The sequence below is a fragment of the Citrobacter sp. FP75 genome, from assembly GCF_018342065.1.
Taxonomy (GTDB): Bacteria; Pseudomonadota; Gammaproteobacteria; order Enterobacterales; family Enterobacteriaceae; genus Citrobacter.
The window spans coordinates 632,099-688,517 of sequence record NZ_JAFDOE010000003.1; the positions used below are offsets into that span (position 1 = coordinate 632,099).

The 56,419-nt window shown below is 52.7% G+C and carries 60 protein-coding genes and 1 riboswitch (2 of these 61 cut by a window edge); of the genes, 35 read left to right on the forward strand and 25 right to left on the reverse strand.

The genetic code is table 11. The features are described 5' to 3' along the window. The 13 genes in view from pduO to pduA are tightly spaced (at most 23 nt apart) and all read right to left on the reverse strand, a layout consistent with a single transcriptional unit that may run on beyond the window. On the reverse strand, positions 1-192 hold the 5' portion of the coding sequence (pduO, locus tag JQ822_RS14225; RefSeq protein WP_213134005.1) for a two-domain cob(I)yrinic acid a,c-diamide adenosyltransferase PduO. 816 nt of this gene lie to the left of the window's left edge; the window shows 192 of its 1,008 coding nt (coding positions 1-192); the start codon lies at positions 190-192; its stop codon lies off the left edge, out of view. 8 nt (positions 193-200) lie between these two features. Next, a complete protein-coding gene (locus JQ822_RS14230; protein WP_213134006.1) occupies positions 201-476 on the reverse strand; it encodes a EutN/CcmL family microcompartment protein in 276 nt (91 codons plus the stop codon). 3 nt (positions 477-479) lie between these two features. Beyond that, entirely contained in the window at positions 480-971 is a 492-nt protein-coding gene (pduM, locus tag JQ822_RS14235) for a microcompartment protein PduM (RefSeq protein WP_213134007.1), read from the reverse strand. Then, positions 968-1,600 (reverse strand): phosphate propanoyltransferase, encoded by a 633-nt coding sequence (locus tag JQ822_RS14240; protein WP_213134008.1) that lies wholly within the window; start codon positions 1,598-1,600, stop codon positions 968-970. Before JQ822_RS14240 ends, pduM begins: the two co-directional genes overlap by 4 nt. Then, positions 1,600-2,064, reverse strand: a complete 465-nt coding sequence (locus JQ822_RS14245) for a BMC domain-containing protein (RefSeq protein ID WP_213134009.1) — start codon at positions 2,062-2,064, stop codon at positions 1,600-1,602. Before JQ822_RS14245 ends, JQ822_RS14240 begins: the two co-directional genes overlap by 1 nt. A gap of 23 nt (positions 2,065-2,087) precedes the next feature. Beyond that, a complete protein-coding gene (pduJ, locus tag JQ822_RS14250) occupies positions 2,088-2,363 on the reverse strand; it encodes a propanediol utilization microcompartment protein PduJ (RefSeq protein ID WP_001057752.1) in 276 nt (91 codons plus the stop codon). A 19-nt stretch (positions 2,364-2,382) separates the two neighbouring features. Then, positions 2,383-2,733 (reverse strand): glycerol dehydratase reactivase beta/small subunit family protein, encoded by a 351-nt coding sequence (locus JQ822_RS14255; protein WP_213134010.1) that lies wholly within the window; start codon positions 2,731-2,733, stop codon positions 2,383-2,385. Beyond that, on the reverse strand, positions 2,723-4,555 hold the full coding sequence (locus JQ822_RS14260) for a diol dehydratase reactivase subunit alpha (RefSeq protein WP_213134011.1): 1,833 nt from the start codon (positions 4,553-4,555) through the stop codon (positions 2,723-2,725). Before JQ822_RS14260 ends, JQ822_RS14255 begins: the two co-directional genes overlap by 11 nt. 15 nt (positions 4,556-4,570) lie before the next feature. Next, a complete protein-coding gene (gene pduE / locus JQ822_RS14265) occupies positions 4,571-5,089 on the reverse strand; it encodes a propanediol dehydratase small subunit PduE (RefSeq protein ID WP_213134012.1) in 519 nt (172 codons plus the stop codon). Between the two features lie 14 nt (positions 5,090-5,103). Beyond that, positions 5,104-5,778, reverse strand: a complete 675-nt coding sequence (locus tag JQ822_RS14270) for a propanediol/glycerol family dehydratase medium subunit (protein WP_213134013.1) — start codon at positions 5,776-5,778, stop codon at positions 5,104-5,106. Between the two features lie 10 nt (positions 5,779-5,788). Next, a complete protein-coding gene (gene pduC / locus JQ822_RS14275) occupies positions 5,789-7,453 on the reverse strand; it encodes a propanediol dehydratase large subunit PduC (RefSeq protein WP_213134014.1) in 1,665 nt (554 codons plus the stop codon). A gap of 18 nt (positions 7,454-7,471) precedes the next feature. Then, complete coding sequence (gene pduB / locus JQ822_RS14280; RefSeq protein WP_196210279.1) at positions 7,472-8,284, reverse strand: propanediol utilization microcompartment protein PduB; 813 nt, start codon at positions 8,282-8,284, stop codon at positions 7,472-7,474. Next, positions 8,284-8,565 (reverse strand): propanediol utilization microcompartment protein PduA, encoded by a 282-nt coding sequence (pduA, locus tag JQ822_RS14285; RefSeq protein ID WP_003030255.1) that lies wholly within the window; start codon positions 8,563-8,565, stop codon positions 8,284-8,286. Before pduA ends, pduB begins: the two co-directional genes overlap by 1 nt. Before the next feature lie 525 nt (positions 8,566-9,090). Between pduA and pduF the strand changes: the two genes are divergently transcribed. The 23 genes from pduF (at position 9,091) to ldtA (ending at position 29,147) form a co-directional block, all read left to right on the forward strand. Beyond that, positions 9,091-9,900 (forward strand): propanediol diffusion facilitator PduF, encoded by an 810-nt coding sequence (gene pduF / locus JQ822_RS14290; protein ID WP_213134015.1) that lies wholly within the window; start codon positions 9,091-9,093, stop codon positions 9,898-9,900. Between the two features lie 202 nt (positions 9,901-10,102). Then, positions 10,103-11,014 carry a transcriptional regulator PocR gene (pocR, locus tag JQ822_RS14295; protein ID WP_213134016.1) on the forward strand — a complete coding sequence of 304 codons (912 nt, stop codon included), beginning with the start codon at positions 10,103-10,105 and terminating at the stop codon, positions 11,012-11,014. A gap of 334 nt (positions 11,015-11,348) precedes the next feature. Then, positions 11,349-11,523: riboswitch (cobalamin riboswitch) on the forward strand. A gap of 88 nt (positions 11,524-11,611) precedes the next feature. Then, positions 11,612-12,991 carry a cobyrinate a,c-diamide synthase gene (locus tag JQ822_RS14300; RefSeq protein ID WP_213134017.1) on the forward strand — a complete coding sequence of 460 codons (1,380 nt, stop codon included), beginning with the start codon at positions 11,612-11,614 and terminating at the stop codon, positions 12,989-12,991. Continuing rightward, entirely contained in the window at positions 12,988-13,947 is a 960-nt protein-coding gene (cbiB, locus tag JQ822_RS14305) for an adenosylcobinamide-phosphate synthase CbiB (RefSeq protein ID WP_213134018.1), read from the forward strand. Before JQ822_RS14300 ends, cbiB begins: the two co-directional genes overlap by 4 nt. A 10-nt stretch (positions 13,948-13,957) precedes the next feature. Beyond that, the gene (locus tag JQ822_RS14310) at positions 13,958-14,590 is read left to right on the forward strand and encodes a cobalt-precorrin-8 methylmutase (protein WP_213134019.1); all 633 of its coding nucleotides are present in this window, start codon (positions 13,958-13,960) and stop codon (positions 14,588-14,590) included. Continuing rightward, positions 14,587-15,735: a cobalt-precorrin-5B (C(1))-methyltransferase CbiD gene (cbiD, locus tag JQ822_RS14315; RefSeq protein ID WP_213134020.1), complete on the forward strand. Its 1,149-nt coding sequence runs from the start codon at positions 14,587-14,589 to the stop codon at positions 15,733-15,735. The genes JQ822_RS14310 and cbiD overlap by 4 nt, the downstream gene beginning before the upstream one ends. After that, positions 15,720-16,325, forward strand: coding sequence for a cobalt-precorrin-7 (C(5))-methyltransferase (locus JQ822_RS14320; protein WP_213134021.1), 606 nt, complete (start codon positions 15,720-15,722; stop codon positions 16,323-16,325). Before cbiD ends, JQ822_RS14320 begins: the two co-directional genes overlap by 16 nt. Beyond that, entirely contained in the window at positions 16,315-16,884 is a 570-nt protein-coding gene (locus JQ822_RS14325; protein ID WP_213134022.1) for a decarboxylating cobalt-precorrin-6B (C(15))-methyltransferase, read from the forward strand. The genes JQ822_RS14320 and JQ822_RS14325 overlap by 11 nt, the downstream gene beginning before the upstream one ends. After that, complete coding sequence (locus tag JQ822_RS14330; RefSeq protein WP_213134023.1) at positions 16,877-17,650, forward strand: cobalt-precorrin-4 methyltransferase; 774 nt, start codon at positions 16,877-16,879, stop codon at positions 17,648-17,650. The genes JQ822_RS14325 and JQ822_RS14330 overlap by 8 nt, the downstream gene beginning before the upstream one ends. Beyond that, positions 17,631-18,686: a cobalt-precorrin 5A hydrolase gene (gene cbiG / locus JQ822_RS14335; protein WP_213134024.1), complete on the forward strand. Its 1,056-nt coding sequence runs from the start codon at positions 17,631-17,633 to the stop codon at positions 18,684-18,686. Before JQ822_RS14330 ends, cbiG begins: the two co-directional genes overlap by 20 nt. Further along, the gene (locus JQ822_RS14340) at positions 18,686-19,411 is read left to right on the forward strand and encodes a precorrin-3B C(17)-methyltransferase (protein ID WP_135321458.1); all 726 of its coding nucleotides are present in this window, start codon (positions 18,686-18,688) and stop codon (positions 19,409-19,411) included. The genes cbiG and JQ822_RS14340 overlap by 1 nt, the downstream gene beginning before the upstream one ends. Further along, a complete protein-coding gene (locus tag JQ822_RS14345) occupies positions 19,408-20,193 on the forward strand; it encodes a cobalt-precorrin-6A reductase (RefSeq protein WP_213134025.1) in 786 nt (261 codons plus the stop codon). The genes JQ822_RS14340 and JQ822_RS14345 overlap by 4 nt, the downstream gene beginning before the upstream one ends. 10 nt (positions 20,194-20,203) lie before the next feature. Next, positions 20,204-20,998, forward strand: coding sequence for a sirohydrochlorin cobaltochelatase (cbiK, locus tag JQ822_RS14350; protein ID WP_213134026.1), 795 nt, complete (start codon positions 20,204-20,206; stop codon positions 20,996-20,998). Next, positions 20,995-21,708, forward strand: coding sequence for a cobalt-factor II C(20)-methyltransferase (locus tag JQ822_RS14355; RefSeq protein ID WP_213134027.1), 714 nt, complete (start codon positions 20,995-20,997; stop codon positions 21,706-21,708). Before cbiK ends, JQ822_RS14355 begins: the two co-directional genes overlap by 4 nt. Continuing rightward, positions 21,705-22,442 (forward strand): cobalt ECF transporter S component CbiM, encoded by a 738-nt coding sequence (cbiM, locus tag JQ822_RS14360; RefSeq protein ID WP_213134028.1) that lies wholly within the window; start codon positions 21,705-21,707, stop codon positions 22,440-22,442. Before JQ822_RS14355 ends, cbiM begins: the two co-directional genes overlap by 4 nt. A gap of 2 nt (positions 22,443-22,444) precedes the next feature. Then, the gene (locus JQ822_RS14365; RefSeq protein ID WP_006683999.1) at positions 22,445-22,726 is read left to right on the forward strand and encodes an energy-coupling factor ABC transporter substrate-binding protein; all 282 of its coding nucleotides are present in this window, start codon (positions 22,445-22,447) and stop codon (positions 22,724-22,726) included. Then, a complete protein-coding gene (locus JQ822_RS14370) occupies positions 22,713-23,390 on the forward strand; it encodes an energy-coupling factor ABC transporter transmembrane protein (protein ID WP_213134088.1) in 678 nt (225 codons plus the stop codon). The genes JQ822_RS14365 and JQ822_RS14370 overlap by 14 nt, the downstream gene beginning before the upstream one ends. 8 nt (positions 23,391-23,398) lie before the next feature. Further along, positions 23,399-24,214 (forward strand): energy-coupling factor ABC transporter ATP-binding protein, encoded by an 816-nt coding sequence (locus JQ822_RS14375; protein WP_135321464.1) that lies wholly within the window; start codon positions 23,399-23,401, stop codon positions 24,212-24,214. Further along, on the forward strand, positions 24,211-25,731 hold the full coding sequence (locus JQ822_RS14380) for a cobyric acid synthase (RefSeq protein ID WP_213134029.1): 1,521 nt from the start codon (positions 24,211-24,213) through the stop codon (positions 25,729-25,731). The genes JQ822_RS14375 and JQ822_RS14380 overlap by 4 nt, the downstream gene beginning before the upstream one ends. Then, complete coding sequence (cobU, locus tag JQ822_RS14385) at positions 25,728-26,273, forward strand: bifunctional adenosylcobinamide kinase/adenosylcobinamide-phosphate guanylyltransferase (RefSeq protein ID WP_213134030.1); 546 nt, start codon at positions 25,728-25,730, stop codon at positions 26,271-26,273. Before JQ822_RS14380 ends, cobU begins: the two co-directional genes overlap by 4 nt. Further along, positions 26,270-27,013: an adenosylcobinamide-GDP ribazoletransferase gene (cobS, locus tag JQ822_RS14390; RefSeq protein ID WP_213134031.1), complete on the forward strand. Its 744-nt coding sequence runs from the start codon at positions 26,270-26,272 to the stop codon at positions 27,011-27,013. The genes cobU and cobS overlap by 4 nt, the downstream gene beginning before the upstream one ends. Before the next feature lie 25 nt (positions 27,014-27,038). Next, entirely contained in the window at positions 27,039-28,103 is a 1,065-nt protein-coding gene (cobT, locus tag JQ822_RS14395; protein WP_213134032.1) for a nicotinate-nucleotide--dimethylbenzimidazole phosphoribosyltransferase, read from the forward strand. A gap of 114 nt (positions 28,104-28,217) precedes the next feature. Further along, positions 28,218-29,147, forward strand: a complete 930-nt coding sequence (gene ldtA / locus JQ822_RS14400) for a L,D-transpeptidase (RefSeq protein WP_213134033.1) — start codon at positions 28,218-28,220, stop codon at positions 29,145-29,147. Positions 29,148-29,184: 37 nt separating this feature from the next. Here ldtA and JQ822_RS14405 read toward each other — a convergent pair whose 3' ends face one another. From JQ822_RS14405 to JQ822_RS14415, 3 genes are read right to left on the reverse strand one after another with little or no spacing between them, the layout of a single operon-like run. Continuing rightward, the gene (locus JQ822_RS14405) at positions 29,185-29,859 is read right to left on the reverse strand and encodes an ABC transporter ATP-binding protein (RefSeq protein ID WP_213134034.1); all 675 of its coding nucleotides are present in this window, start codon (positions 29,857-29,859) and stop codon (positions 29,185-29,187) included. Between the two features lie 10 nt (positions 29,860-29,869). Further along, on the reverse strand, positions 29,870-31,558 hold the full coding sequence (locus tag JQ822_RS14410; RefSeq protein WP_213134035.1) for an ABC transporter permease: 1,689 nt from the start codon (positions 31,556-31,558) through the stop codon (positions 29,870-29,872). Further along, positions 31,542-32,579 carry an extracellular solute-binding protein gene (locus tag JQ822_RS14415; protein ID WP_213134036.1) on the reverse strand — a complete coding sequence of 346 codons (1,038 nt, stop codon included), beginning with the start codon at positions 32,577-32,579 and terminating at the stop codon, positions 31,542-31,544. The genes JQ822_RS14410 and JQ822_RS14415 overlap by 17 nt, the downstream gene beginning before the upstream one ends. A 584-nt stretch (positions 32,580-33,163) precedes the next feature. Between JQ822_RS14415 and JQ822_RS14420 the strand changes: the two genes are divergently transcribed. The 5 genes from JQ822_RS14420 (at position 33,164) to JQ822_RS14440 (ending at position 38,152) form a co-directional block, all read left to right on the forward strand. Beyond that, on the forward strand, positions 33,164-34,285 hold the full coding sequence (locus JQ822_RS14420) for a branched-chain amino acid ABC transporter substrate-binding protein (RefSeq protein WP_213134037.1): 1,122 nt from the start codon (positions 33,164-33,166) through the stop codon (positions 34,283-34,285). 65 nt (positions 34,286-34,350) lie between these two features. Then, the gene (locus tag JQ822_RS14425) at positions 34,351-35,265 is read left to right on the forward strand and encodes an ABC transporter permease subunit (RefSeq protein ID WP_135324861.1); all 915 of its coding nucleotides are present in this window, start codon (positions 34,351-34,353) and stop codon (positions 35,263-35,265) included. 9 nt (positions 35,266-35,274) lie between these two features. Next, a complete protein-coding gene (gene livM, locus JQ822_RS14430; protein WP_213134038.1) occupies positions 35,275-36,564 on the forward strand; it encodes a high-affinity branched-chain amino acid ABC transporter permease LivM in 1,290 nt (429 codons plus the stop codon). Continuing rightward, entirely contained in the window at positions 36,561-37,439 is an 879-nt protein-coding gene (locus tag JQ822_RS14435) for an ABC transporter ATP-binding protein (RefSeq protein ID WP_213134039.1), read from the forward strand. The genes livM and JQ822_RS14435 overlap by 4 nt, the downstream gene beginning before the upstream one ends. Next, positions 37,436-38,152 carry an ABC transporter ATP-binding protein gene (locus tag JQ822_RS14440; protein ID WP_213134040.1) on the forward strand — a complete coding sequence of 239 codons (717 nt, stop codon included), beginning with the start codon at positions 37,436-37,438 and terminating at the stop codon, positions 38,150-38,152. Before JQ822_RS14435 ends, JQ822_RS14440 begins: the two co-directional genes overlap by 4 nt. Positions 38,153-38,443: 291 nt before the next feature. Here JQ822_RS14440 and JQ822_RS14445 read toward each other — a convergent pair whose 3' ends face one another. The 3 genes from JQ822_RS14445 to JQ822_RS14455 form a co-directional block, all read right to left on the reverse strand. Then, entirely contained in the window at positions 38,444-39,124 is a 681-nt protein-coding gene (locus tag JQ822_RS14445; RefSeq protein WP_213134041.1) for a hypothetical protein, read from the reverse strand. Between the two features lie 102 nt (positions 39,125-39,226). Continuing rightward, the gene (gene avs3b, locus JQ822_RS14450) at positions 39,227-39,952 is read right to left on the reverse strand and encodes an AVAST type 3 anti-phage proein Avs3b (RefSeq protein ID WP_213134042.1); all 726 of its coding nucleotides are present in this window, start codon (positions 39,950-39,952) and stop codon (positions 39,227-39,229) included. Positions 39,953-40,406: 454 nt separating this feature from the next. Beyond that, entirely contained in the window at positions 40,407-40,685 is a 279-nt protein-coding gene (locus JQ822_RS14455; protein ID WP_213134043.1) for a GH-E family nuclease, read from the reverse strand. Positions 40,686-40,750: 65 nt separating this feature from the next. Between JQ822_RS14455 and JQ822_RS14460 the strand changes: the two genes are divergently transcribed. Continuing rightward, entirely contained in the window at positions 40,751-41,083 is a 333-nt protein-coding gene (locus JQ822_RS14460; protein ID WP_213134044.1) for a SymE family type I addiction module toxin, read from the forward strand. Positions 41,084-41,129: 46 nt separating this feature from the next. On the opposite strand, the gene JQ822_RS14465 is transcribed toward JQ822_RS14460, so the two are convergent. The 6 genes from JQ822_RS14465 to JQ822_RS14490 form a co-directional block, all read right to left on the reverse strand. Further along, a complete protein-coding gene (locus JQ822_RS14465) occupies positions 41,130-41,441 on the reverse strand; it encodes a DUF7716 domain-containing protein (protein WP_213134045.1) in 312 nt (103 codons plus the stop codon). A gap of 12 nt (positions 41,442-41,453) precedes the next feature. Then, positions 41,454-45,659 carry an RHS repeat-associated core domain-containing protein gene (locus JQ822_RS14470; protein ID WP_213134046.1) on the reverse strand — a complete coding sequence of 1,402 codons (4,206 nt, stop codon included), beginning with the start codon at positions 45,657-45,659 and terminating at the stop codon, positions 41,454-41,456. A 19-nt stretch (positions 45,660-45,678) separates the two neighbouring features. Further along, positions 45,679-45,816: a hypothetical protein gene (locus JQ822_RS14475; protein WP_213134047.1), complete on the reverse strand. Its 138-nt coding sequence runs from the start codon at positions 45,814-45,816 to the stop codon at positions 45,679-45,681. After that, a complete protein-coding gene (locus JQ822_RS14480; protein WP_213134048.1) occupies positions 45,803-47,425 on the reverse strand; it encodes a hypothetical protein in 1,623 nt (540 codons plus the stop codon). The genes JQ822_RS14475 and JQ822_RS14480 overlap by 14 nt, the downstream gene beginning before the upstream one ends. Before the next feature lie 32 nt (positions 47,426-47,457). Beyond that, positions 47,458-49,464: a type VI secretion system Vgr family protein gene (locus tag JQ822_RS14485; RefSeq protein ID WP_213134049.1), complete on the reverse strand. Its 2,007-nt coding sequence runs from the start codon at positions 49,462-49,464 to the stop codon at positions 47,458-47,460. An 80-nt stretch (positions 49,465-49,544) separates the two neighbouring features. Next, positions 49,545-50,063, reverse strand: coding sequence for an Hcp family type VI secretion system effector (locus JQ822_RS14490; protein ID WP_213134050.1), 519 nt, complete (start codon positions 50,061-50,063; stop codon positions 49,545-49,547). Between the two features lie 597 nt (positions 50,064-50,660). On the opposite strand from JQ822_RS14490, the gene tssB reads away from it, so the two are divergent. The 6 genes in view from tssB to tagH are tightly spaced (at most 33 nt apart) and all read left to right on the forward strand, a layout consistent with a single transcriptional unit that may run on beyond the window. After that, positions 50,661-51,158, forward strand: a complete 498-nt coding sequence (tssB, locus tag JQ822_RS14495; protein ID WP_213134051.1) for a type VI secretion system contractile sheath small subunit — start codon at positions 50,661-50,663, stop codon at positions 51,156-51,158. A 16-nt stretch (positions 51,159-51,174) separates the two neighbouring features. Next, positions 51,175-52,659, forward strand: coding sequence for a type VI secretion system contractile sheath large subunit (gene tssC / locus JQ822_RS14500; protein ID WP_213134052.1), 1,485 nt, complete (start codon positions 51,175-51,177; stop codon positions 52,657-52,659). Positions 52,660-52,667: 8 nt separating this feature from the next. Continuing rightward, positions 52,668-53,093: a type VI secretion system baseplate subunit TssE gene (gene tssE / locus JQ822_RS14505; RefSeq protein WP_213134053.1), complete on the forward strand. Its 426-nt coding sequence runs from the start codon at positions 52,668-52,670 to the stop codon at positions 53,091-53,093. Between the two features lie 5 nt (positions 53,094-53,098). Further along, entirely contained in the window at positions 53,099-54,928 is a 1,830-nt protein-coding gene (gene tssF / locus JQ822_RS14510) for a type VI secretion system baseplate subunit TssF (RefSeq protein WP_213134054.1), read from the forward strand. Beyond that, positions 54,892-55,950, forward strand: a complete 1,059-nt coding sequence (tssG, locus tag JQ822_RS14515) for a type VI secretion system baseplate subunit TssG (protein ID WP_213134055.1) — start codon at positions 54,892-54,894, stop codon at positions 55,948-55,950. Before tssF ends, tssG begins: the two co-directional genes overlap by 37 nt. Before the next feature lie 33 nt (positions 55,951-55,983). Beyond that, positions 55,984-56,419: the 5' end (the start) of a type VI secretion system-associated FHA domain protein TagH gene (gene tagH / locus JQ822_RS14520; RefSeq protein ID WP_213134056.1), read on the forward strand. Its footprint extends 836 nt past the window's final position; only the first 436 of its 1,272 coding nucleotides appear in the window; its start codon is at positions 55,984-55,986; its stop codon lies beyond the right edge, outside the window.

Genomic DNA, 56,419 nt, shown 5'->3' on the forward strand with positions numbered 1-56,419 from the left:
CAGCTGCAACTGGATCTCTTCAAGTAACAGGCGATGCTGCGGGTTTTTTACCGCACAGACGCACAGGCTCAGCGCTGCGTTGAGTTCATCCAGCGTGCCGTAAGCCTCAACGCGTGGGTGTGTTTTACTGACGCGCTGCCCGGTAAAGAGTGCTGTCGTACCGGCATCGCCCGTTCGGGTATAAATCGCCATAGTTCCTCCTAGCGAGAAAGCGTGTCGACAATGCCGACAATGGCCAGATCGATAGCCTCATTTGGGCCGGTAAAAACGTGCCTGGCGCTGGAGCCGCTGCTGAGTAAAACCAGCTCACCGGTACCGGCACCCACTGAATCAACTGCGACCTCGTCACCCGTTGTTGGCGGTTCTGGAAGTTCACCGTCAGCGCTTATTCGACGAACCAGCAGCAGTTTTTTTCCAACCAGTGACGGTGATTTTTGCGTGGATACCACGACGCCTGTAACGCGAGCCAGATGCATGGTTCACTCCTGCTTAATTAATTGGACATTTCGCATACTGACGGCTTCTTTTGCTAACGCAGTCACGACACACCGACGGCGTAGCACCAGAAATCCACCCTGTAATTGGGCCACATCGGCATAACTTAAAAGCGTTGCGGGATGCAGCACGATGATTTGCCCCTGTTCATCGCTGAATTCCAGCGGCAACCGTGCGAGTTTACGTACGGGGATCGCCGGCAATAATCGATGCTGCAGCGATATCTTTACGCGCACGCCGCAGGCCAGGGCTTCGTGGATCCTGGCCGCTGACACATCGGATGGTTCGTGTTGCGCAATGTGCTCCAGCAACGGCAGATCAACGTGTTCGATGCATAGAGCGGAGTACTGACAAATTAATGTCCGGGGATCGGATTCCCGTAACTGCGCGACGCTCAGGGAGAGCATACTTTCCGCGCGTTTTCTTAATCGGGAGACGACCTCCCCGATGATGCGTTGCAGCAGTTCGTTGTTCATTGTGAGCTCACCAGCGTGGCGAATGCCTGCGGGCTATCGGCCCCCGCAGCATTGGCTTCATCAGTATCAATATGCATTTCAAGACGCATATTCGGTGAGACGCGCACGGCGACATTATCGAAAATCAACCGGCGTTCATCGCCATTGATAGCAACGGAAACTTTATCGCCATGCGACACGCGCAGGATCAGCGCATCAAGCGGTGACATATGAATATGTCGCTGGGCGACAATCACTCCAGATGTGATATCCAGTTCAGCAAAAGGACTCACCAGACGAATGCCTGGGGTCCCCTGAATATTGCCTGACATGCGTAGCGGTGCGCTAATACCCAACGTACGGGCGTCTGTACGGGAGATTTCTACCTGACTGGTGCTACGCAGTGGGCCAAGTAAACGCACATTTTTTAACTGACCTTTCGGTCCCACAAGCGTGACGGTCTGGTCTGCTGCATATTGTCCTGGCTGCAGCAGGCCTTTTTTCTCGCTGATGGGCTGATTGGGAAATAAACGGGTGTAATCTTCAGCGCAAAGATGGATATGGCGATTAGAGATCCCCAGCGGAATAGGGCGCTCACGCAGTTCATCCAGTACTTTACTGACCGTCGTCTCCAGTTGCTGTTTATCCATTACGCTTCACCTCGTTTGCCAGAATGCAGGCAGAGTGAGCGAGGCTCTCCCTTCTGGCGCGTACAGGCAGGATCGAGACATAAATTGCAGCTAATCAAGCCTGCATCTTGTGGTGTTTCGGGTAACTCACTTTCCACAATCATCTCTTCTTTCACCTCGACAGGTGTCGGTTCAGGGATGGGTTCAGGCGCAGAAACAGCGCTGTGTGAAAGGATGCCTTCCCCGGGCCTGGAAATGACCTTGTGCGCGACCAGACCATCCCGCTGATCTGCAAAGCTGGCACCAGTGGAAATGGCCGCCTGAACGGAGGCCACATCACCGATTATTTTGATCACTGTCCAGCCTGAGCCGTTGGTTTTTTCGAGGCCCACCAGCGTGATGGAGGCAGCTTTCGCCATGACATCCGCGCAACTGATGGCTAATGCCAGACCACTAACTTCGAGTAATCCCAGTGATTGCTTCACGCTGTGCTCCTTGTTGCGACGGTTTAGGCGGATTTAGGTAGAATTGCTTCGACGTCGCTGTGTGGACGCGGGATAACGTGGCAGGATTTCACCTCACCAACGGCGCTGGCGGCAGCGCTCCCCGCATCTACAGCGGCTTTAACCGCACCGACGTCACCACGAACCATGACGGTGATAAGGCCTGAACCAATTTTTTCGTAGCCAACCAACTGCACGTTAGCGGATTTCACCATGGCATCAGCGGCTTCAATAGCGCCGACAAGCCCTTTTGTTTCAACCAGTCCCAGTGCGTTATTCATACTGCTTTTCTCCTGTGGATTATGAGTGGCATTCCCTGAAAGGGATGCCTTTAACCAGCCGCGCAGCGTTATTACCAATGCTCCGTCGAGCGTGACTATCTTGTTGATACATCAGCGTAAAAAGCGGTGCTGAGGTCGGTAAGTTTTTATAGTGCACAACCAGCGTTTCCCGGTTGCATCCGATGCCGACGAGCAGCGGTGACTGACATGCCGCCAGCCATGCACTATGGATAATGTCAGTGGAGTGACATTCCCTGATCACAAAAGGGATCCCTTCTTCTTCAATACCCAGCAGGACGTCATTCCAGAGTGAAGTGCAGTCTCCCTGGGCGAAGATCACGATAGCCGGTGCGCTGAGGTTACTTTCCATGAGCGAACGCCTTGTACCAGGAGAGGATTAGCCCAGTTGCAACAGCGTTTCGCGGGCCTTCGGTGCCGCGAATATTGCCGCGGCCCGCAACCAGCCGGTAGTGCGCCAGCGCATCCGTCACCAGTTGAGGAACCTCGAAATCCAGGGAAGAGCCGCCAACCAAAACCACAAACGGAATGTCGCGAATATTGCCGGTTGGGCTAACCTGGCGGAGTGCCCGCAGCGCGTTAGTGACAAAAACACGTTCTTTGGCGCTGCGGCGAATGGCGCGAACTTTTTCCAGCGTCAGGTCCCCAGGTAATGGCACCAGTTCATCGGGCTTCACCACACAGACTCGGGCAAACACCGTTGGCGGCAGAGGGGAGGGGAAGAACTGAACGCTGCCGTCTTCGTGGCGAAGGTGAAACAAACTTTCAACTTTCGCCAGCGGGTATTTTTTGATTTCCTCGGCGAGATAGCGGTCATCCAGTCCCAGTTCACGGGCAATGATCATCGTGACCATATCGCCAGCTCCCGCCAGGTGCGTGGCAATAATTTCGCCTTTCGGGTTTATGATGGAGGCATCAGTCGAACCCGCGCCGAGATCCAGAATGGCCAGCGGACGCGTTGTGCCCGGCGTGGTTAGCGCGCCCAGAATTGCGGCTTCAGCTTCAGCGCCGCCTACTTGCACATCAATATTGAGTTTTTGCGTGATTTCCTGGGCAATCATCGCCATTTGCAGGCGGTCTGATTTCACCATTGAAGCAATACCTACCGCTTGTTCCAGCGAAAACTCTCCAGCTAGCCCCCCCGTCACGCTGACGGGAACGGAGGTATCAACCGCCAGTAAATCCTGAATGAAGATTTCATGGCTGGGCTTGTTGGTTAATTCCGCCATGGTCTGGCGTACGTGCTCCAGCATGCCGCCAATATTGGTTCCCGCTTCGCCAGTGACATTATCAAGATGTGGGCATTCGCCTACCGCTTTCATAATGGCTTCTGCGCCCGCTGCAACGTCGACGCGAATGGTACGTCCTTGCGACTGAAGTTCGAGGTTTCCGGCAGGAATGGCGCGCGCCTTCACATCACCCGACGGTGTTTTCACCACCACCGCAGATCGGTTGCCAATCAGGGCGCGTGCCATGGGGACAATATTTTTAGTCTCTTCCGCATTCAGGTTAAAAACGGTCGCAATCCCGTAAGGGTTAGAGAGCGTTTCAATCACTTTTCCGGGGACCGCGACCTCAATGGCCGCCAGCATTCCTAACGGGATACGGTCGATATAGAGCACTTCGTCCACGATGGGCAGCGGCGTAGTAAGACGGTTGCTAACCAGCACGCCATCGTCCTGCTGCAAAATAACGCCTGTAAGCTGATATCCGGCGCGAACGGAAGCATTAATCATGGTGGCGACATCGGCAAAATCGAATGCTGATGACACCACCAGGATGTAAGGAATATCCGCCGGACGGGTTAACAACTCTTCCGGCGTGATCGTGACGCCAACACCTAACCCGACCCCACCCGGCGTTTTAGGGTTGTGACCGATCATGGTCGATTCGGTGATGATGGTTTCGGTGATCGTCTCCATCGCCACATCACCAATGACTGGCGTGGCTTCGTTAATTCGGATGAGTGAAATATCGCTGACATTGATGCCTGCATTTTTTGCAGCAAGCGTAAGCGCCTCCTGAATACCAAACACATTACGTAATGTGCCCTTAATTCCAGTCGTTTCTGCCAGTGCGCTGGTTGTAATGCTCAGCGTGCCAGCGTCATCCAGGGTCGCAAGGGCGACTTCTGTTGATGAGTTGCCTATGTCAATGCCAGCTATATATCGCATCATTTTTCCCTAAAATTAATCGTCACCTTTAAGCTTCTTACGCTCTACGTACAACACTGCCGCTTCACGCACGAAAGCTGCGCAAATCTTTGCCTGATAACGTTTTTCGAGATCGTCGGCGATGGCCATCAGCTCGTCTTTGGTCGAGCGATACGGGCGCAGCGCGTTATAGATTTCAAGGATGCGATCGTCAGGTACTGCGGTCAGTTCTGCGGCACGTTCAAAGTTCATCGCCAGCCTGTCACGTCCGGCATCTTTGGCTATTTCAGCCTGGAGGCGCAGCGTTTCAGGGGTGATGCGCATGTCCTGTGCGGTCACTTTGTTGCTCAGCACATTTTCGAGCGTGAAGTCATCCAGCGTTTTGTTGGTGGCGGTTTTTACCCACTCAGGATGTTTATTTGCGAGCGGGTAATCCGTTACTTTCGCGGTGTGTACTGAGGAGCCAGTCGCAGCTGGAGTGACGGTCTCACCCTGCAGGCTGTTCATCCGGCTCAGCACATCCCGAACCATCGATTCAATTGCGTCGGTATTCATGGAGTTATCCTTTATCAAAGCGCCACGCGCAGTTCCTGCGGGTTTTTGCCCGTCACGACGTATTTGGTCTCTTTAATATGCAGAATGGCCGATTTCGCCTGGTACTTCGGACGCGCCATCTGATCATTCAACGTAGGGACCGGCTGCGGAGATTCACGCTTGGCATAACGCGCGGCGTTCTTACCGATCTGACGGTAGGTTTCCAGCGTCAGAAGGGGAGCCTGAGGAAACAGCTCCAGATTTGAAAGCGGCGGTAACCCCTGCTGGTGGATAACCGTGGTGCCTTTGGACTGGATGCCGATTGAAATACCGGAGCCACTCAGACGGTTGCCTTCTACGGCAACAAACGCCACGTCGGAGGATTTAAAGCAGCGGATGACGCGCGCTTTAATACCTTCTTCTTCAATACCGGCAATCACTTCGCGCAAGATATTCTTGTGCGGAATGCCGACAATATTGGCTGTCTGCGAGAGGCCAAACGCTGGCCCTACGGCAATAATGACTTCGTCCTGCTGCTGGCCCTGTTTGGCTTCGCCAATTTCGGTCAGAAAACTGTCGCTTTGTACCGCTGCCGCCTGTGGCATGCTTGCCGCTGTAGATGAGCGGAAAGAGACAGGTTTGTCACTGGTCTGCATTTCAGACAGCACATCTTCAATTATCTGGCGCAGCAGCTTTTCATTGATTTCCATTTTTCACCCCTTAGCCAAGCTCGTTGGGATCAAGTGCGCCAGGGATGTTTTTGATCTCTTCCCAGCGTTCGCCTTGCAGGCGATAACCTGTTGCCGGACCGGCATAGTCGTTGACGTCATTGACTGCGGATAGCACTTGTCCACTGCCGACGATAATGGCGGAGGTATGCAGATAGTCTCCGGTTAACTTGGCTTTCTGGATATTGAGCATGTCCTGAGCAACATCGGTAAAACCACCCTGGGCAAGGGCTTTCACCACTTCCAGCCCGTTGCGGTTTTTGCTGATGATCTCTTGCGCAAACTTAATGTCTTCAACGATGTTACGCTCCGGCATATCTTTCGAACCGTGGGCGTAAGTTGCGGCTTCCACTTCTTCATCGGTGATTGGCGGCAATCCCATTCCGGCAAATACGGCCTGCAGTGCACGCGCCGCTTTGTTACGAATGGCGATAACGTCTTCTTCACGAACCGGACGCAGACCACCGTCTACCTTCAGGTCACGCTGGAGAACGTTGTAGTCGTCAAAGTCCTCGGCATCCTCGTTAGAACCCGCAAACATGTTGTCGTAGTTCGGTACAGCGGAATAACCGGAAGAGATGAAGTCAGTACCAGGCAAGAACTGCATCAGCAAACGCGCAGTACGACGCATGTCCGAGTGGGTAAAGGTTTGGTCGTTGCTGGAGGCGCATTCCAGATCCAGAGAAGAACAGATCAGGTTTTCAGCCAGCACCGCACGAATACCCGACGGAACAGCGGAAGGCACGCCGATACAGCTTACTGAACCGTTTTGCAGACCCTGTACGCCAGCGGCTTTGGTGATGTAAATGCAGCGGGCTTCCAGATACAGCATGGATTTGCCTTCGGCATATCCCATCTGAACCTCTGAACCGGAGCCGGAGGTAAAGCGCATTTTAAGTCCGCGCGAGGCGTAAGAGGAGGCCAGGAAGCCTTTTGACCATGGGGTGTCGTCGCCATCGGTAAAGACCGGCTCAGTACCGTACACGGAAATGGTTTCTGCATAGCAGGTGTGGCCTAGCATGCCGAGTTTCAGTTCGGTGGCTTCTTCCAGTGAGCACTGGGTTAATACGCCAGGACGGCCAACTTGTGAACCGACCAGCAGAGCAATGGCGTTAAACGGGGCGTAGCGCGCGACGGCAACGGTTGTTTCCTGCTCGTCAAATCCACGCCATGCGCCTTCTGCAGCATCGGCCGCAATCTGCACCGGGTTGTCTTTAACGTTGGTGACGTGCGCTTGTTGAGAAGGAGTACGACGAGCACGCATTTTTTGCATCGACATCATCATCTCGACGACGTTCATATGCGAAACCACTTCGACAATTTTCGCCGGCGTCATCGCGGTGGTCAGCGGAACAATGTCTTTGCGCTTCACGTTAGGATCGCAAAGCATATTGGCGAGTTTGACGGAATCCATTGCCATGACTTCTTCCGCACGCGCCAGATTAATACCGTAGCGGGCAATAAAATGGTCAATCAAATCAAATTCACTGGCGGCCTTACCATCCAGTTCGGTGACCATACCGTTAACGATTTTGATAGACGGTTTCGGGTCGTTCGGGCTTTCCATCGCAATGAAGCCTTCTTCGATCCACTCCTTAACGAAGCCGTCCTGATTCACAGGGCGTTTCGCCAGTGCTTCAAATCTTTTCGATCTCATGAATCAGCCTCACGGGTATCAGATATAGGACGGACGATCGTTTTTCGGCTCTGAGCCGAGAGTCCCGAGTACGGTTTTACCGATTTCGCGGGCGGAGATAACGGCCTGGCGTACGGCGCCGGAATCACCGGAAATGACCAGAATGGCTTCGTTACTGAAGCTGGTGCCATGGGCCGGGGAGCTATAGGCCACCACTTCTACGTTGGCCGATTTCAGTGCGGTATCGGCCATCAGGACACCAACGGATGCCGGTGCGCCGACGATCACGCCGCAGGCACGGCCAATGGGTGCGCCAAAAGCTTTTTCCAGCGCATAGCTGGCGCGTGCGGTGTATTGCATTTCGATGTGACCGGCTTCATTGGCGTAGACATCGCCGAATGTGCGATCCAGCTCTTTCAGTGCGACTTCAATTCCGCGTTTCACGTCGGAAACATCGTTGCCGCCCAGGATAATCAGCGATCCATGGCCCGCGCCGCCTTTGGTATCACGGGGAAGCTCAATACTGACCACTTCGGTATTGGTGGCTTTTACCGCTTCATCGGCGGCCATGATATGTGGGCCAGCGCCGGTACGGGCGCCAAGGATGCCAATGGAGCGATAGCGTTTTTCAAGTTTCATCGCGTCCAGTAAGGCGCTGTCGACGTTTGCGATCACCAGACCGACGGTGTCGCCAATCGCGGTGCCGACAAATTCCGTTAAACTGCAGCTCTTCTCTGCCATAGCCGTCTCTCGTGTTGGATGATTGTTTTCAGGGATAGCCTTGTGTTCCGGCGTTGCCACACGAGCAATCACCTGCGCCATGATCTGTTCAACCAGTTCATTGCTGCTCATCAGCTAATTCCCTTCGGTAAGATTTTTTCGACATCGGTATGAGGGCGTGGGATCACGTGTACGGCTTTCACTTCCCCCACGTTACGTGCGGCTGCGGCACCTGCATCTGTTGCTGCTTTTACCGCGCCAACATCACCGCGCACTATTACGGTGACCAGTCCTGAACCAATTTTTTCGTAGCCGACCAGCATCACATTGGCTGACTTCACCATTGCATCTGCGGCCTCTATGGCTGCAGTCAAGCCTTTGGTTTCTACCATTCCTAACGCTTCTTGTTGCATAAAGACCTCGCCTGGGTTGTTCCGATTTTCATGACTATAAAAAGAAGCGAGGAAAAAGAATGGCTGACTTGAAACTGAGAGTGAAAAAATAGTGAGTGAGTCGTGATATAAAATTGCCAGGAAATTATATATAATTTTGTTTTTTAAAGGTTTTTTTAAATTTATATGATGTGAATATTTGGCTTTATCAATACCAAATTTACATTTTTGCTAGTGACAAGATAAATATGATTTGCTATGCGAAAAAATGAATTTGTGATGTTCGTTTGAAAACGGAAAACTGCTATTGGCAATATTTTATTATTTTTATGATGCGCTTTTAATAGGGTCAAGGCTCGTTTTTGTTGGTGTTTTTAATAAGATTGATAGCAAGAATTTGCTATCACTACACGATTTTAAAAAGGTTGTAGTGCTCAGGTTGCCAACAATTTGCCGACGGCGCTTTTTATAGTAAGCCTTGAAGTATTCTACTGCCAGCAGGGAGTCCGCTGGTACAGACACGAACTCTGCTTAGAAGGTGTCACAATGAACGATTCACTAAAAGCGCAATGTATTGCCGAGTTTTTAGGTACCGGGCTATTTCTGTTTTTTGGCATCGGATGCCTGAGCGCCCTTAAGGTGGCCGGTGCGAGTTTGGGATTATGGGAGATATGCATTATTTGGGGACTCGGGATTTCGCTGGCAGTCTACCTGACTGCCGGAATTTCTGGAGCACACCTCAATCCTGCCATTACCATCGCGCTGTGGCTGTTTGCCTGTTTTCCTGGGCGCAAAGTTTTACCCTATACGGTAGCGCAAGTGGCGGGTGCCTTTGGCGGCGCGTTGCTGGCCTATTTGCTGTATGGCAGTTTATTTATTGAGTATGAGACGGCAAACCATATGGTACGCGGTAGCCTGGAGAGCCTGCAGCTTGCCAGTATTTTTAGTACCTATCCGGCGGCCGCGCTTAGCGTCTGGCAAGCGGCGCTGGTGGAGGTGGTGATCACGTCCATTCTGATGGGCATGATTATGGCGCTGACGGATGATGGCAATGGGGTTCCTAAAGGACCGCTCGCACCGTTGCTGATTGGCATCCTGGTTGCCGTCATCGGTGCATCTACAGGCCCGCTCACGGGATTTGCCATGAATCCGGCGCGTGATTTTGGTCCTAAGCTTTTTGCCTGGTTTGCCGGATGGGGAGATGTTGCGATGACAGGGGGACGCGATATTCCATACTTTATCGTTCCAATTGTTGCCCCCATCATCGGTGCTTGCGCCGGAGCAGCAATTTATCGCTATTTTATTGGCAAAAATTTACCGTGTAATACCTGTAAGCTGGAGGAAAATGAGAGCTAGCTTCACGGAAAATGTTTATTTTTGAGATGTAAAAACTGATTTCGTGATCCGCTTTCCTGAACTACTTAAAAAGTCTCCCCACAATGGGAGACTTTTGTTATGGTCCATTACGCCTTTTATCATTGCTTCGGATAGCGAGATGAAAAGTGAATGTGAATAATATGTTTTGTTTATAACAATAAATTAACTGAGAGGTTTTATCATGATTTCTGCGAGCGCCCTGAACTCAGAACTCATTAATAAAATCGCACAGGATTTTGCGCAGGCCACCAGTCTGGCCGTTGTGGTGGTCAATATTCACGGTGATGAAATTTCTGAACTCTTTAATTTTACCCCTTTTTGCCAGTTGATGCGCCAACACCCGCAGCACAGTACGCGATGCCGTATGAGCGATCGCTGTGGGGGACTTGAGGCATCAAAATCTGACCAACCATGTATTTATCGCTGTCATGCCGGCCTTACCGATTTCTCTATCCCTTTAGTGATTGCCGGGCATTTGGTTGGGTTTGTTTTATGCGGCCAGGTGCGCTTAAGCAATGATGTGGGTCTGGTTGATATTTTGAATGTCGACGACCGCTGGCAAGCCGATCCTGAACTGGTCAATGAGTTTCGCAATGTTCCAGAGATGGACTATTCTCGGGTCATCGCCTCTGCAGATTTACTGAAGCTTATTGTGGAAAATTGCCTTAAAAAACAATTGAATTTTGTTGTTATTAAAGATAATCCACCGCAGTCGGAGTCGGCGCACCCAGCTCGTAGTCCGACCCCTCATGACAGTAAAATGAAAAAAGCGCTACGCTACATCGATGCGCATTTATCGGATGAGCTTCGCCTTGAGGATGTAGCTTCGCATGTTTATCTCAGCCCCTACTATTTCAGTAAGCTGTTCAAAAAATACCAGGGGATTGGTTTTAATGCCTGGGTAAACCAACAGCGAATGGCGAGTGCAAAAGAGTTGCTTTGTCACAGTGACTGGAGTATCGCCAGCATTGCGCGAAATTTAGGCTTTTCACAAACCAGTTATTTTTGCAAAGTTTTCCGTCAGACGTATCAGGTGACACCGCAGGCTTTTCGCCAACAAATTAATGTTGTTTCGTCTGAAGAGTCAGCCTAAATAGCAATAATTTGCTATTGCCGATTTTTGATATCGTTCTGTATGTCCGTCATTATAAAATGAAAAATAAGGATAGCAGGCAATAAATTGTCATAGCGCAACAAAGTAATAGTGTTGGAAGGATAAACTGCACCAGTTTTTATTTTTGTGATGAGATACAGTGTCTGTGTGAATGCCTTTCTTTATTATTAGTTAAAGCTTTCATTCGGAATGTAAACATAAGAATAAACTTAATGATGCCAATAACATTGGCTGAATGAACGCAAGAAGATATTAAAAATGAATTTTTGTCATGAGGTGTGATAATTCATCTCATGCCAGGAGCTTAATAGAATAGGCTCCTGAGCTGACAGGTCTGCCACGTTTGTGGTAGGGAAGGGGGTGAGAATCCCCCGCAGCCCCCGCTGCTGTGATGCTGACGACCCCGTATAGACCACTGATCGCAAGATTGGGAAGGACGGGCGAGAATGACGCTAAGCCAGAAGACCTGCCTGTCAGTGACTACCAACAACTTCGGTGGGAAGTGGGTTGCTCAGATGCATACAGTCGAAAGACTGGGTATCTCTATACCCCTACCACCCTGAACAGGATCAGGGTATGGCGGCTAATTTTCGCGCGTTTGTTCTGGCAGGTACCGGAAGCGGCTGTGGCAAAACCACAGTGACGCTGGGCCTGTTGAGTCTGCTGAAAAAACGCGGTTTGCGCGTCCAGCCTTGCAAAGTAGGTCCAGATTATCTGGATACCGGCTGGCATACCGCTGTATGTGGCACGGCTTCCCGCAATCTTGATAGCTTCATGCTCCCCGCCCCCACGCTGAACGCCTTGTTTCGTGAGCAGATGCAACAGGCTGACATTGCCGTCATTGAGGGCGTCATGGGGCTGTATGACGGTTATGGCACGGACCCCAACTACTGCAGCTCTGCCGCGATGGCGAAACAGCTGGGTTGTCCGGTTATTTTGCTGGTGGACGGTAAAGCGGTCTCAACGTCAATTGCGGCAACGGTGATGGGGTTCCAGCACTTTGATCCCTCGCTGAATATTGCCGGTGTAATTGTTAACCGGGTAAACAGCGAAACGCATTACCAGCTACTCAAGGTCGCGATTGAACGTTACTGTTCGGTACCGGTATTGGGCTATGTTCCTCGTGTCGATGGCGTGGCACTGCCCGAACGTCATCTGGGACTAGTCACCGCACGTGAATCAATAGTTAACCAACTACCGTGGCATGAATTTGCCGCAACGCTCGAGCAAACGCTGGATATCGACGCGCTGCTGGCATTAAGCCGGTTAGACACCTTCCCCATGGGTGAATGGCCTGCGCTTCCTGCTGCTGATGCCGGTGCAGGGCTAACGCTTGCCATTGCCGATGACGAAGCGTTCAACTTCTACTACCCGGATAACATAACGCTACTGGAGCGTACGGGGCTTAACGTTGTCCGTTTTAGCCCGTTGCACGACACCTGCTTGCCCGACTGCCAGATGATCTGGTTAGGTGGCGGATATCCTGAGTTACACGCTGCAACGCTGGCCCGCAATGTTTCGATGCTTGAACAGTTGCGTGCGGCGCATCAGCGCGGCGTGGCTATTTATGCAGAGTGTGGTGGTCTGATGTACCTCGGTAGTTCGCTGGAGGATAGCAACGGCGATACCTGGTCGATGGCAGATATCATTCCAGGCCACAGCAAAATGGGCAAACGTCTGACCCGATTCGGCTACTGCGAAGCGCAGGCCGAACAACAAACCTTACTGGCAGCGCCCGGAGAGGTGCTGCGTGGGCATGAATTTCACTACTCCGATTTTACCCCTCAAACCCAGGCTGTGATGAATTGTCGCAAAGTTCGCGATGGCAAAACGTTACAGGCATGGTCCGGCGGCTGGCAGGTTGGTAATACGTTTGCCAGCTATCTGCACGTTCATTTTGCTCAGCGCCCTGAAATGCTCAATCACTGGCTGGCTGCGGCAAGGAGCGTGCTATGACTCTGCTCGCGTGGTGTGTTGCCTGGCTGCTTGATTTCATTATTGGCGATCCGCAGAGCTGGCCGCATCCGGTACGCTGGATCGGCAATCTTATTACCGCCGTGCAGCGAGTGGTGCGGCGTTACTGCCATAGCGACCGCGCGCTGCGTATCGGTGGCGCGGTGATGTGGGTCGTGGTGGTTGGTCTGACCTGGGCCGTTTCCTGGGGCGTACTGGCGCTGGCGCAATCCATTCATCCCTGGCTTGGTTGGGGCGTCGAGGTGTGGATGATCTTCACCGTGCTGGCCGGGCGCTGCCTGGCGAACGCCGCTCTGGATGTCGAACGTCCGCTGCGCACTAATAATCTCGCGCAAAGTCGGGAAAAACTCTCCTGGATTGTGGGACGTGATACTTCCCAATTACAGCCAAAACAGATCAATCGCGCCGTGGTGGAAACCGTCGCTGAAAACACCGTTGACGGCATTATTGCTCCGCTGTTCTTCCTGTTCCTTGGCGGTGCTCCTCTGGCGATGGCTTATAAGGCAGTGAATACGCTGGATTCCATGGTGGGTTACAAACATGAAAAGTACCGCGCTATCGGTATGGTCAGCGCGCGTCTGGACGATGTTGCGAACTTTATTCCAGCCCGGCTGAGTTGGCTGCTGCTGGGCGTGGCGGCATTTTTGTGCCGTAAAGACGGCTCCCGCGCTTTACAGATTGGCTGGCGCGATCGCTACAACCACAGCAGCCCAAATTGCGCGTGGTCGGAGGCCTCTGTCGCCGGGGCATTAGGAATTCGGCTGGGTGGTCCTAACGACTACTTTGGCGAGCGCGTTGAGAAACCGTGGATTGGTGATGCACAACGAGACATTTCAGTAGACGACATTTCCCAAACGATACGATTGATGTGGGTAGCATCGACCCTGGCCCTGGCGCTATTTATCGCGCTGCGGTGGCTGTTGGTCGGTGTCGCCTGAGGACAAAACGATGCAATACATTCAGCAACCCCAGGCGATTGAAGCCAAAAGTTTCGACATTATTGGCGAGATTATTCGTGAAACCCGCTCGGACTACGAGTTTGCCAGTCCACTGCATGAGGCCATCATCAAGCGGGTTATCCACACCACCGCGGACTTCGACTGGCTGGACATTTTGTGGTTTTCCAGTGATGTGCTGGAGCAGTTCTGTGCCGCACTAAGTCGCTCCAGCGTGATTTACACCGATACCACGATGGCCCTTTCCGGGATCAATAAAACGTTGCTGGCAAAATTTGGCGGTGAATGCCGCTGCTATATCAGCGACCCGCGCGTCGTACGTGCGGCAAAAGAACAGGGAATCACCCGTTCGATGGCGGCCGTCGACATTGCGGTGCAAGAAGAGGGCGAAAAACTGTTTGTCTTTGGCAATGCGCCGACGGCGCTTTTCCGGCTGCTGGAACATGATGTTGCCGTGAGCGGCGTGGTAGGCGTACCAGTCGGGTTTGTCGGTGCTGAGGAATCTAAAGATGCGCTGACGCAGAGCAATCTACCTGCCATTGCCGCGTTGGGCCGCAAAGGGGGAAGCAACGTCGCGGCTGCTATCGTCAACGCCATGCTCTATCACATGCAGGGGGCGCGATGAGCGACCAACCCTTTGACGCACCGGTATGGCACAACGGTAAAGCGCTGCGTAAAGGGTACACCACTGGATCGTGTGCGACGGCAGCCGCCAAAGTGGCTGCGCTGATGGTATTGCGTCAGCATTTGATCCATCAGGTTTCCATTGTCACGCCGTCCGGGGTCACGCTGTGCCTGAACGTTGAGTCGCCGCACATTGAAGGACAGCAGGCGATTGCCGCCATTCGCAAAGACGGTGGCGATGACGTGGATGCCACCCACGGGATGCTGATTTTTGCTCGCGTAACGTTAGACGACAGCGGGGAAATTGCGTTGCAGGGCGGAGAAGGCGTCGGCACGGTCACCCGTAAAGGAATTGGTCTGCCGGTGGGCAGTTCGGCGATTAATCGCACACCGCGTCAGACTATTGAGTCAGCGGTTCGCGAAGCGATCGGCCCGAATCGTGGGGCACAGATTGAAATTTTTGCGCCAGAAGGTGAAGAGCGGGCGCAGAAAACCTATAACTCGCGACTGGGTATTCTGGGCGGCATTTCCATTATTGGCACCACCGGCATTGTGACGCCAATGTCGGAAGAGAGCTGGAAGCGCTCACTGTCGCTGGAGCTGGAAATCAAACGCGCGGCGGGACTGGATCGCGTGGTGCTGGTGCCGGGTAACCACGGTGAACGTTTCGTCCGCGAACAGATGGGGATCGACACGCAGGTTGTGGTCACTATGAGCAACTTTGTCGGTTATATGATTGAAGAGGCGGTACGTCTTGGATTCAAACAAATCGTTCTCGTCGGGCATCCGGGCAAGCTCATCAAAATTGCCGCAGGCATTTTCCATACCCACAGCCATATTGCCGATGCGCGTATGGAAACCCTGGTGGCCCATCTGGCGCTACTCGGTGCGCCGTTGGAATTACTGACGCTGGTCAGCGACTGTGATACCACCGAAGCGGCCATGGAACACATCGATGCCTACGGTTTTCAGCATATTTATGACCATCTGGCCAAACGTATTTGCATGCGCGTCCTGCAGACCTTGCGGTTCACGAAAAACCCACCGACCTGCGACGCCATCATGTTCTCTTTTGATAACCAGATCCTCGGCAGCAACCGTCCAGTCACAGAGATTGCGCAGGAGATGACATGCTTACCGTTGTAGGGATGGGACCGGCGGGGCTGCATTTGATGACCCCCGCAGCGCGCGACGCGGTTGCCACGGCGGATGTGTTGGTTGGCGGCAAACGGCATCTGCAGCAGTTCCCGGATTTTTCCGGCGAACGGTTTGCCCTCGGCGCCAATATTCCGGAGCTATTAGCGTGGATTAGCGAGCATCAGGAGAGAAATGTAGTGGTACTGGCATCTGGCGATCCGCTGTTCTACGGCATTGGTACCCGGATGGTGGCGCATTTTGGCATTGAGCATGTGCGCATTATTCCCGGCATCAGCGCGGTGCAATATCTGTGCGCACAGTCCGGTATTGATATGAACGATATGTGGCTCACCAGCAGCCACGGTCGTAGCGTCTGTTTCGATGAACTGGCACGACATAACAAGGTGGCGATGGTCACGGACGCCCAGTGCGGCCCGCGTGAAATCGCGCAGCAGCTTATTGCCCGGGGTAAGGGACATCGCTGGATGGTGATTGGCGAAAACCTGGCAATGGAAAACGAACGCATCCGCTGCCTGCCGCTCAGTGAAGTTAATACCGACTATGACATGAATGCAGTGGTGATCCTCGATGAAAGATGAGCTTTTTCTGCGTGGAGAGAAGGTGCCGATGACCAAAGAAGCGGTACGCGCACTTGCCCTCTCAAAACTTGAACTACACCGCGCCACTCACCTGATTGATATTGGTGCAGGGACCGGCAGCGTATCGATAGAAGCGGCGCTGCAATATCCGTCGCTACGCGTTACAGCGATTGAGCGTAACCCGGCGGCGCTCAGGCTACTGGACGAAAATCGCCAGCATTTTGCCTGCGCCAACATCGATATTTATCCCGGTATTGCGCCGATGACCATCGCGGAAAAAGCCGATGCCATCTTTATGGGCGGCAGCGGCGGTCACCTGACCGACCTGATTGACTGGTCGATGCGTCAGTTGCATCCCGCCGGGCGACTGGTGATGACGTTTATTCTTCAGGAAAACCTGAATACCGCGCTGGCGCATCTGGAACATCTTGGCCTGCAGGGTGTGGATTGCCTGCAAATGCAGGTTTCATCTCTGACCACGCTCGGCAGTGGTCACTATTTCAAACCGAATAATCCCGTTTTTGTTATCGCCTGTCAGAAGGAAGGAAACCATGTCTGAGATATTTGATCCCCGTAGTGTGTGGTTTGTTGGCGCTGGTCCTGGCGATCGCGAACTGATTACCCTCAAAGGTTATCGGTTGCTGCAGCAGGCACAGGTGGTTATCTATGCCGGATCGCTGATTAACACTGAACTGCTGGAGTATTGCCCGCCTGGCGCGGAGTGTCACGACAGCGCCGAACTGCATCTGGAGCAGATCCTCGACCTGATGGAAGCCGGCGTGAAAGCAGGTAAAACGGTTGTGCGCCTGCAAACCGGCGACGTCTCGCTGTACGGTTCGGTTCGTGAGCAGGGCGAAGAGCTGACCAAGCGCGGGATTGAATGGCAGGTAGTACCTGGCGTCAGCGCGTTCCTTGGCGCGGCGGCGGAACTCGGTGTTGAGTATACCGTGCCTGAAGTGTCGCAGAGTCTGATCATTACCCGTCTGGAGGGGCGTACACCGGTACCGGAGCGCGAACAGCTGGAGTCGTTTGCCAGCCACCAGACATCAATGGCGATTTATCTTTCCGTCCAGCGTATCCATCGGGTCGCTGAGCGTTTGATTGAGGGCGGTTATCCGGCGACCACGCCAGTGGCAGTCATCTACAAAGCGACCTGGCCTGAAAGCCAGACCGTACGTGGCACCCTTGAGGATATTGGCGACAAAGTGCGCGACGCGGGGATCCGCAAAACGGCGCTTATTCTGGTCGGCAACTTCCTGGGCACGGAGTATCACTACTCCAAACTCTATGCGGCGGACTTTAGCCATGAATACCGTAAAGCCTGAGTCTATTGCGTTGTTCTGCCTGACGCCCGGCGGTGTGGTGCTGGCTAAGCGTCTGGCGGCAATGCTACCGGTGACCTGTTTCACCAGCGAAAAGCTGCTGGAGGAGGGGTTTATTCCCTTCGAAAACGGCTTTGCCAATGCTGCCCGCGACGCGTTTGCGAACTATTCGGCGCTGATTTTTATTGGCGCGACCGGTATTGCGGTACGCGTACTGGCCCCGCTGGTTAATGACAAATTTAGTGATCCGGCGGTGGTGGTTATTGATGAGCGTGCGCAGCATGTCATCAGCCTGCTGTCTGGCCACGCGGGTGGCGCTAACACGTTGGCGCGTTATCTGGCGGGTATGTTGGGTGCCGATCCGGTGATTACAACAGCGACGGATGTGAATGATATGGCGGCCCTCGATACGCTAGCGTTTCAGCTGAATGCGCGAATGACCGATTTCCGTTCGGTGGTAAAAATCGTCAATCAGATGCTGGTCAGCAACAAGCGGGTTGGCTTGTGGTGGGACGACGAGCTGGCGCAGGACGTTAGTCATTGTGACCGTCGTGGTTTTATCACGGTGACTGACCTGCACCAACTCCCTGAGCTGGATGCGCTGATTTGCATCACGTTACGTACCGATCTACCCGAACTGCCTCTCCCGCACTGGAAGCTGGTGCCACAACGGGTAGTCGCCGGAATTGGCTGTCGTCGCGATACGCCGTTTCCGCTGTTAGCCGAACTGCTTTCTCGCCAGCTTGAAGCCCAACGGCTCGATCCGCTGGCGTTAAAAGCAATCGGCAGCATCACGCTGAAAAAAGATGAACAGGGGCTTATTCAGTTGGCTTCCTGCTGTCGCGTACCTTTCGAAACCTTTACTGCTGACGCGCTGCGTGAGCATGAACATCGTTTTCCTGCCTCATCGTTTGTTCGTAAAACGGTCGGGACGGGAAGCGTCTCCGGTCCTGCAGCCTGGCTGTTGAGTCATGGAAAACTGTTAGGCGAGACCCTGCGTGAACAGGGCGTCACTATTACTTTGGGAGTTTCACACTGATGTTAACTGTAATTGGAATTGGCCCTGGCTCGCAGGCAATGATGACCATGGAAGCCGTTGAAGCATTGAAGGCGGCAGAGATTATCGTGGGTTACAAGACGTACACCCACCTGGTTAAAGCTTTCACCGGTGACAAGCAGGTGATCAAAACCGGGATGTGTAAAGAGATCGAACGCTGTCAGGCGGCGATTGAACTGGCGCAGGCCGGTCATAACGTGGCGCTAATCAGCAGCGGCGACGCCGGAATTTACGGTATGGCCGGGTTGGTACTTGAGCTGGTCAGCAAGCAGAAGCTGGATGTTGAGGTCAAGCTGATCCCGGGGATGACCGCCAGTATTGCCGCCGCCTCTTTGCTCGGCGCGCCGCTGATGCACGACTTCTGCCATATCAGCTTAAGCGATCTGTTAACGCCGTGGCCGGTAATTGAAAAACGCATAATTGCCGCCGGCGAAGCAGATTTTGTTATCTGTTTCTACAACCCGCGTAGCCGCGGCCGCGAGGGGCATCTGGCGCGCGCGTTTGAGCTGCTTTCTGCCAGCAAGAGCGCACAAACCCCAGTGGGGATCGTGAAGTCAGCCGGACGTAAAAAACAGGAAAAATGGCTGACTACGCTCGGCGAAATGGACTTTGAACCGGTGGATATGACAAGTCTGGTGATTGTCGGCAACAAAACAACCTACGTTCAGGATGGCCTGATGATCACGCCACGCGGTTACGTGCTGTGAATTACGGTGATGTGCTGGTCATGGGCGGCACCAGCGATGCGCGCATGCTGTGCCAGCAGTTGGATGCAGCAAACGTGGCTTATACCCTGTCGGTCGCAACCCCGACGGGGAAACAGCTGGCGGGCGATATCAAAGGTCAGGTGCGCTGCGGGCGTCTGGAGCGGGATCACATGATTGCCTGGCTGCAGGAAAACCGTACGCGCTGGGTGATTGATGCCTCGCATCCGTATGCCGAAGTTGTGAGCCGTAACATCATGAGTGCCTGTGAAGCGGCGGGCGTGCTGCTGAGCCGCTATCAGCGCCCTGAGCAACTGAGTGACCTGACGCACCCGCATCTGTACACCGTACAGAGTATTCAGCAAGCCTGCGACGTGGCGCGCGATTTCGGCGAGCGCGTGTTGTTGACGACCGGCAGCAAAGATTTGGCAACCTGGCGCGCGGGGCTGCCGGAAAAAACGCTGCTTGCCCGTGTACTGCCGGTGCCTGACGTTATCCAGCAATGCGCAGATTTAGGATTTGGCGTCGGTGAGATCTTTGCCCTGTGCGGGCCGTTTAGCGCTGAGTTTAACGCTGCCTTTTACCGTCAGTGCCAGGCTGATGTGGTGGTAACCAAAGCCTCAGGCGCAGAAGGTGGTTATCAGGAAAAAGTACAACCCTGTCTGGATGCCGGTATCCCGTGCATCGTGATTACACGTCCGGCACCGTTGGTGACGGGAGAAGAATTACTGGAAAGTCAGGCTGCATTTGCGGCGCGTTTAACGCGCTGGCTGGCCGAAGCTTAAGGAGTTAGAGATGAAAAAGGCGCTTCTGGTGGTCAGCTTTGGCACCAGCTATCACGACACCTGTGAGAAAAATATCGTGGCCTGCGAACGCGATCTCGCGGCCAGCTGCCCTGACCGTGACCTGTTTCGGGCGTTTACCTCCGGGATGATCATCCGCAAGCTCAAACAGCGTGACGGCATCGATATCGATACGCCGCTGCAGGCCCTGCAAAAGCTGGCGGAGCAGGGGTATCAAGATGTGGCCATTCAGTCGCTGCACATCATTAACGGTGACGAGTACGAAAAAATTGTCCGCGAAGTACAAAGCATGCGCCCACTGTTTGCGCGCCTGACGTTGGGTGTGCCGCTGCTGAGCAGCGTTGAAGATTACACACAACTGATGCTGGCGCTGCAGCAGCAGATGCCGTCGCTTGGCGAGCGTGAAAAAGTGGTGTTTATGGGCCACGGGGCAAGTCATCACGCTTTTGCCGCCTATGCCTGTCTCGATCACATGATGACGGCGCAGGGTTTCCCGGCACGGGTAGGGGCGGTAGAGAGCTACCCGGAAGTGGATATTCTCATCGAGAGTTTAGGCCGCGAAGGAATAACGGCGGTGCATCTTATGCCGTTAATGCTGGTTGCCGGCGATCATGCCATTAACGACATGGCCTCTGATGAAGACGACTCGTGGAAAACATTATTTAACGCCGCGGGTATTCCGGCCACACCGTGGCTGAGTGGTCTGGGTGAGAACCCGGCGGTACGCGCCATGTTCGTGGCACATTTACAGCAGGCGCTGAGCGTGGCGCTGGAGGAAGCAGCATGAGCGGCAAACTGTACGCATTGAGCACCGGGCCAGGCGCTTCCGATTTGATAACCGTGCGCGCGGCGCGCACGCTGGGCATGCTGGATATTCTCTATGCGCCCGCCGGACGTAAAGGCGGCGATAGCCTGGCGCTGTCGATTGTGCGGGAGTATATCGGCGAGCAGACCGAAGTCCGCTGCTGTCACTTCCCCATGAGTGCCGACAGCGCCGAAAAAGAGGCCGTCTGGGATGAGGTTGCCGCAGCGCTGGTTGCGGAAGTGGAGGCCGGTAAACAGGTGGGTTTTATCACCCTCGGTGACGCCATGCTGTTCAGTACCTGGGTCTTTTTACTCCAGCGCATCGGCTGTCCTGACTGGTTAGAAATCGTCCCCGGCGTGACCTCATTTGCCGCCATTGCTGCCCGCTCAAAAACGCCGCTCGCCATGGAACAGCAGTCGCTGGCGGTGGTTTCGTGTACTGCACCGGAGGCGGAGATCCAGCAGGCGTTAAAGCAGCATGACAGCCTGGTATTGATGAAAGTGTACGGCCGTTTTGCGCGCATTAAGGCGCTGCTGCAAGAAGAGGGGATTCTGGACTGTGCGTTAATGATGTCCGAAGCCACGCTACCAGGTGAGCAGTGCTGGCGCCATCTCAGTGAAGTGAGTGACGATCAGCCGCTGCCGTATTTCTCGACCATTCTGGTCAATAAACAGTGGGAGTATGAAAGATGAAGCTTGAAAATCAGCTAAAACAGCTGTCTTTCAGCGGGTTGGCTGCGGCGCTATTACTGATGATTGTGCCTGAGCAGGCGTTCGCCATGCACATTATGGAGGGTTTTCTACCGCCGATGTGGGCGCTGGCCTGGTGGCTGCTGTTTTTACCTTGCCTGTGGTATGGGCTGGTGCGCCTGCGTCAAATCGTGCAGGAAGATAACCATCAGAAAGTTTTGCTGGCCCTGTGCGGCGCGTTTATTTTCGTGCTGTCGGCGCTAAAAATTCCTTCAGTTACCGGGAGTTGTTCGCATCCGACCGGGGTCGGTCTGGCGGTTATTCTGTTCGGACCGGGCGTTGTTGCCATCCTCGGGGCGATCGTCTTGCTGTTCCAGGCGCTGCTGCTGGCACATGGTGGTTTGACCACGCTGGGCGCTAACGGTATGTCGATGGCGGTTATTGGGCCGGTTGTCGGCTATATGGTATGGAAGATGGCCTGTCGCGCGGGGTTCCGTCGTGATGTCTGCGTCTTCTTGTGCGCGATGCTGGCGGATCTCGTGACCTATTTTGTTACGTCGGTGCAGTTGGGCGTCGCCTTCCCGGATCCGTCCGCTGGCGCTACTGGCTCAATCATTAAATTTATGGGGATTTTCTGCCTGACGCAGATCCCAATTGCTATCGCGGAAGGTTTGCTCACCGTGATGATTTACGACCAGCTCACCAAACGGCAACTCATCACCGCACAAGGACATTAACTATGAAAAAGACGCTGATTTTGTTAGGGATGGTTGTGGCGCTGGTGATCCTGCCGTTCTTTATCAACCACGGTGGAGAATATGGGGGTTCAGACGGCGAAGCGGAAAGCCAGATTCAGGCTATTGCCCCGCATTATGAACCGTGGTTCCAGCCGTTGTATGAACCAGCCAGCGGTGAGATTGAAAGCCTGCTGTTCACGCTTCAGGGATCGCTCGGTGCAGCGGTGATTTTCTACATTCTGGGTTACACCAAGGGCAGACAACGCCGTGATGACCGGGCTTGACAGGCTGAGCTACCAGAGCCGCTGGTTTCATGTCTCACCACAGCGCAAGTTTCTGCTGTGGTTGGTGATGATGATTCTGGCGTTTACCCTGCCCCCGCTGGGGCAGGGTATTGAGCTGTTACTTATTGCCGCACTGAGCTGCTGGCTGCTGCGTATCTCTTTCTGGCGCTGGTGTCGCTGGATGGCGTTGCCCTTTGGTTTTTTGCTGGTCGGTGTGGTGACTATTTTATTTAGCGTGAGTCGCGATCCGCATACTTTGCTGGTCAGCCTGCCGGTGGGCAGTTACTGGTTAGGCGTCACCGAGTCGGGCGTACTCACCGCCAATGAAACATTCTGGCGAAGCCTGGCGGCGCTGGCGTCCACGTTCTGGCTGGTGCTTAATCTGCCATTCCCGCAGTTAATTATTTTGCTCAAACGGGCACATGTCCCACGCCTGCTGACTGAGCAGATCCTGCTGACCTGGCGATTTATTTTTATCCTGTTAGACGAAGCGCTCGCCATTCATCGCGCACAAACGCTGCGTTTTGGTTATCGTAGCTTGCCGCTGGGCTATCGCTCGCTGGCAATGTTGGTGGGGCTGCTGTTTACCCGCGTGTTAATCCGCTATCAGCAAATGACCACCACACTGGATATCAAACTGTATCAGGGTGATTTTCACCTGTAAGGAAAAGTATGCTTGCCACTTCAGCGCTGTGGTTTCGCTATCAGGATGACCCGATCCTCAAAGGGCTAACGCTGGATTTTTCTGCGCATGCCGTCACCGGACTGGTGGGGGCAAATGGTTGCGGGAAATCCACGTTGTTTATGAACCTGAGTGGTTTACTGCGCCCACAGCAGGGGGCGGTGATGTGGCAGGGAAAACCGCTGGATTACAGCAAGCGCGGCCTGCTGGCGTTGCGCCAGCAGGTGGCAACCGTATTTCAGGACCCCGATCAGCAAATCTTTTATACCGATATCGACAGCGACATCGCCTTTAGTCTGCGCAATATTGGCGTGGATGAACCTGAAATTGCCCGCCGGGTGGAAGATGCTCTGACGCTGGTCGATGCACAACATTTCCGCCATCAGCCCATTCAATGTTTAAGTCACGGACAAAAGAAACGCGTTGCTATCGCTGGTGCGCTGGTGCTGCAAGCGCAGTATTTGTTACTGGATGAACCGACGGCGGGGCTTGATCCCTCGGGCCGTACGCAGATGATTGAGATTATCAAACGCATCGTGGCGCAGGGAAACCATGTCGTTATTTCCAGCCATGATATCGATCTTATCTATGAAGTCAGCGACGCGGTTTACGTTTTACGCCGGGGAGAAGTGCTGACGCACGGTACGCCTGGTGAGGTATTCGCGCGCACGGACCTTATTGAACAAGCAGGATTAACTCAGCCCTGGTTGGTGAAGCTGCATACAGAACTGGGCTTCCCACTGTGTAAAACAGAGGCTGAATTTTATCGTTGTATGCGAGAGAACGCACTAAAGGAGGCGTCATGACGCAGGCAATAATGTTGCAGGGAACGGCATCTGATGTGGGCAAAAGCGTATTAGTCGCCGGGTTGTGTCGCATTTTTTATCAGGATGGACTGCGTACCGCACCGTTCAAATCGCAGAACATGGCGCTGAACTCGGGCATTACGCCAGAGGGGAAAGAGATGGGCCGCGCGCAAATTTTTCAGGCCGAAGCGGCAGGCATCACCCCGGATGTGCGAATGAATCCGGTACTGCTGAAACCGACCAGTGACCGAAAAGCGCAGGTGGTGTTGATGGGCAAAGTAGCGACCGATATGGATGCGGTAAGCTACCACGAATACAAACCGCGTCTGCGTGAACAGATTATTTCGGTCTATAACAGCCTGGCGCAGGAGTTTGACGTTATTGTGCTGGAAGGCGCGGGAAGCCCGGCTGAAATTAACCTGCGCGATCGCGACATCGTCAACATGGGGATGGCGGAGATGGCGCAGTGCCCGGTTGTGCTGGTGGCGGATATCGATCGCGGCGGGGTATTCGCCTCGATTTACGGCACGCTGGCGCTGCTGCATGACCATGAACGCGCGCGGGTCAAAGGCGTGATTATCAATAAGTTTCGCGGTGATGTGGCGCTGCTCTATTCCGGTATTGAACAAATTGAAGCGCTGACCGGCGTTCCCGTGCTCGGCGTGATGCCGTGGCTGAATGTCGATCTCGAAGATGAAGACGGCGTTGCGCTGCAAAAAGGCAAGTATTTACGTACAGACAAACGGGATATCGAGATTGCCGTGGTGCAACTGCCGCATATTTCCAACTTTACGGATTTCAATGCGCTGGCCGCGCAGCCGGACGTTCGGGTGCGCTATGTTCGCCACCCCGAGGAGTTGGCGGGCGTTGACCTGGTTATCCTGCCCGGCAGTAAAAATACACTGGGCGATTTAGTCTGGCTACGTGAAAGCGGCATCGCGCACGGCGTGTTGCAGCTACACCGTCAGAACGTGCCGGTGGTAGGCATTTGCGGCGGCTATCAGATGCTCGGTGAGACCATTATTGATGAAGTGGAGTCGGGACTCGGTACGCTGCCGGGTCTTGGTCTGCTCGATACCGTGACCCATTTTGCGCAGCATAAAACCACGACCCAGGTTGAAGGGCTCATGTCGGCCACGCTGCCTGACTGGCTGGCAGGCGCCTCGGGGTTGGCTGTTCGCGGCTATGAGATTCATATGGGCGAAACGCTGTTATCCGGGGAATGTCGGTCGGTGATGACGCTGCAAAAAGACGGTGGCAACGTGGCTGACGGCGCGGTGACTCACGACGGTCTGGCGTTTGGCACTTATCTTCATGGTCTCTTTGACAGCGATGAATTCACCCGCGCGTTGGTCAACGGCCTGCGTGTACGCAAAGGGTTAGCAGCGCTGGATTCCACCTTCCATTACGCGCAATATAAATCGCAGCAGTTTGATCTGCTGGCGGATGCGATGCGGCAACACATCGATATTGAGAAAATTTATACCATCATGCAGCAACACCGGGAGCCAGTATGATGATTCTGGTTACCGGTGGTGCCCGTAGCGGTAAGAGCCGCCACGCTGAGGCACTGATCGCGGACTCCCCAAACGTGCTGTATATCGCTACGTCGCAGATTTTTGATGAGGAGATGGCTGCGCGGATTCAGCATCATCGTGATGGACGCCCTGCGCACTGGCGTACAGCTGAGCGCTGGCAACATCTTGATGAACTGATAACGCCAGCAAACGATCCGCGCGAGGCGATTTTACTGGAATGTATTACCACGATGGTCACCAACCAGCTGTTTGCGCTGGGCGGCGACAGTTGCCCTGATGGCTGGGATTATGCGGCAATGGAGCGGTCCATTGAGGATGAGATCCGTGTGCTGATTGACGCCTGTAAGCGTTGTCCGGCAAAAATTGTGCTGGTCACGAACGAAGTGGGGATGGGGATTGTTCCGGAGAACCGTCTGGCGCGGCATTTTCGCGATATTGCCGGACGGGTGAATCAGCGCCTGGCTGCTGCAGCAGATGACGTCTGGCTGGTGGTATCTGGAATTGGAGTCAAAATTAAATGAGTAAGTTGTTCTGGGCAATGCTCTCTTTTATCAGTCGCTTGCCTGTTCCGTCGCGCTGGTCGCAAGGACTGGATTTCGAACAGTATTCGCGCGGCATTGTCATGTTCCCACTGATAGGTGTGGTGCTGGGAGGGTTGACGGGACTGGTCTTCATGGCGCTGCAAGCCTGGTGCGGTATTCCGCTGGCGGCGCTCTTTAGCGTGCTGGCGTTGGCGTTACTAACCGGCGGTTTTCATCTTGACGGTCTGGCGGATACCTGTGACGGCGTGTTTTCTGCACGTCGGCGCGAGCGGATGCTGGAAATTATGCGCGACAGCCGCCTGGGAACCCACGGCGGGCTGGCGTTAATTTTCGTGTTACTGGCGAAAGTGCTGGTGGTGAGCGAACTGGCTTTGCGTGGCACGCCGATGCTGGCGGCGCTTGCTGCAGCCTGCGTGGCGGGGCGCGGAACCGCGGTTCTTCTGATGTACCGGCATTGTTATGCCCGCGAAGAAGGGCTGGGAAATGTCTTTATTGGCAAAGTAACCGGACGACAAACCTGCGTCACGTTGGGGCTCGCGGCGATCCTGGCCGCCGTACTGCTTCCCGGCATGCGTGGAGTGGCGGCTTTGGTCGTCACGATGGTGGCAATTTTCATTCTTGGGCAATTATTAAAACGCACGTTGGGGGGGCAAACCGGCGATACGCTTGGGGCGGCCATCGAACTTGGCGAGTTGATCTTCTTACTGGCTCTGCTTTGAGCCAGTCAACACATTGAGAACCCTTATGCAGACTTTATCCGCTTTACTCCGCGCGATCCCTTCACCCGATAGCGCTGCGATGCTGCGTGCACAGCAGCATATTGATGGCCTGCTGAAGCCTCCAGGTAGCCTGGGACGACTTGAAACCCTTGCCGTGCAACTGGCAGGTATGCCGGGCCTGAAAGGCGTGCCGCGCGTGGGGGGAAAAGCGATGCTGGTGATGTGCGCCGATCACGGCGTCTGGGATGAAGGTGTCGCCGTTTCGCCTAAAGTTGTGACGGCGATTCAGGCGGCAAATATGACGCGTGGAACGACCGGCGTCTGCGTGCTGGCGACGCAGGTTGGCGCGAAGGTACATGTGATTGATGTGGGGATTGATGCTGACCCCATTCCTGGCGTGGTGAATATGCGCGTGGCGCGCGGCTGCGGCAATATTGCTGAAGGCCCGGCAATGAGCCGCTCTCAGGCCGAAGAGCTACTGCTGGAAGTGATTCGGTATACCCATGATCTGGCGAAAAACGGCGTCACGCTGTTTGGCGTCGGCGAACTGGGGATGGCAAATACCACGCCTGCGGCGGCAATCGTCAGCGTCCTGACCGGCAGCGATGCTGAGGATGTCGTGGGTATCGGTGCTAACCTGCCCCTCTCACGGGTAGGTAACAAGGTGGACGTTGTGCGTCGGGCCATTACCATCAACCAGCCAAATCCCACCGATGGCATCGATGTGCTGGCCAAAGTCGGTGGTTTTGATCTTGTGGGGATGGCGGGAGTCATGCTGGGGGCGGCCTCTTGCGGTCTGCCGGTGCTGCTGGATGGTTTTCTCTCTTACTCCGCTGCGCTGGCCGCCTGTCAGATTGCGCCTGAGATCAAGCCGTACCTGATCCCATCGCACTTCTCCGCTGAGAAAGGCGCGCGCACCGCGCTGGCGCATCTGGAACTGGACCCGTACCTCAACATGGGAATGCGTTTAGGAGAAGGCAGCGGTGCCGCGCTGGCGATGCCGATTGTTGAGGCCGCCTGCGCCATGTACAACAATATGGGACATTTAGCCGCCAGCAATATTGTGCTTCCGGACGGTAAGGAAGCCTAGTCACCTGTGGCCCCGTTTGAACGCGGGGTTTTCATAAGCATGCTTACTGTAACCCCCTAAAACAGATAAAAAAGCTATACTTCACGGATATCTGCTGCGGCGAAGGAAAGGACAATGTTGCGTCGTGTAAAACTGTTGTGTTCACTTATCATGCTGCTCGCCAGTCAGGGAGCGCAGGCGGTGAGTTATCCACTGCCGCCAGAGGGCAGTCGTCTGGTCGGAAGCCCGCTGACGATTACGGTACCGCCTGCCAATACGCAACCGCTGGAGGCATTCGCTGCGCAGTACGGGCAGGGACTGAGCAATATGCTCGAAGCTAATCCGGGAGTGGATGTCTATTTGCCGAAATCAGGCTCTACGCTGGTAGTGCCACAGCAGGTCATTTTGCCTGATACCGTACGTGAGGGCATCGTTATTAACGTGGCAGAAATGCGCCTTTACTATTACCCCAAAGACAGCAATACGGTTGAAATCTTACCGATTGGTATCGGTCAGGCGGGGAGAGAAACGCCGCGCAACTGGGTAACGGCAGTAGAGCGCAAGCAGGAAGCGCCAAGCTGGACGCCTACGCCAAATACGCGCCGGGAATACGCCGCTCGCGGAGAAAGCTTGCCTGCGTTTGTTCCGGCCGGACCGGAAAATCCGATGGGGCTGTACGCCATTTATATTGGCAGGCTGTACGCTATTCACGGCACTAATGCTAACTTTGGTATTGGGTTGCGGGTAAGCCAGGGCTGTATTCGCCTGCGCAATGACGATATTAAATATCTGTTTGATACCGTGCCGGTGGGAACGCGGGTTCAACTCATCGACCGGCCTGTGAAATACAGCACCGAACCAGACGGTAGCCGCTGGGTTGAAGTTCATGAGCCGTTGTCACGTAACCGCAGCGAATATGAGTCGGATAAAAAGATCCCGCTGCCGGTAACCCCTGCGTTACGTACTTTTGTTACCGGGGATGGCGTGGACATCAGCCGTGCCAATGCAACGCTGGAGCGCCGCTCCGGGATGCCGGTGAATATCAGCCGGGTACAGAAATTCTAATCATCTCCGTGCGGCCTGCGCTTCGCCGTCAGATAAGTCAGGCCGCGTGTTTCGTTTGATACTGACCCATTTTCACAAAACCGATATGGTCCGCCATCAGCTGCGCTTCATGTTCACTGTGGGTGACCAACAGCGCCGTTTGCCCGGCGGCGCGCAAAATATCGCGCACTTCGCCCCCCAGACGCTCGCGGGTACGCTTATCCAGACTGGAAAAGGGTTCATCCAGCAGCAGTATTTCCGGATGCGGCGCCAGGGCGCGGGCCAGGGCAATACGTTGCTGTTGTCCACCAGAAAGCTCATGAGGATAACGGCTGGCGTGGCTGTGTAATTCCACCATTTTTAACAGCTCGGCGACTCTGGTCTGTTGAACTTCACGTGGCAGGCGTCGCAAACCAAATGCCACGTTTTGTTGGGCCGTCAGATGCGGGAATAAGGCATATTCCTGAAAAACCATGCCGACATGACGTTTTTCCGGCGGCAGATGCACGCCAGGGCCAGCGACGCGTCGCTGCGAAACATAAATTTCTCCACGCTGTAGTCGTTCAAACCCGGCAACTGCGCGCAAAACCGTGGTTTTACCACAGCCTGACGCACCCAGCAGGCAGGCGATTTCTCCCTTATGCACCGACATTGAAAAGCCAGTCAGCACCGATTGCTGGCTGTTGCCATAGGCAACGTGTACATCCTGGAGTCGTAACGCGATTTCTGACATGGTCGTTCTCTTAACCTCGGCGCGTCATCTGATGACGAACCAACAAAATAACCGGCAATGTGCCTGCTAAAACAATCATCAGCGCGGCAATTGCCCCTTCTTCATAGGTTCCTCGCGCTGCTTCGGCGTACAGCAGCGTGGCCAGCGTTTCGAAGTTTACCGGGCGTAGCAGCAACGTGGTGGGCAACTCTTTCATCGCGTCAGCAAATACCAGCAATGCACTGCTTACCAGGGCAGGGCGCAGCAGCGGAAAATGCACGCGGGCAAACGTTCCGGCACCATTTTCTCCCAGTAGACGTGAGGCCTGCTCAAGGGAAGGGGGGATGCGACCCAGCCCGGAATCCAGCGCGCCGATGGCAATGGCCTGAAAACGCATCGCGCAGCAAATAATCAGCAAGATACCGGCAGACATCAGCGGTAAGCCACGCATGTTCAGCAGATCGGCCAGCCAGCGGTCAACCGCCATCGCCGGGGGAAGAAAACCAATTGCCAGAATGGTGCCGGGAACCGCGTAACCTAACGAGGCCAGACGCATCACGCCGCGACGAAAGCCAGACATGGTGTTGTCTGCAGCGCTGTGACGTGCGCTCCACGCCACCAGCATGCTGACGCAAATCACCACCAGCGTAGTTCCGGCTGCCAGCGATAGCGTATTTTGTAATGCGGAAAGTAGCGACGCAGACAGCGGGTTCTCATCACCCAAACGTTTGGCGCTCTCCCACATTAAAAACAAAACCGGGGCGAGGAAGCCCAGAACAACGGGTAGAGAAATAACGACACCGAGCAGCCAGCCTCGCCAGCCCTGAACGCGTGTAGGTTGAATTTCTCGCAGGCTGCGACTGCTGAAGCCTTGCTTTCTGCGGCCGTAAAATTCCAGCGTCAGAATGAAGAAGATAAACATCAGCATCATGCAGGCGATTTGCGCCGCGGCGGATAAATCAGAGCGCGAGATCCACGTGGTATACACGGTGACGGTTAAGGTCTGTACCCCAAGAAATTCCGACGCGCCAATGTCGTTGAGCGTTTCCAGTAGTGCCAGACTGATCCCGACCGCCAGCGCCGGACGCGCCATTGGCAGGGCAACGCGAAAGAAAGTTCCAGTGGTGCTGCAACCCAGCGTTCGCGCGGCTTCCAGCAAATGCGCGGGCTGGCTGATGAACATGGCGCGGGTGGTGAGATAAACATAAGGGTACAGCACTAAACCAAGCAGCAAAATTGCGCCGGAAAGGGAGCGTAAATCCGGCAAACGGAACTGTCGGGGGCTGTCGAAACCGAGTAAAAAACGGATAAAGGTTTGCAGTGGGCCGATGGGATGCAGTAGATCGAGCCAGGCAAAGGCCACGATATAAGTCGGCATCGCCAGCGGCAACAGTAGCGCCCAGCTCAGTATTTTGCGCCCGGGAAAGTCCCATGCCGTCACCGCCCACGCGCTGCCAACGCCAATCACGCCGACCATTATCGCGACTCCCGCCAGTAACATTGCGGTGTTTTTTAACGCTGAAGGCAGCACATAAGTAATGAGATTATCCCAGTGGGACAAGTCGGCCTGCGTGGCCTGCCAGATGAGCGCGACAATAGGGGTCAGGACGCCAAGCGCGATGCATAGCGCACCAAGATGGAGCGGCGTTAATAATGACTGCGGCCCGGAAACCAGGCCGCGTAACATCGGAAACAACAGCGGTTTATTGATCGAATCCAACTTTATCTACCAGCAGACTAGCTTGTTTACGGTACTTCACGATTTCGGTTAACGGGATCTTGTCGACGTCGATTTCACCGATGGTGGCGCTGATAACCGGATCGAGCGTCACGCCTTTCAGTACCGGGTATTCAAAATTGGCTTTCGCGTACTGCTGCTGAGCAGGTGCAGAAACCAGGTATTCCATCAGCTTAACGGCGACGGCTTTATTGGGTGCGTAGCGGGCTACCGCAGCACCGCTGATATTGACGTGGGTGCCGCCTTTCTCAAAGGTCGGTTTAACCACTTTAATGGCATCGCCCCATTGACGCGCATCGCTGCCTTCTTTGGCATTTTTCATATGGCCGACGTAATAGGAGTTAGCCAAGCCAATATCACAAATACCGCCGAGGATATCGCGGGCAACGTCACGATCGCCGCCGGTTGCTTTACGTGCCAGGTTAGCTTTCACGCCGCGCAGCCACTCTTCCGTTTTGGCTTCGCCGTGGTGGGCTATCATGGCGGCAATCAACGCGGTGTTATACGGATGCTGTCCAGACCGGATACAGACTTTGCCTTTGTACTCGGGGCTTGCGAGCTGCTCATAATGCCAGTTATCGATAGGCAGTGATTTTTCGGCGTAGAGCACGCGTGCGCGCATGGAAAGCGCAAACCACTGGTTATCAGCACCGCGCAGATTGGCCGGAATAGCGGCCTTGAGTGCGTCGGACTGTACCGGTTGCGTCACGCCTGCTTCGACTAAATCGATGAGATTACCGGCATCGACGGTCATTAGCAGGTCGGCCGGGGAGTTTTTACCTTCCGCTTTCACACGCTCAAGCATGCCATCCTTGATATACACCGTGCTCACTTTTATACCGCTGGTTTTCGTCCAGCTATCGAGCAGGGGTTGGATCAGGCCCGGTTCACGGGTGGTATAAAGCGTTAACGTATCCTGCGCGAAAGCCGGCAGGCTGACGGAAAGGACCAGGGCAGATGCAAGCGTGATACGGCGCAGTCCGGTGCGAGGCAGAGCATTCATCGTTTATATCCCAGAGTAATTGGAACGTACAGTGACCCGAGCAGGCGCTCGTTCTTTTGGCTCGCGTACAATAAATGATAATCACTAGCACTTACAATAATGGCAAAGTTTAAACGATTTACATTTACACAACTTTAAGCAACGGTGTGATGTGGCAAGGAACGGGCGTTGTGACAGGTGCGGAGCGATGAAGAAGGCTTACCACTGTTGCGCGCAAGTCATCCGTTGGCGAAACCAAATTGCACCATCAGCTACCATAACTCGTACATTTTGCAGCAAAAATACACAAAGCGTGATTATTGCATTATTTATGTACTTTATTGTTAACGAGATGTGATCCCCTCCGTAATTTCACGTCATTGCACCGGAAGCCGTAAAACGGCGCTCTATACTCAAAATTGTCGAAATCTACGCAATGGTGCGCAAAGTTGGCAACCCTTTTGCTTAATGATTTGGCCTGAAAAGCGTAAGGAAACCTCGCCGTTATCAGCAGGATATTGTCAGGATGTCGTTTGTTTGGTGAACGTGCCAATAGTTCGGCTTCACACCGCTATGCATAAACCTCTTTGCTAAGGTAGATAATAATGTCGCTGAAATTAATGAAAAATCCGCTTTCTCTCGTGTTGGCTGGTTGTCTGGTAGCGGCGGTTCCCGCCCAGGCTGATATCGTGATTGGCGTTGCCGGGCCATTTACCGGGCCAAACGCTACCTACGGTGATCAGTACTGGCACGGCGCGACTCAGGCCGCGGAAGATATTAATGCTGCCGGTGGGATCAACGGCGAAAAAATCAAGCTGGTGCAGGGCGATGACGCCTGTGAACCGAAACAGGCTGTGTCGGTCGCGAACCGACTGGTCGATCAGGACAAAGTGAAGGCCGTCGTTGGTCACTTCTGTTCTTCTTCTACAATGCCAGCCTCAGAGGTTTACAGCGACGCGGGGATCATCGCTATTACACCTGGTTCGACTAACCCGCTGATCACCGAGCGCGGCATGAATGACATGTTCCGTATGTGTGGCCGTGACGATCAGCAAGGGGGCGTCGCCAGTAATTTCATCATCGACAAACTGAAAGCCAAGCGGGTGGTGATTATTCACGATAAAGATACCTACGGGCAGGGGCTGGCGGATGCGACACGTGCTGCGCTGGCTAAGCGCGGGGTGAAAGATGTGATGTATGAAGGGCTGTCGCGCGGTGAAAAAGACTTTAATGCGCTGGTGACCAAAATTGGTGCTCAGAAGCCGGACGTGGTGTTTTTCGGCGGCTGCCACCCGGAAGCGGGCCCGCTGGTGCGCCAGATGCGTGAGCAGGGCGTACAGGCTAAATTTTTCTCCGGCGACTGTATCGTCAACGAAGAGATGGTAACTGCCGCCGGCGGCCCGCAGTACACCAACGGTATTTACATGACCTTCGGTAAAGATCCTCGTCTGATCGCAGACGGTAAAGCGGTTATCGAAAAATTCCGTAGCAACAAGTTTGAACCGGAAGGCTACACCCTCTACTCCTACGCCTCTATTCAGGCAATCGCCGCGGCATTTAAAGCCACCGGCGGCACCGACTCAGCCAAAGCCAGCGCCTGGCTGAAGGCGAACCCGGTGGAAACGGTGATGGGCAAAAAAGCCTGGGACAGCAAAGGCGACTTGAAGGTCTCGGATTACGTCGTTTATCAGTGGGATGACAAAGGCAAATATAAAGAAGTCGAGTAACGCTCAGCGCCGGTGTGGCGACGCACCGGCGCTCATAACATGGCCTATAACACGAGCGAGCAATGATGGAAACTTTCTTCCTGCAACAGTTAGTCAATGGCTTGACGCTGGGATCGGTTTACGGATTAATCGCCATTGGTTACACCATGGTATACGGCATTATTGGTATGATTAACTTCGCTCACGGCGAAGTGTATATGATTTCAGCATATCTCTGCGCCATCGGTCTGGCGCTACTTTCCTTCTTTGGCCTGCACTCCTTCCCGCTGCTGATACTCGGTACGTTGGTGTTTACCATCGTAGTGACCGGTGTCTACGGCTGGGCGATTGAACGCATCGCCTACAAGCCGCTGCGTAACTCAACGCGCTTAGCGCCGTTAATCTCTGCCATCGGTATGTCATTAATCTTGCAAAACTATGCGCAAATCAGCCAGGGGCCGCGCCAGCAGGGCGTGCCGACGATGCTTGATGGTGTGCTGCGTCTACATCTCGGTGAAGGCTTTGTGCAGATAACCTATACCAAAATCTTTATCCTGTTGGCTTCGTTTGCTGGCATGTTGCTGCTGACATGGATAATCGGTCATACCCGCTTAGGTCGGATGTGTCGTGCGGTGCAGCAGGATCGCAAAATGGCTTCCATTCTGGGTATCAACACCGACCGGGTGATCTCGCTGGTGTTTATGATTGGTGCCGCGATGGCAGGGCTTGCAGGGGTACTGATCACCATGAACTACGGTACTTTTGATTTCTACGCCGGGTTCATTATAGGTATTAAAGCTTTCACCGCTGCGGTGCTTGGCGGTATTGGCTCATTGCCGGGGGCGATGTTGGGTGGGCTGTTGCTGGGGGTTGCCGAAGCGCAGTTTTCCGGCATGGTGAACTCCGACTACAAAGACGTATTCTCCTTCGGCCTGCTGGTGGTTATTTTGATTTTCCGTCCACAGGGGCTGCTGGGCCGCCCGATTGTCGCCAAAGTGTAGGAGCTGAATATGACGACTACAACGGCTTCACGCGATGGTTTTTCACTCAAACGCTGCATTTTGGACACTATTTTTTCGGGGATGGTGGCGTTAGTTCTCTTTGGCCCGATAGTCGGCGTGGTGCTGGACGGCTACAGTTTCAATTTCGAGGGCCAGCGGCTGGTATGGATTATCGCCGCGGTGATGGTCGGGCGTTTCATCCTCAGCGCTTTTCTGATGACCCAGACCGGACGCCACTTTGCCGCCCGCTTTGAAAGCGATAGCGCAGGGGTGTATGTCCGTCCGGCGGGCTATAAAACCAGGATGCGCTGGATTATTCCCCTGGTGCTGGCGCTGGCCATCTGCTTCCCGTTTGTGGCGACTAAATATGTGCTGACCGTGGCGATCCTCGGTCTTATCTATGTGCTGCTGGGATTAGGGCTGAATATCGTGGTCGGTCTGGCCGGGCTGCTGGATCTCGGTTATGTGGCTTTCTATGCCATTGGCGCGTACGGCCTGGCGCTGGGTTATCACTATCTGGGACTGGGATTCTGGACGATGCTGCCGATGGCCGCATTGATGGCCGCTGCCGCCGGCGCATTGCTCGGCTTTCCGGTCTTGCGGATGCACGGCGATTATTTGGCGATAGTAACCCTTGGGTTTGGCGAAATTATCCGTCTGATCCTCAATAACTGGCTGAGCTTTACCGGTGGGCCGAACGGAATTTCCGCGCCGCCGCCGACCTTCTTCGGCCTTGAGTTTGGCCGCCGCGCCAAAGAAGGGGGCATACCGTTCCACGAGTTTTTCCATCTGAGCTATAACCCGAACCTGAAGTTTATCTTTATCTATGCCGTTTTAGTGTTGGTGGTGCTGCTGGTGCTGTACATCAAGCATCGCCTGACGCGGATGCCGATTGGACGCGCGTGGGAAGCACTGCGTGAAGATGAGATTGCCTGTCGTTCGATGGGGCTGAATCACGTGCTGGTTAAGCTGTCTGCTTTTACGCTTGGGGCTTCAACTGCGGGCATTGCCGGGGTGTTCTTCGCCACCTATCAGGGGTTTGTGAACCCGACGTCGTTTACCTTTTTCGAGTCGGCGCTGATCCTCGCTATCGTAGTGCTCGGCGGTATGGGTTCTACCGTGGGCGTTGTGCTGGCGGCGTTTGTCCTCACCGTCACCCCTGAGCTGTTGCGCAGTTTTGCTGAATATCGCGTGCTGTTGTTTGGCGTATTGATGGTAGTGATGATGATCTGGCGACCGCGTGGCCTGATCCGCATTAACCGCAGCGGTTTTGCCGTGCGTAAAGGGGTAGCGCCATGAGCCGTGACGTGATTTTAAGCGTTGAGCATCTGATGATGCATTTTGGGGGGATTAAGGCCCTAAACGACGTCAACCTGGAAGTGGAGCGCGGGTCGATTACCGCGCTCATTGGGCCGAACGGCGCGGGAAAAACCACGGTATTTAACTGTCTTACCGGCTTTTACAAGGCTTCCGGCGGCCATATTCTGTTTAATGCGCGAGGGAAAACCACCAATGTGATTCAGATCCTCGGCCAGAAGTTCCAGCCGGGTGACTGGGTTAAGCCGGCGCAGTTGGCATCACGGGTGTTCTACAAAATGTTTGGTGGTACCCATTTGGTCAATCGGGCAGGGCTGGCGCGAACGTTTCAGAACATCCGCTTGTTCCGTGAAATGTCGGTGGTAGAAAACCTGCTGGTGGCACAGCATATGCTAGTGAACCGTAATCTGCTGGCCGGGGTGTTGAATACTCCCGCTTATCGTCGGGCGGAAAGTGACGCACTGGATCGCGCCTTCTACTGGCTGGAGGTGGTGGACCTGGTCGATTGCGCCAACCGACTGGCGGGGGAAATGTCCTACGGGCAGCAGCGACGGCTGGAGATTGCACGCGCCATGTGTACCGGGCCGGAGATCCTCTGCCTGGATGAACCGGCGGCTGGTCTGAACCCGGTAGAAACCAAGGCCCTGAGTAAAATCATTCGCTTTTTACGTGAGCACCATGCGATTACCATTTTACTGATTGAACACGATATGGGGATGGTAATGGACATTTCTGACAACATTATCGTGCTCGATCACGGTGACGTGATTGCTTTGGGCACAGCGGAACAGATCCAGCACGATGAGAAGGTGATTGCCGCCTATCTGGGTGCCAGCGAGGACGAGGTTCATCTATGAGCGAGCCGCTGCTGGAATTTCGTGAAGTTGACGTGTTTTACGGCGTGATTCAGGCGCTAAAACAGGTCTCATTGCAGGTGAATAAAGGCGAAACCGTGTCGCTGATTGGCGCTAACGGCGCGGGCAAGTCGACGCTGTTGATGTCGATTTTCGGTCAGCCGCGGGTGCGAAGCGGGCATATTTTATTTGCGGGTGAGGATATCAGCCACCAGTCGACCCATTTTGTCGCCTCGGCGGGGATCGCTCAGGCACCGGAAGGGCGGCGGATCTTCCCCGATATGACCGTGGAGGAAAACCTGTTGATGGGGACGATTCCAATCGGTAACAAATATGCTGCCGAAGACTTGCAAAGTATGTTCGATCTTTTCCCGCGCTTAAAGGAGCGGCGCAAGCAGCGCGCGATGACCATGTCCGGCGGTGAGCAGCAAATGCTGGCGATTGCCAGGGCGTTGATGAGCCGACCCAAGCTCCTGCTGCTGGATGAACCCAGTCTGGGCCTGGCACCGATTGTGGTGAAGCAGATCTTTCAGACCCTGCGTGAGTTGGCGCGTAACGGGATGACTATCTTCCTGGTCGAACAGAACGCCCATCATGCACTGAAGCTTTCGGATAGGGGGTATGTAATGGTGAATGGTCAAATTCGACTTAGCGGTAGTGGTGAAGAGCTGCTGGGGAACGAGGATGTGCGGAAGGCGTATCTGGGCGGTATATGAGCGTGTCGGTTAATGCCATAGTAAGAGGCTCCATTTTCTCAACGAATCGTGAGACCCTAAAAACTACGAATAGCAAAAGCCCGGGAATCCTTTTCAGGATGACCGGGTAAAGATAATTTCTTTTTTACAACGTCCCCGGACTTGCTGTAATGTCCCGAAACTTAAATTTGGCTCCTCTGACTGGGATCGCCTTAGCCATTAACTGACTGATTGGTAAGCTAAACCTAAAAATTGGGGTTGTCAAGACCACCAGAATGACCACCAATGGAATGCAATGAAAAACAGATAAATTTACCCCAAATATTTCTTGGCAAAACTAGCTAGCTCCTGCGCTCTGACTGGGTCCCAGCCATTGTTGACTGCAAATTGTCTGATTGCTTCTTCAGATGCTTTAAGTCCTTGCTTTTTCAGGTCAGCAAAAATTCGTTTTGCCCTGTCTTTATCAGATGGGTGGCTAAGTCCTGTTGACATGTTGATGCAGCGACCGAGTCTTAAAATTTCATTACCAATAGGGTCTGGCAATTCTGGTTTTAGGATTTTCCAGGTAGATGGGCCAACTATTTCAGGCTCCCATGTAGATAGCCAGCGTTTACCTTCCTCCACTGACCAAGGTAAAAAGACGATACTATTGATGTTTTGAACACTATCAACAATATCCATGTCTTTATCTGTTAAATATGTAGCTAATACAATGTCATGATTGCCATATATTGGAAAATTTTTAGGGATATTAAACTCTAGTCGAACATTACTACCCAGATCGATAGTTTGACCTTTTATCAATGCCTTTGTTACCTGGGTTCCAAGGAATATTGCTATATCAGAATGAGAAAACGTTCCTTTCGCAGGAAATAGTAGAGATACTCGTTGAAGTCCCGCATCTTTACATAGATGGTAGGCCTTACTTAAGGCAGTTTTTATATTATCTTGATTTGAACCATTATTTTCGATTAGAAATCTGGAAATTGACATAAAAACTCCTTTTAATAAACATTAGGAATAGTAGAAAAGTCTTGGGTTAGGCTGTTATGTGTTCTGTCTTGTGAGCCGTCCCCAGTGCTAAAGCAAGTCATATCAAAAGTCTTCGTCGTCATCCGTTGGCCCATCCTCAATTGCTGGTAAGGCTTCAAGCTGAGATTTGAGTTGTTCATTTAACTGGGAGCCCAATAAGAGAAAAGCTTCAAGCCTTTTTTGCCTTTTTTCCAGTATTCTCCGTTGCGCATTATTGGGATTGTCTGTATTGGCCGGGTTACCTCGTAACTGAAAGATACGAATTTCAAGCAGATCAACATCTTCGTCCAATCCAGCTTTCTGTGCTAACTCCACCCATTCTTGGGATTTATCGATAGCATTCTCTGCTGCTAAAGATAAACAGTAATCAATCAGTATTTTTGCTACAGAATCAATATCCTTAGCGGCGGTTAACCATTTTTGGACCTCACTGGTTTCTTTTTCTACATTAATTAGATCTCGGTAAGGTGAAAAAAATCTCGGTTGCTCATTTTCAGGATCAAGACCTTTTAAGGTTCTTAGAATAGGTTCGAGCTCCTGAAATGGTCTGGTACCAATTGGCAATTCGTATCTGTTAGACCAGAATGACCATATAGAGTCCCTAATCTCCGCTTGTTTAGCTGTACGGACGATGTCGTCTGTACAATGTTCAGCATCATAAATGAGCTCTGCGATATGATGAGCCATCCATCTGCTTAATGTATCAACAGAGTCATTTAGCTCAAGCTCATCAACTAGTTTTTTCCCCAGTTCTATAATTGCCGTATAGCGTGTGGATGGTTCCGTCATTTATTTTTCGAGTTTAATTCTATCTAAATAAAAATCTAAATACTTTTTAGGTCGTTCCTGAAAAGCTCTTTTCTTCCCATAACTGTAAGCATCATGAAAATATTTATGTGCCTCATCGTACTGCTCTAGTTCAAAGCAAACCATTCCCATATTAACTATAGGGCCGGTGTCTATTGAATCTTTTACCTCTAATAATACGTAAGCCCAGCTTTTTGCCTTTTCGTAATCACACTTATCAAAATAAGCAGAAAAAAAAACTGGATGCGATCCAATAAGAAGGCATCATCCAACTAGTTCTAGGTTCCGGCACTAATATCCATGCCTTCTCATAATACAGTAGTGCCGAATCAATATCTTTATTATGGCGATACTTATCCCCCTCTAAGACAATTTTATTTATTTCCTCATTCAATGCAGGATCTTTATCATATAAATTGATCATAGTAAGAATTCCTCAGTAATTTGGCTGTTCTGCTGGTCCAACAAATCCGCCGGGATCACGGTATCGTTCAGGTGTTGAACCGCCCCTTGAACGGTTGGTACTGTAATATTCAAGCTCATAGTTATCTGGATCTTTCATCCATGCCCTAACTTCTTTAGATTTAGGGCCAAAATATCCGCCTCGACGATTCCAGTATGTAACGGCGTCTTCAAGATGAGACATATCTGCATCTTTTATATGATACCATTTTCCATTAGATTCAAAAAGAATATCCCTATAACCATCACCCATAATACGCCCGTCTTTACGCATTCTATCTATTACGGCACGACCAATTAACTATTAGGGAGTTAATCATGGCTGAACGCGATTCTACGCCAGAAGTGACCATTTCCAAAACACAGCGCCGGGTAAAAGTCGGTTATGTCAGAGCACGCCACGAAGAGCGTAAAACCGGCATGACCACATATTACTCACAGCATCCCAGCCTGCAACTTAAAGGCGACTGGCTGAGAGAGGCGGGATTTGATACCGGGCGCAGCGTGACCGTGAAGATCTCGGAGGGATGCCTGATCATCATCGCCGATAATGACGAAGTGCAGGAACTGAGGGAAGAACTTTACAGGGTAAAACAGGTGGTTAAGGGGATAAAGGACGGAATGTTTAGTGTGCTGAACAATGGCGGCTAAATAAAAAATAAGCCGGGAAGATTTAAGCACTTTCCGGCTTTATTATTTAATCTAAAAAATCATCTTCTTCGAGATAATAAATAACAGCATCTAACAGGTCTTCATTTGAAGCATCAGGATAATGTTCAAGTTTATTATCTATAATAGCCTGAAACACCTGGTACTCCAGCCATGGCTTATATTTATTTGGCGTATCATCCATTTCATCAAATTCATCATCACTTTCTGCAATATAATAAGATGACGTTCTAATGAAATCGATATTATTTCTAAATGAAGTGTCCACAAAAAAACACCATGGCACATCTAGCTCTTTGTAGATGCGCAACAAACCCTCAAAGCCTTCAATCATTTTCATAATATGAAATCCTTAACGACAACCAGTACCACCACCCCACTTATTACGCCCACCAGAGCCATCAGGATGGTAGATTTTGTGGTAAGTTTTGTGATCAAAATGGTCAACTAAACTTAATACTCCAGTTTTATCTTCATGGTGCCATGTCATACCTTTAGGAGCTGTTGGTTTAAAGTTTCCTCTTGAATTAGGCTGTACATGCTCAACCACTCCGGGATATTTCGTCTGCATTTCTCGTCTGAACGCAGGATCTTTTTGTATCCTTTCATAAACCGACTGATTTCCTCGCCTGAAATGTTCAGCATCTGACAGGTCATATTCAGAAGGATTCAGAGTGTGTTCATGAAATACATTATATTTACCAAGCTCACGCTGACCTTCACCTTTATATAAACCTAAAGGATCGATCCAACTTAATGGATTCGGCGCATAAGCATACAGGTTTAAACCGCCCGCCAGCCCTATCGGATCTGCCGAGATATACCGCCCACTCTCAGGCTCATAATACCGATACCGGTTATAATGTAAACCACTCTCTTCATCAAAATACTGTCCCTGAAAACGCAGCGGATTCCTCACCGAACCGGTCTGTTCACTCCACGCTCCCCACGGCCCTGCGCTCTGCGACCACGCCACGCCGCCGCTCTCATCCGTCAGCCTCATTGGCGCGCCGTTCACGTCGTTGTGATAAAAATATATCCGCTTCTCCGGCTCGCTGAATCCGTCCTTTTCGCTCCAGCGCCGCCCGTACTTTATCAGTGCCAGCGGCTCAAAACTCTGCGGGTAGTAGATGTACTCCTGCACGGCCTGCCCGGTGACCAGACTCTTCAGCCGCTCCTCCCGCGCTCCGCTGCTGCCCGGTTTTCGCATATCACACGCCGCCGTCAGCGTTTCCTGTGCCGGGGCCGTCTCCTGCGCTTCTCCCGCCAGCGCATCCCCGTCCCACCAGAACCACGTCAGGCTGGCGGTGTCTTCACCCGCTTTGACCGTTTTCTTGAATACCCGGCGACCAAGGCCGTCATAACCATATTGTGTGGTGGCGCTGTCGCTGTGCAGTGCTTTCAGTCTCCCGCTGACGTCCCACTCCAGCGTCTCGCTGACAACCTTCTGTGACCACAGGTACGGTGTCCGGCGTTTACGCTTCTCCAGTTGCCCGTTGCGGTTATACCAGTGCTCCAGCGTGACCTGCCGCTCTTCCTCCACCCGGCCATAACACTGCCAGTCGTCCCCGCTGCCGCTGATGTCTTCCCGCAGCCGGTTACCCGCAGCGTCATACACAAAATTTGTTATCCGCCCCAGAACGTCCGTGTGCGCCGTCAGCCTGTCCATCACGTCATGGCTGAAAAATTCCTGCCCCGTCACGCTGTCATTTCGCTGCCGAACGTTACCGTTTAAATCGTAATACCACTCGGTGGCAAACAGCGGCCTGGCCTCCCGGCTCACCCGTTGTGCGCTCAGCCAGCCGTTTTCGTTATAGCTCAGTTCACGCTTCAGCTCCGGCGTAAGCTGCTCTTCACGCAACCGCCCCAGCGCGTCATACACCAGCGCGGTCGCCGGTTCGTCGTTTATCCGTATCTGGCTTAACTGCCCCGCATCGTTGTAGCCGAGCCGCACGCGGTTGCCGCTGTCGCTCTCCCGTCCCGCATACTGACCGGCCTCCGTATAGCCGTGGTGGATGCTGACCCCGTCCTGTACTTCTTCCGTCAGCCTGCCGCCGCTGTCGTAACGCCAGCTCACTTTGCGGTACGGGTTATCGCAGGCCGTCAGTTGCCCACGCTGGTTATAGTCGTAGCACGCCAGCAGCGTATCGTTGTGATACTGCCCGGTAATGCGGCCCTGTTTATCGTGGTGGTAAGTCAGGGTGGTGCCGTCCGGCGCGGTTCTGGCGCTCAGCAGGCTGTCGGCGCTCCACTGGTAGCGTGTATTCTGGCCCCGCCAGTCACGCTCTTCCACAATCCGCCCCAGACTGTCGCGGACTATCTGCCAGCGCTGGTCCATCTGGTTGATGACCGCCACAAGCTGGTCTTCGGTATCATACTCGTAATTGGTACGGCTGCCGTCCGGCAGGGTACAGCCGGAGACTTCGCCAGTGGGGGTATAGTCCAGCCGGGTAATACGCTGGCCGTCGTCATAAGCCACAAGCTGGCCTTCGGCATCGTACTCCAGCCGGATGGCGTTACGGTACGGCAGCTTTGCCTCCGTCAGCCTGTCGGCGCTGTCGTAACGGTAGTCCCGCTGTTCTTTCAGCGCATTCATTTCCGACAGCAGGTTGCCCCGGTTATCATGAACGTATGTCGTTTTCGCCCCGGTGCGCGCCGTCAGTGCGCTGACAAAGCCAAGGCGGTCATACTCCAGCAGTTCGTGGCCCTGTCCAGCGACATCCCTGCGCACCATCTGCCCCAGTTCATCGTAGTGATACTGCTGTTGCACGCCTGCCGGGTCTGTCACGCCGGTCAGATTGCCACGCTCATCATGTCCGAACTGCCAGCAGGCACCTTCCGGGTCGCTGGCCTCTTTCATATGCAGCCCCTGCCAGACCGCCACAAACTCGCTGTCGTCCGGCGCGATTTCCCGGCAGATATTGCCTGCCTCATCATATTCAAAGCGGGTGGTTCTTCTGTCTGGTGAGGTGATGCTGACCGTCTGTCCGAACTCGTCGTAAAGGAAGAACGTCGCACCGCCTTCCGGGTCGATTTCACACAGGGGGAGACGGTCTTCGCTGAAGCGGATGATGGTGGTATGCCCCAGCGAGTTGGTCATCTCCAGCTCATGGCTGAAGTCATTCCACACGAAATGATAGTCATAGTAACCGCCGTCACCCCATGCGTGAATAACGCGCCACGTATCGTCATAGTCATAATGGAAGCGCTGGCCGAGACGGTCGGCGTGGTACTGCATGTAAACCCGTTCCCGCCACGCGAAATGGCGACGATGGCCGTCGCTGTCAGTCTGCCCTGCCAGTTGGTTATCCGGGGTATAGTCATACTGCGTCAGGTCGCTCTGCGTTTCATCACCGTCCGGCCACACCCCGGCCTGGCTGTCACACAGACGAATGCGAACAATGCGCTGGTGCAGGCAGTCAGCTTCGACCCTGCGCCCGGTCAGTGCCTGCGCGGTGTATTCCGTCAGGGTGATACGCCCGGTTTCATAGCGAAAACGCCAGCCGTTGCCGTTGTTGTCTTCCAGCCTGTCCGGACGCAGAACCGACGCGGACGACGCCGTTTCCTGACGAAAGCGCCAGCGGCGGTTTTCCGTCGTTTCTGCATGCCAGTGGCGAACGCCGTCTTCTTCCTCATACCACAGCAGTGCGCCACCCGGCAGACTGCTTACGGCATGGGACTGGCCTGCCTGTTCGGGGATGTCGGCAAAAAACAGTGAACCATCAGCCAGTACAAGCTCATGGTAATCTTCTTCTGTGTGATGGATAAGACGGGTATCTGCCAGCGTTTTCCAGCCATAACTGCACAATCCCTCTTCCTGTACATCCGCTGAACGGTAGTAACGTATCCAGTCCAGAGGCACACGCCCCGACAGCAGGAAATCACGCTGTTCCAGCCTGACGCTGCCGTCACGAATATCGACGGGTTCCGCGCGCAGTACCTTACACTTGAGGAAGCCCGGGTCCATGTTTTTAAAGAGTTTTTGACGGAACTCTTTAAATTTATCCATGAACTTTTTGTAAGCCTTGCTTTTGCCAATGCGCTTGAAAGCGGAAAATCCAACCTTGGTCAACATTGACATCATACTGATGGTCTGCGGCCCACCAACGGAAACATGATGGGGCAGCGCCATATTGACCGTCAGCGGCGCGGTCAGGGAGAGTATGGGCATTTTTTTAGCACGCCGAAGGCGAAACGGCGGAATGATGCCTGCCACGTTACAGCTCAATGTGGGTGACAGGCGACGCGACAGCGGATCGCCATCCACAACGACCGTTTTGCTGCCCATAAACACTTCATCATCGGTCTGGGGGCCGCCGGGGATTTTGGGGGGAGGAACCGGCGCACCGATAAGGATATGGAAGACCTTTCCTTCTGTACCGGCAACAGTACGTCTCAGCCCGTGGATTTTTACCGTCGCCCCGATGATGGGCGCATAGTCCCATACGTCAAAAACCATGGCGATATGCGGCGTGGGCCAGACTCCCGGTGGCAGGGCATAAGAATGAAAATCGATCCCCAGCATCGGGTCAAAATGTTTACTGGCGTTAATGGCCATATGACGGCTCCTCCCTGAATTACAGCGCCCGCATTAACTGGCGCAGAAATACCCTGATTTCATCGCGGTATGTGTCGTCAACAAGGCCCACATACGCCATCAGCAGGGCGGCCAGTACGGCAAGAATTAGCCATTTCTTTTTGTTAAAATTCAGCATGTAATGGCTCCTGAGACGGGGTAAAAATGAGGCCAAACAGTAACGATATATTTTCATCCGTAAGATGTGTGGGGAAAGGCGGCAGTAAAGGGGAAAAGGGCCATTCATCAACGGACTTGTCCAGTGGATGGGCGATTTCAGCCGCTGCCCCCCAGAAGGCATTACTGTATTGACGGGCAAGGCGGAGTACCTGCTGATAAAGCGGTTTTTCCTGACTGAGCATGTGTTCCCGTTCCAGCAAAGTGTTCTGAAACAGCGTTTCCATCCTTTGCGTCAGTTCGTTATCGTGCTGTACTACCGCAGTGGCAATATCATGATGCCCGGCCTGATTCACCGCGTCTTCAGCCTGCTGAATAAGCTCTGCCTGCGCTTTCAGATACCGTTCGGAAAAACTGTCGCTCCGGGATGTGGCTTCGGGTGAAAGCCAGTTGAGCAGGTCGCGGAAAATCTGCATAAATCCCGACTGCGCCCGTTCTTCATCGCTCATGGACAACCCCGCTTTCAACGCTGCGTGATAATGCTGCGCCGTTTTTGCCGGTGGGGGCGTGACCGACATCAGGCTGAATCCGGCCATCCGGTATCCTTCCATCGTCAGCAGCAGGGAAGGGATGTTTTGTGCTTCCTGTGCGGAACGGAAATAGGCATCAGATGCCTGCTCTGGTTTCTTATCCATAAACCATGCATTACCTTCCCCCATCAGGTTCTGGGTGATAAGAAGATGGCGGGGTTCTGGCGGCAGGTCTGCGGAGGTTTGTATAGCAAGACGATAGTTTTTGATGGCATTCTGCGCGTGTTTTTCCTGTAGCCAGCCGCCTGCGATCATGCTAAGCATGATAACCTGTTGGTCGCCCCATCCCTGCTGACGAGCAAGCTCCAGCGCTTTTTGTGCCAGTTGCTCAGTTTGTGCTGCCGAGCCTTTTTTTATGGAAATGAAGGTGTCCGTCATTAGTTGGCGAAAACGCAGCATAGCGGTTCCATCCGACGTGGGCGTTTCATTCAGTGTCTGGCGCATCAGTTCATCTTCACTGATATCCGGCGTCAGCAAGCGTGCATTTTCCGGGAACCGGGTCAGAAGCCATTGCCAGTCAGGGTTCTCATGGGTATCAATAAGGAGCAGACGAAAACGAGACGTTCTGGTGGCTATGCTCTGACACAGGTCGTCAATAAACTGCCGATGAGAATCCGCATGGCTGACAGAAGAGGCGGTCAGGATCACGGACAGATAGCGCAGATAATCCTGATGATAATGTGCAAAGTCGCTCATTAAAGCATGCAACGTATCTGCCTGGTAGCAGGGAAGCGAGCCGACAGGCTGCCAGCGTGGTTCGGGAAACGCCGAGACATTCACTCGTTCAATAAACTCTTCTTCCAGGCCATGAGAATATCCATAGCGTGTATCAAACGGCGTATTAAAACGAATGAACAGATCGGGCGTCGTAAAGTCATTTTGCTGCTCTTCCTGTAGGGCAAAGAACACATGTATCAGACGATCTGAATCAGCAGGCGTGCGCCAGATAAAAATACGGGCATTCTCGTCGTCACTGGCTTCCAGCCAGAGGCGTTCCAGTTCTGCCAGTTTTCGCTCAACAGCATTTTTGTTTCCCGACATTTTCCTTTCCCATTAAAATTGCTGCGGGCAAATCAATTTAACGTGATTTCCTTGCCTTCGACCTTCACTTCGCCTGAAGCAATAAACGTGAATTTCACCCCATTCAGCGTAACGGAACCATCGTTCTTGATTTCCAGCTTTGCCGCTCCACAGGTAATGGTGATGGTATCGCCTACCGTCAGATCCAGTTTTCCGGCGATATCGGTTGTCTGGTTGCCTTCCTGTACAGTGAGGAACCGGTCGCCCTTGATGGTATTTTTTTGCCCTCCATTCTGGATGGTATTGGTCTCCCCGCCATCTTTTACCGTTACGCTATGCCCGTTAGCGACAAAAAGGGAACGCTGACCGGTATTGACCTTGATATGTTGTTCGCCTTTTTCGACCGTAACTGCATGGCTACCTTCGGTAATCGTTCTGGTACAATCCTTTTTTACCGTGGTATGTTGCTCATTGTTGACATCAAGCCTCTGATCATGGGTGATAGTGGTATGATCGTCGTGTTTCACCTCAGTAGTGCGGTCATTTTCCACTACGGTATGCATGTCCTTCTGTGCATGCATTGACAACAATTCCTGCCCGGTCGCATCCTCGAACATCAGCTCGTTATAGCCACTGCCTTTGTAGGTTTTGGAGCGCAGGGTCATCTGGGTTTTGGTGCCAGGCAGGCCGCCGGGGGATTTGTTATCCGCGTGGTAGGTGCGGCCTGTGATGATGGGCTGGTCAGGGTCGCCGTTAAGAAAGTCAACGATGACTTCCTGTCCGACGCGCGGAATGGCGAGATTACCAAAACCGGCTCCGGCCCATGCCTGCGAAACGCGTATCCAGCAGGAACTGCTGTCATCTACCGGATTGTATCTGTCCCATGTGAACTTCACCCGCACCCGTCCGTGCTCGTCACAGAAAATTTCCTCCCCCGGAGGTCCGGTAACGACCGCCGTCTGGGGGCCGTCCATCTGCGGCTTGGGCAAGGGGGTCGGTCGCCACGTCAGCTTACCGGGGATGACCTGAAAATCATTGCTCAGCGAGGTGCCCGCGCCTTCATAACCAATCAGCGCCTGCGGCTGCGAGCCGCGCAGCGTGCTGCTGACGACCTGCCACTGTACGTTCAGGTCCGCGCGGGGATGCGCTTTAAGCTCAAACCGCACACCGGGACGCAGTTTCGGCGAGTCAGTGACACCACTCACGGTTTCTGCGTTATTGCGCAGCCCTTCTGTCTGATAGCGGGTAAACGCCTGTCCGTGGGCTTCATCTTTGAAGCGTCCAGGATAGTCAAAGAATTCATATATCGGATACTGCGCATCCAGGTTGTCGCCATCATGGCTGAAGCTGCCCGGCCATGATGGGGTCTTAAAGGTGTAATCCTGCGTGGTGACTGACGCAGGACGAATTTGCGCGCTACGGCGAAACTGCGTCACGTGGTAGAGCGTGGTTTCTTCACCGGGTGAAGGGTGATAGTTCAGCGATTCGCTGTCCGGCAGGCCCCCGGCGCTGTCGCACAGGATAAGCTGCTGTACACCATCGCCTTCTTCTTCGTAAGTGAATATTCCTTCTTCGGCCAACAGGCGGGTGATGAAGGCGTAGTCGGTTTCCATAAACTGTACGCAGAACTCACGTTCCGGATGGTCAGCAGACAGACGGGACTGCCACTGCGTGATCAGCATTTCACCGAACAGGGTCGAAACGATACCTTCAATATCGGTATTCTGGAAGATGCGGCTGTTGCGCCGCAGGGCGCTGCGCCAGAAGGGGGGATGAATATGCAGGATGTACTGCGTCTGGTGTTTACCGGTATCGCCCTGTTCACAGGCGGTGACGATGCCCCGTATGCTACGCTGTCGGATATTGTCCCGAAAAATAGTCAGGGTGGCGTTGCTTTCCAGAAGCTGGTCCAGCGGGATGGCCGGATTGCTACTGGCGGCGGTTACGTTCAGTGTGAACAGCGATGAGAGGGATTCCTGATGATGAAACTCCACCACGGCAAAGGTTTCGTCTTCCTGACCTTCAACATCCAGCGTAAAATGTGTTCCATATGCGGGCATAAAATATCCTTATCACCGGCAAACAGTCTTTGAACAGCGAAATCTCCTGATGGATGGCAGGAGATTTCGCGCTTTTACAGTTAAGATTCGAGCGGCGCACGCCAGTCGTCAGATCCTGAGGTCCCGGCAGTCACGTGTTCCCACTCAATTTTCCGGTAGGCCAGCGAGACTTTAATTAACTGAGTAAACTCCCGCTTGTTCGCGTCCTGACAGTGTGGCATATGGCAGTCGATATCCACGATGGTGGAATCCGTCAGGCGAGTGGTGAAGAAATGCTCCTGTTTACCTTCAATCGAAGTGCGATACCAGTGCAGCTCGGTCGTCGGCAACATTTCGCCGGATGCCAGCGCGTTATACAGCAGAGGAACCGCTTTGTTCAGCGCGACGGTAAAAATGAAAGGTTTGTGCGCACGCTGACCAGCAGGCTGACCGGATTGTGGGTCAGTAGGAACGGTGACATTATGCTGAAATTCCTGAACCAGCATCTCGTCTTCATGCCCCTGTACGTAGATGTTACCAACAGAGGGGGCGGTAAATGCTCCCTGAGTAATGTTCCCCTGAGTTTGCCCTGTAATAGATATGTAACACGGTGTTGGCATTTTGTAGACTCCTTTTTACACTTGTTTTACGATTATTGACGCAGCAGTTTTATCCATAATTACAAGCAATATCTCCCGGTCAATTATTGAAACGAGTAATTGTCTTATTTAAACCAATAAAACAATTTAGAGAAAATAGAACCACTCTCCACATAATTATGCCAACCTTCACGGTTGAATTAGATAGGTGTTTTTAGAGAAAAAAGAAATCAATAAGAATATTACATTCTCATTTTCCCTTAATGAATCACTCAGCGATTCTGGCATTGATATTTATTAAAATTTGACATTTACGTCTCATAAACATCTCTCAACTCGTTTTTTTCAGTATGTGTCACAAGCATGGCAAAATATATGATTCAGATCACGTTACCGGATCTAAAATTCGATATGTTACTCTCCAAAGGGAGGAGTGGTTAAATGATTAATTTGATAAATACATTGCAAAGTATATTCATTTTACCAATAAATCAATGAGTTATTTATTGGTTAAATATTTCATTTCAATTTTATTCATCGCGGTAATAGAATTGAAAATTAGAAACTGATTGCTGAAAAGATATTAGATGACATTTTCACTAATTAAGGATTACAGACATGAGCAGTAGTAAAAGCGACGGAAGTGTCGCTCCGAAAGAGAGAATTAACGTCCGCTATACCCCGAAGACAAACGGTGAAGTATCGGAAGTTGAGTTGCCGCTGAATATGCTGATTGTTGGCGATACAGGTAAAATAGATGATACACCGTTAGATGAGCGTAGTACGGTTTCTATTAATAAGAATAATTTTAATTCTGTTATTGCTGAGGCGGGTATCAGTCTGAATTTTAATGTACCAAATCTGCTCAACAACAAAGCTGACGAAGAGATTAATGTCCATATGGATATTAATGCGCTGGATGATTTTTCTCCGGATAACATCGCCAGACAGGTCCCTGAAATGAAGAGGTTGCTGGAGCTGCGTGAGGCGCTTGTCGCCCTGAAGGGGCCAATGGGAAATCTCCCGGCGTTTCGCGCCCAGATTCAGGCTTTGCTGGATGATGAAAATTCCCGCGAGCAGCTTCTCAACGAACTGGGTGTTATGAATAAAGATTAATCAAAAGGATAGCCGTATGTCTTTACAGGAACAGGAATTACCCGTTGCAGAACCGCTCTCTGCGCCGCCCGCTTCACTGCTGGATGCCATTATGGCGCAGGCGCGCATCGAGCCGGAATCAGAAGGTTATGATATTGCTCGTCAGGGGGTTGCCGCCTTCATTGCCAGTATGCTGGAAAGCGGTGACCGACAGGAACCCGTTAACAAGCTTGCTGTGGACAGTATGATTGCCACAATTGACGAGAAACTGAGCAAGCAGACGGACGTCATCAATCATGACGAGAATTTTCAAAAGCTGGAGTCATTCTGGCGATCAGTGAAAACAACCGTTGATCGCACTGATTTTCGGGAAAATATTCAGATCCACATACTGCATGCAACGAAAGAAGAGCTTTTGGATGATTTCTCCTTTGCGCCGGAAATCACTCAGTCCGCGTATTATAAACATGTTTATTCCAGTGGTTACGGCGTGTTTGGAGGCGAACCCATCGCCGCAGTGATTGGTGGCTATACGTTTAATAACACCACGCCGGATATGAAGTTACTCCGCTATCTCAGTAGCGTCGGGGCAATGGCGCATGCGCCGTTTATTTCTTCCGTCTCTCCGACGTTCTTTGGCCTGAAGTCATACACTGAGCTGCCTCAGATTAAAGATCTTTATGCCGTATTTGAAGGACCGGCTTACGCCAAATGGCGTTCTTTACGGGAGTCTGAAGATTCACGGTATCTTGCGCTGACGGCACCACGTTTTCTGTTGCGCTTGCCTTATTCTCCGATTGAGAACCCCATTAAATCGTTTAACTATCATGAAGATGTCACCGGTAGCCATGAGGATTTTCTCTGGGGTAATACCGCATTCTTGCTGGCATCCAGTATGACCGAAAGTTTTGCCCGGTATCGCTGGTGCCCAAATATTATCGGGCCGCAAAATGGTGGCGCGGTAAAAGACTTGCCCGTACATCTGTTTGAAGCAATGGGACAAATTCAGGCAAAAATCCCGACAGAAGTATTGATCACCGATCGACGTGAATTCGAACTTGCTGAGGAAGGTTTTATTACCCTGACAATGCGTAAAGGCAGTGATAATGCGGCATTTTTCTCGGCCAACTCTGTACAGAAACCCAAACGTTTCCCAAATACGCCCGAAGGTAAAGCCGCAGAAACCAACTACAAGCTGGGCACACAATTACCTTACATGTTTATTATCAACAGGTTAGCTCATTACATTAAAGTATTGCAACGTGAGCAAATTGGTTCATGGAAAGAGCGTTCAGATCTTGAACGTGAGCTGAATAACTGGATCAGGCAGTACGTTGCCGATCAGGAGAATCCGCCAGCAGATGTTCGTAGCCGCAAGCCCCTGCGCGCCGCAAAAATCGAAGTGCTGGACGTTGAGGGCGACCCCGGCTGGTACCAGGTAGCAATGTCAGTACGTCCCCACTTTAAGTACATGGGCGCAAGCTTTGAGCTTTCTCTGGTAGGCCGCCTGGATAAGGAATAAAAACCTTTATGATCAGGGAACGTGAACGCAACAGTATCGCAAGTTTATTTGACCGTCTGGATGAAGCGACAGGGTTGCGTCCACCTTCTTTCGGCATTCAGGCTGTGCGGGACTCGATTAAACGTAATCTGCATAACGTACTGAATACCCGCCCCAGTAGCTGTCAGAGTGCGCCGGAAATGGGAATATCAGATCCGGGAAGTGAGGAGTTGGCACGTGGCAGCTTTCAGGACGCTCAGATAGAAAAGATCAAAGCCTGCATTGAACATTACGAACCCCGGATCGCTCAGGTCGATGTCGTCATGGGCGATCCAGATGAAAATAGTCCGCTGGATCTTTGTTTCCAGGTTACGGCTTTTGTTGATATCGAAGGGTTAAAGAACGTGCTGGAATTTAATGTGTACCTTAGCAGCCAGCATTACAGGATGGATTAACGACGATGACAATGGAAGAACGCTATTTTCGGGAAGAGCTGGACTATATTCGTCAGCTTGGGAAGCTTCAGGCGAAGGAAAAACCCCATCTGGCGCGGTTTCTGGCGGAAAAAGGTACCGATCCCGATGTGGAGCGTCTGATTGAGGGATTTGCATTTTTGGCAAGCACAACGCGTGCAAAAATTGACGATGAGTTTCCCGAACTGACGCACAGTCTGATTAGTGCGCTCTGCCCCAACTATCTTCGCCCGACGCCCTCAATGACCATTATTGAATATACGCCGGACGCGAGTACTATCACCACACCAGTCAAAGTTGTCCGCGGTGAGCAGGTGAAAAGCAAGTCCGTGACGTTGAACTCGGACGATGAGCTTTACAGTGACGACGACCGCGAACTACCGCCTGCCTGTACGTTCACTCTTAGCCGGGACGTATGGTTGTTACCTCTTCGGGTCATATCAGTAGTAAATAACAGTAGTCATGCGCTGGGAACTATTGATATTACCTTTGCCTGTAATCCCAAAATCAGTTTAGCGACACTGGATCTGAATAAGTTGCGCTTCTGGCTGGGCAATGATGATAATTACACCCGCTGGCAGCTTTATCTGTGGCTGTGCCGCTATAACAGCGGGGCCGAGTTGATTATTAATGATAAGACTCTGTCATTGCCCGATTTCAGCTTGGCCCCTGTGGGTTTCAATAAGCAGGATGCGTTGCTGCCTTATCCTAAAAATGTTTACAGCGGCTACCGGATTTTACAGGAGTATCTGTGCTATCCGGACAGTTTCCTCTTTTTTGACGTCAGCGGTATTCAGACGCTTCCGGCTGAACTGACGGCTGAGCATTTCACCCTTCGTCTCCATTTTTCACAGCCGCTTCCGGTTGACAGCAAAATCCGGGAAAACTCAATGCGCCTGTACTGCGCGCCTGCGGTTAACCTGTTTGTTCATCATGCAGAAGCGATAGCGTTACAGGACGGACGGATTGAGTACCCGCTATGCGCCAGCCTTAAGCGCCCGGATTGCTATGACATTTTTGCCGTAAAACAAGTTTCCAGCAAACTGCGCTCTGCCAGCAAAGGCCGTGCGGAGATGGTGACAAAGGAATACCCCGAATTTAACGGTTTTCAGCATCAGGTAGAGTATGCCCGCCAGCGGGAGGTCATTTACTACCAGCACCGTAAAAAAACATCGCTGTTTCGTCAGGGATTTGATCACTTTATTGCTTTCGTGCTGGCTGATAGCAACAAGCCAGAAGACTATTTGCTGAAAGACGAGGTGGCGTCGGTCAGCCTGATTTGTACCAGTCGAGAACTGCCTGTAAAACTACAGCCGGGGGATGTCTGCATCCCTGCGGGTAAAAAAACCGCCGCTGCCCCATTCAGGAATGTAACTAAACCCTCAACGCCGCTCTGGCCGGTACAGGACGGAAGCCTTCACTGGTCACTGCTGTCGTGTATGAACCTGAATTATCTGTCGCTACTGGATCTTGATGCGATGAAGAAGATCCTGCATATCTTCGATTTGCCGGGTATCCATCACCCACAGTCGGCAAGGTTGTCACAACAAAAACTGGACGCGATAGAACGTATTGATACCCGACCTGTCGATCATCTGTTTAAGGGCGTCCCCGTTCGTGGTCTTGCTACCACGCTGTATATCAATCCCCAGCCGTTTGTCTGCGAGGGTGAGATTTTTCTGCTGGGCACCATGCTTTCTTTTTTCTTTTCTTTGTATGCCAGCGTCAACAGTTTTCATGAACTGAGCATTATTAACATCCGTACTCAGGAGAGCTATACATGGGCGGACAGAACCGGCCAGCATGCCCTGATGTAGATGCGGCTGATGGTGTTTACAGCGAATTTTCTGTCGATGATATCAATTTTCGTCGCCAGAACTTTTTTTCGCTGGTTGATGCAATTTATCGGTTTACTGGCAAACACAATGACGTTTCGCTGGCGACAGACCCTGATAAGGATGTTGTGCGCTTTGAAGCCGATACCCGTATTTCATTCCCTGGTAGTGATGTAGTCAAGGTGACAAAAAACAGTTGCGGTCAGTATGTTGTCACCGTGGCGTTTTCCGGTCTGCACGGCAGTCAGTCGCCGTTGCCAGGATACTATCTGGATAAGATTGCGTGGGATCGTTTTCAGGGTGAAAGCGGGGTTGCGGATTTTTTCGATCTGTTTTCTCACCGGATGATCCAGTTCATCTGGCACATCTGGCGTAAGTATCGCTGGCATATCTGTTTTAACAACGGCGGTACGGATGAGTTTACGCAACGCATGTATGCCCTTGTCGGACTTGGTAACCAGAGCCAACGCGATCGTCTGGCTATTAATCACAGCAAGATGCTGGCGTATGCCGGGGTGCTGGCTGGTCCCGGTCGATCGCCAGAAATTATCTGCGATCTGGTTTCCCATTGTTTTGACCTTGAGGATGTGATGTTAGAGAGCTGGCAGTTGCGTAAGGTCGATATTCCGCCCTCACAGCAAAACAGGCTGGGAAGTTACCTGCAACGGGACTGGCAAAAAATGCCGCGTTCAGTGTTGGGGAAAAACTTGACGCTGGGTGGACGTGTGCCGGATCGAAGCGGCAAGTTTTTATTGTGTATCAGGGGATTATCACGCGAGCGTTTCCTTTCATTTTTACCCAATGGCGACAGCTTCCTGCCATTGACCATGTTTGTGGCATTTATTTTACGCGATCAACTGGCATGGGATCTGCGACTGGAAATGGCCCCGGACCAGATTGGTGGTATGCGTCTGGGTGAGGAGAAAACCTCCCGCCTTGGCTGGACCACCTTTATTGGCCAGCCAGAAGTATGCCCTGGCGTTACGATTCAGGTCCGGGCATAAAAAACAACAACCGACAGGGAGTATCAGAACAGAATGCCAGAGCAGAACCAGGATCAACACACTCAGCCAGTACTGACGTTACAGGTCATGAACGGCAATGAACTGGAAAGCGGACGCGCTGCAAAGTGTGTGTTTACTCTACAGGGGGGCGATGTGGGTCATGCCAGTCAATGTCACTGGTCGCTTCAGGATCGCAGGCAGTCGATTGCTGAATGTGCCTTTATTATTCGCTGGCAGGACGGCACATTCTGCCTGAAAAGCCATGTCGCTAATCTGGAAATTAATCAGGCTCCCATTGCGCAAAATGCTGGTCTGGTACACCTGCGTCAGGGTGACGAACTGCGGCTGAACAGCCTAATCCTCAAAGCGTTCATTGGCAGCGTCACACAGTATGAAGAACAGATGGCAACGCCGGAAACCATCGTTACCAACAGCGATCGCCTGACAGATTTGCTGGCTACTGAAGGCC

Bases quoted from the DNA above. Each gene is read 5' to 3' on its own strand.
- JQ822_RS14230 (WP_213134006.1), bottom strand. From the start codon at position 476: ATGCATCTGGCTCGCGTTACAGGCGTCGTGGTATCCACGCAAAAATCA.
- pduM (WP_213134007.1), bottom strand. From the start codon at position 971: ATGAACAACGAACTGCTGCAACGCATCATCGGGGAGGTCGTCTCCCGA.
- JQ822_RS14240 (WP_213134008.1), bottom strand. From the start codon at position 1,600: ATGGATAAACAGCAACTGGAGACGACGGTCAGTAAAGTACTGGATGAA.
- pduJ (WP_001057752.1), bottom strand. From the start codon at position 2,363: ATGAATAACGCACTGGGACTGGTTGAAACAAAAGGGCTTGTCGGCGCT.
- JQ822_RS14255 (WP_213134010.1), bottom strand. From the start codon at position 2,733: ATGGAAAGTAACCTCAGCGCACCGGCTATCGTGATCTTCGCCCAGGGA.
- JQ822_RS14260 (WP_213134011.1), bottom strand. From the start codon at position 4,555: ATGCGATATATAGCTGGCATTGACATAGGCAACTCATCAACAGAAGTC.
- pduE (WP_213134012.1), bottom strand. From the start codon at position 5,089: ATGAATACCGACGCAATTGAATCGATGGTTCGGGATGTGCTGAGCCGG.
- JQ822_RS14270 (WP_213134013.1), bottom strand. From the start codon at position 5,778: ATGGAAATCAATGAAAAGCTGCTGCGCCAGATAATTGAAGATGTGCTG.
- pduC (WP_213134014.1), bottom strand. From the start codon at position 7,453: ATGAGATCGAAAAGATTTGAAGCACTGGCGAAACGCCCTGTGAATCAG.
- pduB (WP_196210279.1), bottom strand. From the start codon at position 8,284: ATGAGCAGCAATGAACTGGTTGAACAGATCATGGCGCAGGTGATTGCT.
- pduA (WP_003030255.1), bottom strand. From the start codon at position 8,565: ATGCAACAAGAAGCGTTAGGAATGGTAGAAACCAAAGGCTTGACTGCA.
- pduF (WP_213134015.1), top strand. From the start codon at position 9,091: ATGAACGATTCACTAAAAGCGCAATGTATTGCCGAGTTTTTAGGTACC.
- pocR (WP_213134016.1), top strand. From the start codon at position 10,103: ATGATTTCTGCGAGCGCCCTGAACTCAGAACTCATTAATAAAATCGCA.
- JQ822_RS14300 (WP_213134017.1), top strand. From the start codon at position 11,612: ATGGCGGCTAATTTTCGCGCGTTTGTTCTGGCAGGTACCGGAAGCGGC.
- cbiB (WP_213134018.1), top strand. From the start codon at position 12,988: ATGACTCTGCTCGCGTGGTGTGTTGCCTGGCTGCTTGATTTCATTATT.
- JQ822_RS14310 (WP_213134019.1), top strand. From the start codon at position 13,958: ATGCAATACATTCAGCAACCCCAGGCGATTGAAGCCAAAAGTTTCGAC.
- cbiD (WP_213134020.1), top strand. From the start codon at position 14,587: ATGAGCGACCAACCCTTTGACGCACCGGTATGGCACAACGGTAAAGCG.
- JQ822_RS14320 (WP_213134021.1), top strand. From the start codon at position 15,720: ATGCTTACCGTTGTAGGGATGGGACCGGCGGGGCTGCATTTGATGACC.
- JQ822_RS14325 (WP_213134022.1), top strand. From the start codon at position 16,315: ATGAAAGATGAGCTTTTTCTGCGTGGAGAGAAGGTGCCGATGACCAAA.
- JQ822_RS14330 (WP_213134023.1), top strand. From the start codon at position 16,877: ATGTCTGAGATATTTGATCCCCGTAGTGTGTGGTTTGTTGGCGCTGGT.
- cbiG (WP_213134024.1), top strand. From the start codon at position 17,631: ATGAATACCGTAAAGCCTGAGTCTATTGCGTTGTTCTGCCTGACGCCC.
- JQ822_RS14340 (WP_135321458.1), top strand. From the start codon at position 18,686: ATGTTAACTGTAATTGGAATTGGCCCTGGCTCGCAGGCAATGATGACC.
- cbiK (WP_213134026.1), top strand. From the start codon at position 20,204: ATGAAAAAGGCGCTTCTGGTGGTCAGCTTTGGCACCAGCTATCACGAC.
- JQ822_RS14355 (WP_213134027.1), top strand. From the start codon at position 20,995: ATGAGCGGCAAACTGTACGCATTGAGCACCGGGCCAGGCGCTTCCGAT.
- cbiM (WP_213134028.1), top strand. From the start codon at position 21,705: ATGAAGCTTGAAAATCAGCTAAAACAGCTGTCTTTCAGCGGGTTGGCT.
- JQ822_RS14365 (WP_006683999.1), top strand. From the start codon at position 22,445: ATGAAAAAGACGCTGATTTTGTTAGGGATGGTTGTGGCGCTGGTGATC.
- JQ822_RS14370 (WP_213134088.1), top strand. From the start codon at position 22,713: ATGACCGGGCTTGACAGGCTGAGCTACCAGAGCCGCTGGTTTCATGTC.
- JQ822_RS14375 (WP_135321464.1), top strand. From the start codon at position 23,399: ATGCTTGCCACTTCAGCGCTGTGGTTTCGCTATCAGGATGACCCGATC.
- JQ822_RS14380 (WP_213134029.1), top strand. From the start codon at position 24,211: ATGACGCAGGCAATAATGTTGCAGGGAACGGCATCTGATGTGGGCAAA.
- cobU (WP_213134030.1), top strand. From the start codon at position 25,728: ATGATGATTCTGGTTACCGGTGGTGCCCGTAGCGGTAAGAGCCGCCAC.
- cobS (WP_213134031.1), top strand. From the start codon at position 26,270: ATGAGTAAGTTGTTCTGGGCAATGCTCTCTTTTATCAGTCGCTTGCCT.
- cobT (WP_213134032.1), top strand. From the start codon at position 27,039: ATGCAGACTTTATCCGCTTTACTCCGCGCGATCCCTTCACCCGATAGC.
- ldtA (WP_213134033.1), top strand. From the start codon at position 28,218: ATGTTGCGTCGTGTAAAACTGTTGTGTTCACTTATCATGCTGCTCGCC.
- JQ822_RS14405 (WP_213134034.1), bottom strand. From the start codon at position 29,859: ATGTCAGAAATCGCGTTACGACTCCAGGATGTACACGTTGCCTATGGC.
- JQ822_RS14415 (WP_213134036.1), bottom strand. From the start codon at position 32,579: ATGAATGCTCTGCCTCGCACCGGACTGCGCCGTATCACGCTTGCATCT.
- JQ822_RS14420 (WP_213134037.1), top strand. From the start codon at position 33,164: ATGTCGCTGAAATTAATGAAAAATCCGCTTTCTCTCGTGTTGGCTGGT.
- JQ822_RS14425 (WP_135324861.1), top strand. From the start codon at position 34,351: ATGGAAACTTTCTTCCTGCAACAGTTAGTCAATGGCTTGACGCTGGGA.
- livM (WP_213134038.1), top strand. From the start codon at position 35,275: ATGACGACTACAACGGCTTCACGCGATGGTTTTTCACTCAAACGCTGC.
- JQ822_RS14435 (WP_213134039.1), top strand. From the start codon at position 36,561: ATGAGCCGTGACGTGATTTTAAGCGTTGAGCATCTGATGATGCATTTT.
- JQ822_RS14440 (WP_213134040.1), top strand. From the start codon at position 37,436: ATGAGCGAGCCGCTGCTGGAATTTCGTGAAGTTGACGTGTTTTACGGC.
- JQ822_RS14445 (WP_213134041.1), bottom strand. From the start codon at position 39,124: ATGTCAATTTCCAGATTTCTAATCGAAAATAATGGTTCAAATCAAGAT.
- avs3b (WP_213134042.1), bottom strand. From the start codon at position 39,952: ATGACGGAACCATCCACACGCTATACGGCAATTATAGAACTGGGGAAA.
- JQ822_RS14455 (WP_213134043.1), bottom strand. From the start codon at position 40,685: ATGGGTGATGGTTATAGGGATATTCTTTTTGAATCTAATGGAAAATGG.
- JQ822_RS14460 (WP_213134044.1), top strand. From the start codon at position 40,751: ATGGCTGAACGCGATTCTACGCCAGAAGTGACCATTTCCAAAACACAG.
- JQ822_RS14465 (WP_213134045.1), bottom strand. From the start codon at position 41,441: ATGAAAATGATTGAAGGCTTTGAGGGTTTGTTGCGCATCTACAAAGAG.
- JQ822_RS14470 (WP_213134046.1), bottom strand. From the start codon at position 45,659: ATGGCCATTAACGCCAGTAAACATTTTGACCCGATGCTGGGGATCGAT.
- JQ822_RS14475 (WP_213134047.1), bottom strand. From the start codon at position 45,816: ATGCTGAATTTTAACAAAAAGAAATGGCTAATTCTTGCCGTACTGGCC.
- JQ822_RS14480 (WP_213134048.1), bottom strand. From the start codon at position 47,425: ATGTCGGGAAACAAAAATGCTGTTGAGCGAAAACTGGCAGAACTGGAA.
- JQ822_RS14485 (WP_213134049.1), bottom strand. From the start codon at position 49,464: ATGCCCGCATATGGAACACATTTTACGCTGGATGTTGAAGGTCAGGAA.
- JQ822_RS14490 (WP_213134050.1), bottom strand. From the start codon at position 50,063: ATGCCAACACCGTGTTACATATCTATTACAGGGCAAACTCAGGGGAAC.
- tssB (WP_213134051.1), top strand. From the start codon at position 50,661: ATGAGCAGTAGTAAAAGCGACGGAAGTGTCGCTCCGAAAGAGAGAATT.
- tssC (WP_213134052.1), top strand. From the start codon at position 51,175: ATGTCTTTACAGGAACAGGAATTACCCGTTGCAGAACCGCTCTCTGCG.
- tssE (WP_213134053.1), top strand. From the start codon at position 52,668: ATGATCAGGGAACGTGAACGCAACAGTATCGCAAGTTTATTTGACCGT.
- tssF (WP_213134054.1), top strand. From the start codon at position 53,099: ATGACAATGGAAGAACGCTATTTTCGGGAAGAGCTGGACTATATTCGT.
- tssG (WP_213134055.1), top strand. From the start codon at position 54,892: ATGGGCGGACAGAACCGGCCAGCATGCCCTGATGTAGATGCGGCTGAT.